The organism is Pseudomonas phytophila (assembly GCF_025643095.1).
Lineage (GTDB): Bacteria > Pseudomonadota > Gammaproteobacteria > Pseudomonadales > Pseudomonadaceae > Aquipseudomonas > Aquipseudomonas quasicaspiana.
In genome coordinates, this window is the sequence record NZ_CP081201.1 from 800,981 (window position 1) to 858,651 (window position 57,671).

Annotated in this window: 43 protein-coding genes and 1 riboswitch (2 of these 44 running past the window's edge); of the genes, 27 read left to right on the forward strand and 16 right to left on the reverse strand. The window is 57.7% G+C overall.

The genetic code is table 11. The features are described from left to right. Positions 1 to 2,180, reverse strand: partial view of a membrane-targeted effector domain-containing toxin gene (locus tag K3169_RS03430; protein WP_263269966.1) — the start only. The gene continues 3,976 nt to the left of window position 1, outside the view; only the first 2,180 of its 6,156 coding nucleotides appear in the window; the start codon lies at positions 2,178 to 2,180; the stop codon falls past the left edge of the window. Positions 2,181 to 2,431: 251 nt separating this feature from the next. On the opposite strand from K3169_RS03430, the gene tssI reads away from it, so the two are divergent. Both tssI and K3169_RS03440 read left to right on the forward strand, forming a co-directional pair. Beyond that, positions 2,432 to 4,447 carry a type VI secretion system tip protein TssI/VgrG gene (gene tssI / locus K3169_RS03435; RefSeq protein WP_263269968.1) on the forward strand — a complete coding sequence of 672 codons (2,016 nt, stop codon included), beginning with the start codon at positions 2,432 to 2,434 and terminating at the stop codon, positions 4,445 to 4,447. Further along, complete coding sequence (locus tag K3169_RS03440; protein WP_263269969.1) at positions 4,444 to 5,328, forward strand: DUF4123 domain-containing protein; 885 nt, start codon at positions 4,444 to 4,446, stop codon at positions 5,326 to 5,328. Before tssI ends, K3169_RS03440 begins: the two co-directional genes overlap by 4 nt. A gap of 75 nt (positions 5,329 to 5,403) precedes the next feature. Here the strand turns inward: K3169_RS03440 and K3169_RS03445 are convergent, their stop codons facing one another. Both K3169_RS03445 and K3169_RS03450 read right to left on the reverse strand, forming a co-directional pair. Beyond that, positions 5,404 to 6,525: a hypothetical protein gene (locus K3169_RS03445; RefSeq protein WP_263269970.1), complete on the reverse strand. Its 1,122-nt coding sequence runs from the start codon at positions 6,523 to 6,525 to the stop codon at positions 5,404 to 5,406. 1 nt (position 6,526) lies between these two features. Then, the gene (locus K3169_RS03450) at positions 6,527 to 10,063 is read right to left on the reverse strand and encodes a toxin VasX (RefSeq protein ID WP_263269971.1); all 3,537 of its coding nucleotides are present in this window, start codon (positions 10,061 to 10,063) and stop codon (positions 6,527 to 6,529) included. Positions 10,064 to 10,401: 338 nt separating this feature from the next. Between K3169_RS03450 and K3169_RS03455 the strand changes: the two genes are divergently transcribed. The 3 genes from K3169_RS03455 to K3169_RS03465 all read left to right on the forward strand — a co-directional run bounded on the left by K3169_RS03455 (position 10,402) and on the right by K3169_RS03465 (position 14,352). Then, positions 10,402 to 12,156, forward strand: coding sequence for a carbamoyltransferase (locus K3169_RS03455; protein ID WP_122808401.1), 1,755 nt, complete (start codon positions 10,402 to 10,404; stop codon positions 12,154 to 12,156). Beyond that, positions 12,149 to 13,054, forward strand: coding sequence for a glycosyltransferase family 2 protein (locus K3169_RS03460; protein ID WP_263269973.1), 906 nt, complete (start codon positions 12,149 to 12,151; stop codon positions 13,052 to 13,054). Before K3169_RS03455 ends, K3169_RS03460 begins: the two co-directional genes overlap by 8 nt. 104 nt (positions 13,055 to 13,158) lie before the next feature. Further along, positions 13,159 to 14,352, forward strand: coding sequence for a capsule biosynthesis protein (locus K3169_RS03465; RefSeq protein ID WP_263269974.1), 1,194 nt, complete (start codon positions 13,159 to 13,161; stop codon positions 14,350 to 14,352). Between the two features lie 31 nt (positions 14,353 to 14,383). On the opposite strand, the gene K3169_RS03470 is transcribed toward K3169_RS03465, so the two are convergent. Further along, positions 14,384 to 15,013 carry a toluene tolerance protein gene (locus K3169_RS03470; RefSeq protein ID WP_263269976.1) on the reverse strand — a complete coding sequence of 210 codons (630 nt, stop codon included), beginning with the start codon at positions 15,011 to 15,013 and terminating at the stop codon, positions 14,384 to 14,386. Positions 15,014 to 15,518: 505 nt separating this feature from the next. Between K3169_RS03470 and K3169_RS03475 the strand changes: the two genes are divergently transcribed. From K3169_RS03475 to hldE, 6 genes are all read left to right on the forward strand, one after another. Continuing rightward, entirely contained in the window at positions 15,519 to 16,412 is an 894-nt protein-coding gene (locus K3169_RS03475; RefSeq protein WP_263269978.1) for a capsular biosynthesis protein, read from the forward strand. 5 nt (positions 16,413 to 16,417) lie between these two features. Beyond that, on the forward strand, positions 16,418 to 17,599 hold the full coding sequence (locus K3169_RS03480) for an O-antigen ligase family protein (RefSeq protein WP_263269979.1): 1,182 nt from the start codon (positions 16,418 to 16,420) through the stop codon (positions 17,597 to 17,599). 58 nt (positions 17,600 to 17,657) lie between these two features. Then, on the forward strand, positions 17,658 to 19,445 hold the full coding sequence (gene msbA, locus K3169_RS03485; RefSeq protein ID WP_263269980.1) for a lipid A export permease/ATP-binding protein MsbA: 1,788 nt from the start codon (positions 17,658 to 17,660) through the stop codon (positions 19,443 to 19,445). Beyond that, entirely contained in the window at positions 19,445 to 20,341 is an 897-nt protein-coding gene (locus tag K3169_RS03490; RefSeq protein WP_263272208.1) for an antimicrobial resistance protein Mig-14, read from the forward strand. The genes msbA and K3169_RS03490 overlap by 1 nt, the downstream gene beginning before the upstream one ends. 188 nt (positions 20,342 to 20,529) lie before the next feature. Continuing rightward, a complete protein-coding gene (locus tag K3169_RS03495; RefSeq protein ID WP_263269981.1) occupies positions 20,530 to 21,957 on the forward strand; it encodes a PIG-L deacetylase family protein in 1,428 nt (475 codons plus the stop codon). 70 nt (positions 21,958 to 22,027) lie between these two features. After that, positions 22,028 to 23,449 carry a bifunctional D-glycero-beta-D-manno-heptose-7-phosphate kinase/D-glycero-beta-D-manno-heptose 1-phosphate adenylyltransferase HldE gene (gene hldE / locus K3169_RS03500; protein WP_231671049.1) on the forward strand — a complete coding sequence of 474 codons (1,422 nt, stop codon included), beginning with the start codon at positions 22,028 to 22,030 and terminating at the stop codon, positions 23,447 to 23,449. Between the two features lie 169 nt (positions 23,450 to 23,618). Here the strand turns inward: hldE and K3169_RS03505 are convergent, their stop codons facing one another. The 4 genes from K3169_RS03505 to K3169_RS03520 are packed head-to-tail and all read right to left on the reverse strand — an operon-like array spanning position 23,619 to position 26,981. Next, positions 23,619 to 24,575, reverse strand: a complete 957-nt coding sequence (locus K3169_RS03505; protein ID WP_263269984.1) for a metal ABC transporter ATPase — start codon at positions 24,573 to 24,575, stop codon at positions 23,619 to 23,621. A gap of 36 nt (positions 24,576 to 24,611) precedes the next feature. After that, positions 24,612 to 25,427, reverse strand: coding sequence for an aldo/keto reductase (locus K3169_RS03510; protein WP_099267742.1), 816 nt, complete (start codon positions 25,425 to 25,427; stop codon positions 24,612 to 24,614). Next, positions 25,424 to 26,599 carry an NAD(P)/FAD-dependent oxidoreductase gene (locus tag K3169_RS03515; RefSeq protein ID WP_263269986.1) on the reverse strand — a complete coding sequence of 392 codons (1,176 nt, stop codon included), beginning with the start codon at positions 26,597 to 26,599 and terminating at the stop codon, positions 25,424 to 25,426. The genes K3169_RS03510 and K3169_RS03515 overlap by 4 nt, the downstream gene beginning before the upstream one ends. A 49-nt stretch (positions 26,600 to 26,648) precedes the next feature. Continuing rightward, a complete protein-coding gene (locus K3169_RS03520) occupies positions 26,649 to 26,981 on the reverse strand; it encodes a DMT family transporter (protein ID WP_027901181.1) in 333 nt (110 codons plus the stop codon). A 95-nt stretch (positions 26,982 to 27,076) separates the two neighbouring features. On the opposite strand from K3169_RS03520, the gene K3169_RS03525 reads away from it, so the two are divergent. Both K3169_RS03525 and waaA read left to right on the forward strand, forming a co-directional pair. Next, positions 27,077 to 27,961, forward strand: a complete 885-nt coding sequence (locus K3169_RS03525; RefSeq protein ID WP_122707355.1) for a LysR family transcriptional regulator — start codon at positions 27,077 to 27,079, stop codon at positions 27,959 to 27,961. Between the two features lie 14 nt (positions 27,962 to 27,975). Beyond that, entirely contained in the window at positions 27,976 to 29,250 is a 1,275-nt protein-coding gene (gene waaA / locus K3169_RS03530; protein WP_263269989.1) for a lipid IV(A) 3-deoxy-D-manno-octulosonic acid transferase, read from the forward strand. 902 nt (positions 29,251 to 30,152) lie between these two features. Here waaA and K3169_RS03535 read toward each other — a convergent pair. Beyond that, positions 30,153 to 31,592 carry a TolC family outer membrane protein gene (locus K3169_RS03535; protein ID WP_263269990.1) on the reverse strand — a complete coding sequence of 480 codons (1,440 nt, stop codon included), beginning with the start codon at positions 31,590 to 31,592 and terminating at the stop codon, positions 30,153 to 30,155. Positions 31,593 to 31,748: 156 nt separating this feature from the next. Further along, positions 31,749 to 31,853: riboswitch (TPP riboswitch) on the forward strand. A gap of 168 nt (positions 31,854 to 32,021) precedes the next feature. Between K3169_RS03535 and thiC the strand changes: the two genes are divergently transcribed. Both thiC and cytX read left to right on the forward strand, forming a co-directional pair. Next, complete coding sequence (gene thiC, locus K3169_RS03540; RefSeq protein WP_122808414.1) at positions 32,022 to 33,911, forward strand: phosphomethylpyrimidine synthase ThiC; 1,890 nt, start codon at positions 32,022 to 32,024, stop codon at positions 33,909 to 33,911. Between the two features lie 163 nt (positions 33,912 to 34,074). Continuing rightward, complete coding sequence (gene cytX / locus K3169_RS03545; protein WP_263269992.1) at positions 34,075 to 35,343, forward strand: putative hydroxymethylpyrimidine transporter CytX; 1,269 nt, start codon at positions 34,075 to 34,077, stop codon at positions 35,341 to 35,343. 5 nt (positions 35,344 to 35,348) lie between these two features. Here cytX and K3169_RS03550 read toward each other — a convergent pair whose 3' ends face one another. Continuing rightward, entirely contained in the window at positions 35,349 to 36,095 is a 747-nt protein-coding gene (locus K3169_RS03550) for an RsiV family protein (RefSeq protein WP_122707345.1), read from the reverse strand. Between the two features lie 210 nt (positions 36,096 to 36,305). Between K3169_RS03550 and K3169_RS03555 the strand changes: the two genes are divergently transcribed. The 9 genes from K3169_RS03555 to K3169_RS03595 all read left to right on the forward strand — a co-directional run bounded on the left by K3169_RS03555 (position 36,306) and on the right by K3169_RS03595 (position 46,260). Next, positions 36,306 to 36,923 carry an NUDIX domain-containing protein gene (locus tag K3169_RS03555; RefSeq protein WP_255885436.1) on the forward strand — a complete coding sequence of 206 codons (618 nt, stop codon included), beginning with the start codon at positions 36,306 to 36,308 and terminating at the stop codon, positions 36,921 to 36,923. Then, positions 36,914 to 37,366, forward strand: coding sequence for a DUF1249 domain-containing protein (locus tag K3169_RS03560; protein WP_099267751.1), 453 nt, complete (start codon positions 36,914 to 36,916; stop codon positions 37,364 to 37,366). The genes K3169_RS03555 and K3169_RS03560 overlap by 10 nt, the downstream gene beginning before the upstream one ends. A 405-nt stretch (positions 37,367 to 37,771) precedes the next feature. Then, entirely contained in the window at positions 37,772 to 38,584 is an 813-nt protein-coding gene (gene cpdA, locus K3169_RS03565; RefSeq protein WP_263269993.1) for a 3',5'-cyclic-AMP phosphodiesterase, read from the forward strand. Positions 38,585 to 38,680: 96 nt separating this feature from the next. After that, positions 38,681 to 39,298 (forward strand): YqiA/YcfP family alpha/beta fold hydrolase, encoded by a 618-nt coding sequence (locus K3169_RS03570; RefSeq protein ID WP_263269994.1) that lies wholly within the window; start codon positions 38,681 to 38,683, stop codon positions 39,296 to 39,298. Positions 39,299 to 39,436: 138 nt separating this feature from the next. After that, a complete protein-coding gene (gene parE / locus K3169_RS03575) occupies positions 39,437 to 41,341 on the forward strand; it encodes a DNA topoisomerase IV subunit B (RefSeq protein ID WP_027902520.1) in 1,905 nt (634 codons plus the stop codon). A 269-nt stretch (positions 41,342 to 41,610) separates the two neighbouring features. Next, entirely contained in the window at positions 41,611 to 42,591 is a 981-nt protein-coding gene (locus K3169_RS03580) for an esterase-like activity of phytase family protein (RefSeq protein ID WP_263272210.1), read from the forward strand. Between the two features lie 38 nt (positions 42,592 to 42,629). Continuing rightward, positions 42,630 to 43,109, forward strand: a complete 480-nt coding sequence (locus tag K3169_RS03585; RefSeq protein ID WP_264760247.1) for a TIGR02281 family clan AA aspartic protease — start codon at positions 42,630 to 42,632, stop codon at positions 43,107 to 43,109. 10 nt (positions 43,110 to 43,119) lie between these two features. Continuing rightward, the gene (parC, locus tag K3169_RS03590; protein ID WP_122707335.1) at positions 43,120 to 45,384 is read left to right on the forward strand and encodes a DNA topoisomerase IV subunit A; all 2,265 of its coding nucleotides are present in this window, start codon (positions 43,120 to 43,122) and stop codon (positions 45,382 to 45,384) included. Between the two features lie 180 nt (positions 45,385 to 45,564). Beyond that, on the forward strand, positions 45,565 to 46,260 hold the full coding sequence (locus tag K3169_RS03595) for a membrane integrity-associated transporter subunit PqiC (RefSeq protein ID WP_027902524.1): 696 nt from the start codon (positions 45,565 to 45,567) through the stop codon (positions 46,258 to 46,260). A 181-nt stretch (positions 46,261 to 46,441) separates the two neighbouring features. Here the strand turns inward: K3169_RS03595 and K3169_RS03600 are convergent, their stop codons facing one another. Then, a complete protein-coding gene (locus K3169_RS03600) occupies positions 46,442 to 47,989 on the reverse strand; it encodes an AhpA/YtjB family protein (protein WP_263270000.1) in 1,548 nt (515 codons plus the stop codon). A gap of 130 nt (positions 47,990 to 48,119) precedes the next feature. On the opposite strand from K3169_RS03600, the gene serB reads away from it, so the two are divergent. Then, positions 48,120 to 49,334, forward strand: a complete 1,215-nt coding sequence (serB, locus tag K3169_RS03605) for a phosphoserine phosphatase SerB (protein ID WP_263270002.1) — start codon at positions 48,120 to 48,122, stop codon at positions 49,332 to 49,334. A 216-nt stretch (positions 49,335 to 49,550) separates the two neighbouring features. Here serB and K3169_RS03610 read toward each other — a convergent pair whose 3' ends face one another. The 4 genes from K3169_RS03610 to K3169_RS03625 form a co-directional block, all read right to left on the reverse strand. Then, a complete protein-coding gene (locus K3169_RS03610; protein ID WP_255885432.1) occupies positions 49,551 to 51,335 on the reverse strand; it encodes a molecular chaperone in 1,785 nt (594 codons plus the stop codon). Between the two features lie 259 nt (positions 51,336 to 51,594). Continuing rightward, complete coding sequence (asd, locus tag K3169_RS03615; protein ID WP_161628563.1) at positions 51,595 to 52,464, reverse strand: archaetidylserine decarboxylase; 870 nt, start codon at positions 52,462 to 52,464, stop codon at positions 51,595 to 51,597. A 33-nt stretch (positions 52,465 to 52,497) separates the two neighbouring features. Then, complete coding sequence (gene rhdA / locus K3169_RS03620) at positions 52,498 to 53,313, reverse strand: thiosulfate sulfurtransferase (protein ID WP_263270004.1); 816 nt, start codon at positions 53,311 to 53,313, stop codon at positions 52,498 to 52,500. A gap of 45 nt (positions 53,314 to 53,358) precedes the next feature. Continuing rightward, positions 53,359 to 54,894 (reverse strand): HDOD domain-containing protein, encoded by a 1,536-nt coding sequence (locus K3169_RS03625; protein ID WP_122395213.1) that lies wholly within the window; start codon positions 54,892 to 54,894, stop codon positions 53,359 to 53,361. 209 nt (positions 54,895 to 55,103) lie between these two features. Between K3169_RS03625 and motA the strand changes: the two genes are divergently transcribed. Both motA and motB read left to right on the forward strand, forming a co-directional pair. Then, positions 55,104 to 55,955, forward strand: a complete 852-nt coding sequence (gene motA / locus K3169_RS03630) for a flagellar motor stator protein MotA (RefSeq protein ID WP_027898819.1) — start codon at positions 55,104 to 55,106, stop codon at positions 55,953 to 55,955. Positions 55,956 to 55,958: 3 nt separating this feature from the next. Further along, positions 55,959 to 56,981 (forward strand): flagellar motor protein MotB, encoded by a 1,023-nt coding sequence (gene motB, locus K3169_RS03635; protein WP_099267763.1) that lies wholly within the window; start codon positions 55,959 to 55,961, stop codon positions 56,979 to 56,981. A 168-nt stretch (positions 56,982 to 57,149) separates the two neighbouring features. Here motB and rsgA read toward each other — a convergent pair whose 3' ends face one another. Next, positions 57,150 to 57,671 carry the 3' portion of a small ribosomal subunit biogenesis GTPase RsgA gene (gene rsgA / locus K3169_RS03640; protein WP_263270008.1) on the reverse strand. 510 nt of this gene lie beyond the right edge of the window, so only the last 522 of its 1,032 coding nucleotides appear in the window; its start codon lies beyond the right edge, outside the window — the gene reads right to left on this strand; it ends in the stop codon at positions 57,150 to 57,152.

Consider the following 57,671-nt stretch of genomic DNA (forward strand, 5'->3'; position numbering starts at 1 on the left):
CCAAGGGTATCGTCATAGCCGTTGCGCAACATCTGCGTGTAGCTCAGTACTTCGCGCTGGGAGGTGATGATGATCTGGTCCGGATCGACGCTGCCTTCAGCCACACCCAGTAACTCGCTGATTTTTTTGCTGGCGCGCTGATGAACATAATCCTCGAAATCCTGCGACTGGGTCGGCGGTTTTGCGTGGAAGTTTTCGGTAGCGCCGGCTATCGCATCTTCCAGGGCTAGCAGTTCCTGTCGCTCGGCGAGGCTGGCGCGCATGAACCAGTCCGGCGTTCGTTGCGCCTGATCGGCGGCGGCCACTCGCACATGCTGGCGCACGAACTGCCCAAGGGCCTGATTGTAGTGGCTGCGGGTGATTAGCTGAACGTAGTTGGCGGGTGGGTAAGGCTTGAGGCGCAGGGCGGCGAAGCGCTTCTCGAGATTTTCACGGCTGGACGCTGGCACCTGTTTAAGCAAATAACGGCTCATTTCAGGCGATGTGGTCCAGCTGACCAGTTCGTGGGTGAGTTGAGTCTGGTTGTCGAAGGCTTGAAAACGTTGTGCCCTCGGCGCATCGGCAGCGAACATGATCAGCCGCTCAAGGCGTCCCTGGGCATCGTTTTTACGAAAAATCAGCATGCCGCCCAGAATGTCGCCGTCATCAAGCTTGATCTGCTGGACTTGCAGATTTGGCGTGGTCTGCCCCGTTGCATCCGTCTCGATCTGCTCAATGATCGCGAAATCGTCCGCCAGGATATGCGCCTGCATCTTTGCCGCGTAGGCCAGAGCGGTTACCTGCTTGCGTGTGAGGTCGCGCATCAGTTGCTGATTGTGCTCAGTTGCGTAGACCGTTTGTTGGTACTCGCGAAATACAGTGCCCAGATTCAGATCGTCGACCAGCTTCGCCACGTAAGCGTGGGTTAGCAGTGGATGGCTCGTTTGCATCAGCGTGCCGTTCAGGCGGAAGGTGCTCAGCATCTGGAATGCCGAGCTGGCGTCCGTGTCTCCGGGATGCAGCCCGTACAGTGCCATTTCCAGCAGCGAGCGCCGGGTCGTATAAAGTTCGCCGGTGATTGCCAGTCGGCGTTGTGTCGTGATCATGATCTGCTCGGGTTCCAGATCGTAGCCAAGGTCGGAAGCGATGCGAGCGCGCAGCCGTATTCTGGCGAAGGACTCATGGGAAGTTGCGCCACCCAGGGCGCTGAGCAATGCCGTGCGGCTCTGTTCGTAATGGGTCAGGCGTTGCTGATATTGATTGAGGTCGTCCTGGCTGGCGACCTTGATCCAGTGGGGCAGATTCCTGCGCTGCTGGCGTTCCCAGTAAGCCATTTCGCGCTGTGCAAGCATGGCCCCGGGGCCAAACAGCCCCTGCATGTCCATGGCCGCCGCGATTCGTGCAGAGATCGTTTTACTGTCGGTTGCCTTGGCATTGAGGCAGGCATGGCGCACATCGCTGCGTTGCTTGTGGAGTTGGCGCTCGAAAGCATGGGCAAAGGGACTGCCGGTGACCGGTTGCAGTTGCAGGTCGGCAGCGCTAAACGGCTCCAGATAGAGGCTCGGATCCTGTGTGATCGTCTCCAGTAATTGCTGGTCGCGCTGCTGGGCATTGTTGAACAGCGCATGACGCAACACATCGTTGTTGAGCCACTGAACAAGCGTTGTGCCAAAGGCGGTGCGGCTTGCGAAACCCTCCGTACCCAGGCCGGGCAAGACCAGCAAGGTCAGGCCTGTGATTGAAATGAACACCAGCGCGCCAGCGATCTCAATGGTTGTCTTGTCATTGAGTTGCACATGCAGCGTGAACATCTCCAGAGAACGGCCGATCTGTTTACTGACTGTTGGCAGGGGTAAGCAAGCAGCATATTGCGGGTCCAGATGGCGTTCGTGGTTTTTGACGATCACCTCGTTGCGCAGTGCCTGCTCCATGCCCTGAATGAACAGTGCTTTACGAACTGGACCTTTGGCGCTGGGGGCTTGCCAGAAATCGTCGAGCTGTTGGAGCAGCGCAGCCACGCTGGTTTCTTTGGCCGAGTCGTCCTGCCCGCCAAGCGTTTCAATGATTGCGGCGCTGGCTTTTGGCAAAGACTTGAGCTCCTCGGCGAACGTGATGTCCAGGGCACTGAGTCGATGCAAGGCGCCAGATGCCAATGGCAGGGTCTCTGCCGGTGTTGGGGGGAGCGGAGTGAGTTGTGACATAAGGATCAATAATCCTGAATGATTGATAGGTGTAAAAGTGCGGCCCGGAGGAGGTACCGCTTTGAGTTCAATCAATCAGGAGTGGGGTGGGTGGGGGTGTTAGATAGTTAGTGGCCTGCCCGGTCTTCGAAGCAGAAGCGTTGGGATTACATTTGCAGAAACGTCCCACAGATCAAACGACTTAAGCCTGACTGACACTTTTATCGCTTAGGAGCAAAGTCCCGCCTTTTATTCAGGCCAAGGACTTGCTCATGTTCAACCCCGCCAACCGCGCTTCGTTCACGCTGGAAATAGCCGGGCTTGAGCATGACTTTCGAGTGCTGGCCTTTACCGCGAAGGAATCCATCAGCCGTCCGTTCAGTGTGCGCATCGAGTTGGTCAGCGAACGGGCCAATCTCAAGCTGGAAGACGTGCTGCACCGACTGGCGTTTCTGAGGTTCGACGCTGACGGTAATGGTCTCCACGGACAGATCGGCGAAATCGCTCAGGGTGATTCCGGCAAGCGCTTTACCCACTACTTCATCCAGTTGGTACCCAGCCTCAAGCGTCTGGAATACCGCAGCAATCATCGGATCTTTCAGGGCAAGACCGTCCCTGAAATCATCGCGGTGGTCCTCAAGGATCACGCGATCTTCAGCAATGGGTTTGCTTTCCGGTTGCGCGAGCCCTGCAAACCCCGCGATTACTGCACCCAGTATCAGGAAACCGACCTGCATTTTGTGCGCAGGCTGTGCGAAGAAGAGGGCATCCACTTTCACTTTCAGCACAGCCCTGACGAACATTTACTGGTGTTTGCAGACGACCCTATTCAGTTGCCGGTACTCAAGCCTGCGGTTGCGTATGTGCAGAGCAGCGGACAGGTTGCAGACGCGTCGGTTATCAACAGATTCAACGTGCGACTCGCCACGCGCTCGGCCAAGGCCAGCCATCAGACCTATCACTTTCAATTGCCTCAGGTGGACCTGCTCAGCAGTGCGGGCGGCGATGGTCGTAAGGAGCTGGAGGATTACCAGTATCCCGCGCCGTTTACCGACCTGAGTGTTGGCGCTCGGCAAGCGCAAAAGGCGCTTGAGCGAAACCGCAGTGATGTCCAGTTGGCCAGTGGTTCGAGTGATCAAAGTGCGCTGGTCAGTGGCCACTTGTTTGAACTGACGCATCCTAATCCGGAGTGGAGCCAGCAATGGCTGCTGACGTCGGTGTTCCATGAGGGTAAACAGCCGCAGGTGCTGGAGGAGTCCACGTCTCGGGCATCGGGAGCGTTTACCCAAGGTTATCGCAATCGTTTTGAAGCCATCCCCGGGAAGGTGCCGTTTCGTCCACCGCTCAAGCACCGCAAACCAAGGGTTTTAGGCAGCCAGCATGCGGTAGTTACAGGTCCGCCCGGCGAAGAGATCTACTGCGACGACTATGGGCGGATCAAGGTCAAGTTCTTCTGGGATCGTGAAGGCTCGCGTAACGAGCATTCCAGCTGCTGGCTGCGGGTCGCCACTGGTTGGGCCCATGAGCAATACGGCACGACGATGATTCCCCGCGTCGGCATGGAAGTGATCGTGGGTTACTTCGATGCTGATCCGGATCAGCCTTACGTACAGGCCTGTTTGCCCAATGCCGTTACCCGAGCGCCGCTGAACCTGCCTATGCAGAACACCCAGACCGTGCTCAAGACCCAAAGCAGCCCAGGCGGCGCAGGTTTCAACGAACTGCGCATCGAAGACCGCAAAGGTGCCGAGTCAATTTCCATCCGCGCTCAACGCAACTGGTCTGAGCATGTGCTGAACGATCAGTCGATCCAGGTGGATAACCAGCGCAAGGTGAACGTAACCGGGCTGTCCAGCCACGAGCTGCATGGCGAAGAACACCACCTTACCCATGGGGCACGCAAAACCCAGGTGCTGGCCGATGACTCGTTGACGGTGGTCGGTAATCAGCACATCAGCGCCGCGAATCATCTGGTCAGTGCGGCCACACAAGTGCATCTGCACTCAAAAGTGGACGTAGTGATCAATGCGGGGCTAAACGCAACGATCAAGGCAGGTGGGCAGTGGATAAGTATCAGTCCGGCTGGGATTTTCAGCAGTGTGCCTATTCAAGTTGGCGGTGTTCCAGTGTCGGGAATGCCTGCGGTTCCTGGTTTGCCTGCGGCGTTGATACCCCAAGTGGCGTTGCCCGCGAATCCATCCTTGATTCCAGATGTACAACTCAAGGCTATCGAACATGGCGCCCCGTTTTGCCAAGCCTGTGCTGACGCCAGGAAGGAATTGTCATGAACGGCGAGCGCTCTGTGCAATCTCCACTGCCTGACGATTTCCCTTGGGATAAGACGGTCGGGCTTTTACTCGATGCCATTCAGGTCAAAAACCTGCTTCAACGCCTGTACCAGTGGAATCCGGAACCGAGAGTGAGCGTGCTTTATCACGAGACCCGCTGGGCTGAAATCAGTCGGCTTTCACCGTGTCTGGTGCGCTTGCATGATGCTGATGATCCGGTTCTTTTGCAGTTTCTGGCTCACACTCAGGAGTTGTGGGGGTATCTGCTGGTCAGTGATGGTTCGTGGGATGACCTGTTAGCTCATGTGCGCTGGCTGACCTGTTTCAAGCCGCCCCAAGGCGAAGACATGTATTTGCGCATCTCTGACCCCGCAGTGGCGCATGCGTTATTTGCAGCAGAGCGTGATCCGGGACCGGACCTTTTTGGCCCCTGCCAGGAGGTTATCGTCAGCGCCGCAACCCGTGATGGATGGATACAACTCAAACGCCCCGGCGACAAGTACATTCCGCAGTACGACAAATCATTTATGGCAAGCGACGCGCAATGGGCTGCTCTGAAAGGCGTGGCTTTTAACAAATCCATGGGTGAGCTTTACCAGCACATGCAGCGTTTTTTCCCCGATTACCGTACAGAACTGACCTCTGAACAGCGCCTGAAACACATCCATCAACTTGCTCACTCTGCCATCAAAAGAGGTTTTGAGACCGAGCAGGAGATCTGGTTGTACGCCAACGTTTTCGGTTTTCTGGGGGATGACGTGCTGGAGCAGCACCCGGACATCGCTGAGTTGCTGACCGTCCGTTCGGAGCTGAGCACGCTGGAGCGTGTTGATCGCGCTGCGACGATGGCGGCAGAGATCGCTGGAGCGGGAAACTTGTAGGGGGCACCGAGTTTATGAGGTCAGCGATGGGGGGCAGACAGGCCGCCATCGCTGCCTCGCGTTGCTCGTGAGCTCCTACAGGGGGGCTGTCTGCTGTACCTCGGTAAACCGTGCTGCAATGTTTTGACTGGGCTTTTGCGTGTGCAGGGTTCTGACCGCTTGGGTCATGCGCTTTAACTTTTCACTGGGCCTGGCCCATTGCTCGGCGGGTAACGGCTCTGACCAGTTTTGCATCGCTTCAGGTATGGCAGCGCGGCCGATGCTTTTGATGTGGCGGATTTCCCATTCGGTGAGGTAGTTGGGCAACGTCCACAAGGTCAGCACGTGGTACGTGTACCACCAGAACGGATAGAAGAAACCAACCTCGCGATTTTTGCGCCGACGTCGCATCCGCTCCCGTGCGTTGTAAAACGTATGCAGTCCTTCATGCGGCGGGTCGCCGGGGTTTTGCAGGTCCAGCGGATCCTGAATTTCCTTCAGGGTGTGAACTTCATATTCCATGTACGCCCGAATCGCCTCCCAGTTGCACACCGCCAGATCAAACCCGGCGCAGAAAAGCTCCAGGCTGTAATGCTCATCGTGAGGCGGATGATAGAACCCCACGCCCATGGCGTAGCGGATGTCCATGCCGTACTGCGTCACGCTCCGTGCCTGTACGACCCAGGCGGATAGCGATTCCCATGGCACGAAGATAGGCTCGGTATGGCCACGGGGGACGAAGCAGACTTCACGGCGCTGGCGATTGAAGCGGGTGGGGACGACTTCGTGGTATTTGTTGAGGTGGTTGAAGGTGATGATGAGGTAGAGGGTGAGGGTGGCAGCAGCGGCCCAGCCTCCCATCTCTAGGCCTAACGGTATCAACACCATCATTATTTTGGTTGCACTTTCGACTCCTCTACCCTCTGCAATAGAAAGCAGCCAGTCCAGTGAGGGTGTAAGCAAGCCAAAAAACCAGATGGCCCAAAACGGTGCTCCTAAACCCATCTGCCAAGCGAACACTGCAGGTAGCCCAACACCGAAGTCCAGATGCGCATCATTCATTTCAGCGACTGCATGCCCGTAATCCTGAGCGGGCAGGTCAGTTGGCAATGGCAATGGGGCGAGGTACACAATCTGGCCTGTCAGGAAGGTTTCTCGCATACCGGCATGAGGGGCGTGATGAATCTCCGGCGGTGCTTCAGGGGCTATTTTCGCCATCTCAGTTTTTTCCCGACGGCATGGTCGCGGGGTAGATACCGAAGTGAGGGCACTGATCTCCCTGATGCTCAACATCAACTGCAGAAAAGTCGCCGCTCTCACCGGTAAGTTTAAAACGCACGTCATACGAGAGGCCTTCGTACAGGCCTTCCTGTGTCCGATAGCCCAGTAGTATTGACAGCATGAAGTCGCAACGTCCTGGAGTGGGGGAGGTGAGCAGTCCACTAATATCTGTCAGCCGCAGAATCAACGGTGTTTCTTGATAAAGCTGAAAGCTTTCTTGCAGTCTCTCCTTTAAAGGTGTCCATCGTTCGGGGCTGTAGTCGCGTCCGTGTTGGGCCCGAACAATCTGATAGCCGCCAATTTTGAGCAAGGCTCCGCTGGCGTAGCTGCCGATAGGTAGGGCTAAATCATCGGCAGACAGCTTTGGAAAGTGCAGTAGAAAGAGCCTGGGTTTAGGGTTGCTCGGGTCGTCATTCGACGGAACAATCTCCATGCGCGGGGCCTGAATATGGCCATGAAGTTCTTTTAGGTACTCGCCTAGAGGAAGTGAGCGACGTCGTTCAGCATCCTGACTCCAGGGTGTACTGAGCAACCAGCGATCATGGCGGCTGAGGTTATTGCGGTTGTAGAACCAACTTCCGGAAAGTTCCAGCGCAGTAAATAAAACCCCGGCCACGTTGAAGCGGAAAAATACGGTGGAGAGGCGTGTGCCTGCCAGGGCCCATGCCGCGGTCCGTGCAGTGGAACTCGCTTCAGTAGAGAGGACATGTCTAAAAGCTTGAACTGTTTCACGCAAGCCATAGGCATTGCTGGCAACAAAACCACTGTTGCCAAGTATGCTGAGCGTTGCCCCAGTTTGCGCGTCGCCGTTGCCATTTCGTACGGCATCCGACCAGTTTTTGTGGGAGCTATTCAAACTCATTACAGCCGCAATCGTTCCGGAAATGTACCCGACCATGCCTAACCCAATGTGCAGTTTGCCCATCTGCACATGTACGCCCATCAGTTCCGCTTTCTTGAAGTTTTTCGCTAATTCCGCTGCGTGGGCACTCAGAGCTGTGTCTGCAATACCTTGCGCTGCGCCAAAGCCAGCAGAAACGGTGGCCGCCAGTGAGCTTCGGTAAGAGCTGTAGTTCATGGCGCTTTCGGGCTGAGCAAGCGTCTCTTGCCTCACCTGCACAAAATTCACCACCTGCGCCACAAACACCAACAACCCGGCCCCATCCCCCAGCAACCCGGCCTTCGGCGCAACCGTCACTCCGCGCCGATAGTTATCCAGCACGGTTTTAATCTCTTGATGCTGCTGCGCCGGAAACACCAGCGCCAACCCAGGCTTGCCCGATGAGGCCGGTTGAAGATGTGTCGCGTCCGAAGGCAGGTCGGCCAGCGGACTCATGGCCTTTGCCAGTTGTTCTTCCAGTCCGCTTAACCTTTGCTGTGTGGCTTGTCGGGAGAGCTTGAGGTTCTCGGCAGCGGTGCTGGTGTGCCAGAGAGGATGTCTGGCTCGGGATTCTTGTGCTTCGTTGTTCAGATAGCGCAGGTATTTGCGCTCTTTTTGTACCGCTTTAACGGTCTCGCCCAATGCCTTCAGATCTTCGGCACTGGCGATCTGGAAGGCGACGTTTTCTCGTCGTGCTGCGTCGAGGATGGTGACGCCCGTAGCCTTGGGCAGGCTGCGAAACAGGGCGTCCATACCGGGCAACTGGCCTTTGTCCATCTGCTGCAAAAACGCCTGCAAGGCCTGCTGGATGCCCATGTGCAAAGCTGGAGCAAGGGTGCCCCAGGCGGCTGCGATGTTGACTTGTGTGCTCGACGATAGCCGTTTGGTGTTGAGTAAAACCCCGGCCCCCCATTGCTGGAGACGCTCCAGCGAATCGGGGGCCTCTTTTATCAGCAACCAGCCCGCATTGATGAAGTAGGAAAACTGCACGCCCAGCTCTGTTTGCGCGCTCAGGGGCGCGGCATAGAACAGTGGGCGGGACATGGCCGGGTTGAGGTTGAGCCAGACGAGTACCTTGTCGAGAGCGTAGTCGCTGCGGCAGATGTCTTTCAGGCAGGCGTATTCGGTGATTGCGGCGTGGTCGACCTGCTCATTGTCCTCAACGTCGTAGTACCAGATGGCCCGATGCAGGCGGTTTTTGATCAGCAGTTCGACGCGGTCGTGGGTGATCTTTTCCAGCAGTTCATTGAGTGGCTGCAGGACTTCGCGTTGCTTCTTGAGGAAGGCATCCATGCGCGGGCGATCGATAAGGTCGTTGATGCCGCGTTGACCGAATTTTGCGCCATGGAGCAGTTCCTTCGTACGCTTGTCCATCTGGCGATAGAGTCGCCAGAGAGGCTGGCGATGTCGGGCAATAAATGCGGAACTGGTGTCAGTGAAGCGTTGCTCAAGGTAATACTGCTGAAGGGCTTGCAGCCGGGTTCCATGCCCGGCATACATGTTCGCCGGATCAGTGCTGGGCGGTATCAGTTCGAGTCTGGCTTTCAGGTCTGCGGGTAACCCCGGGTCTTCCACGCGTGGCGCGGGATGCTTGCTGTTGTCCTCAGTCATCACTTCCAGCAGGGTTTTACGCGTATCACTGCGCTCGGGTTCTGCCAGTAATTCGAGATCATCCAAAAGCGCCTGGAGCGCCGGATCCGCCTCTGCCCGCTCGCTGAGACCGGCGGCGCTGATCTGAGTGAGCGATTCGATGTAGCAGCCCAGCAGGTAGTCACGCTCGACCTGACCTTCCTCGGTTCCGCTTTTCGCCCAGGCATCTATCTGGCCGACCACCTGATCCTGATACTGCGCCAGATCACGCATCACCCCGACGTCATCACGAACGGCCAGAAACAGGAAGTCACGCTTATGAGCGGTGGTGATCTGGCTGGTGAATTCTTCAAGAATGGTCTGGCGATACAGCGGTGTGTGTTCCCAGGCGTAGGGAATCTTCGTCGACGTGTTGTCCGGTCTGTCCGCCCAACTGCCGCTGCTTTCGGCCAGCCACACGGCCATCTTTCTGTCGTCGATCAGGTCCCGGGCATCGCCGCGCTGAATATTTTCAAAGCTGACGCGCTGCATGAAGTACTCGCGCTCGGTGGCAACCTTGAGCACCTGTGCGCATTTGAAGGCCGTCCACTGGACCTCGGAAAAAGAGACGTGCAGAACGCTGCTGCGAGAGAACGCCAGCGCTGGATCAGCTTCGATCACGTCAGCGCGAAGATCCTTGATGACGTGATCGCCCTTGAACAACAGCGCAGTCACGGAGCCATTCGCTATCTGATACTCATGTAACAGGCCAGTGGCGCTGTCGATGATGTACAGATAGCCGTCCCGCAACAGACGAAATCCCAAAGGCAAGGCCTGCAGTTTGTAAGGCATGGCGATTTCGATGGACGGATCTAGGTCTTCCACCAGGCCATAACGCACCGGCAGCAGTTGTAAGGTCTGACTCATCAGCGGACAAAATCCGCCAGCATCGGGCGCCTCGGCGGGTTTGGCCCTGGCGACCATATTGGCCATGTGGCCACGCGGCGTTATGTGAGGATTTGTCATGCAGGCTCCTGCCATGGGCTGGCGAGTAGAGGCCAGGATCCAGATGGCGGAGCGTGTAATCTCAAGCCCGACCCTGAGCGAGGGGCGGGAGAGTGGCTGATGAGCGGCGAGCGCTCAATGCACGCAAAGCGCTTTAGGAAAGGCCCTACGCAAAGTGTCGTAGATTCATACTTCTGCTAACCAGGCCATGGCTTGCCCCGGTTTTACTCGGGGCAAGCAAATCCCTTTGTCATTACGCTATAATCCCGCCCTTTAGCTGTTCCTCGCCCCGCTGCGAGGGCACATACTTTTTCTCAGGCGCATGCCGCCTGCATGCAGACTAAAGAGGCTAGACCCCAGTGGCATTGACGATTCTTGGCCTGTCCGGCGCCCTTAGCCATGATCCTTCCGCGGCGCTGTACATCGACGGCAAGCTGGTGGCAGCGGCTGAAGAAGAGCGCTTCGTTCGCGACAAACATGCAAAGAACCGCATGCCCTACGAGTCGGCGAAGTTCTGCCTTGAGCAGGCGGGCATCAAGCCATCGGATGTCGATGTGGTGGCGATTCCGTTCGCGCCGATCAGCTTGTTCGGCAAAGCTCGCTGGCATTACGCCAAGCGTTACTGGTATGCCCCGGACCGTGCGCTTGACGCGCTGCTGATGGGCAACCGTCGCTACAAGCGCTATCGCAACAAGATCGTCTGGTGTCTTGAGCAACTGGGCTTCGATCCGAAGAAGATCAAGATCGAGCCGGTTGAGCACCACCTGGCTCACGCCTCCAGCGCCTACCATTGCTCCGGTTTCAAAGAGAAAACCGCGATCCTCGGTATTGATGGCAAAGGTGAGTACGCCACCACGTTCTTTGGCTATGGCGAGAACGGCAAGATTCACAAGATCAAGGAGTTCTTCGACCCGGACTCCCTGGGCGGCCTGTATGGCGCGATCACTGAATTCCTCGGCTTCGAGATGCTCGACGGCGAATTCAAGGTGATGGGCATGGCGCCGTATGGCGATGCCAGCAAATATGATTTCTCGCGTCTGGCGACTTTCGAAAATGGCGAACTGGTGATCAACACCGAGCTGGCCAACGTTATTGGCCTGCGCCGCTATAAAGAGAAGGGCAAGGGTTTCTACTTCTCGCCTAAGCTGATCGAGTGGCTGGGGCCGAAGCGCGAAGGCGACATTGCTGACGAGCCTTACATCCACTACGCCGCGAGCATGCAAGCGCTGTTCGAGAAGCTGGCGTTGCAGATGATGGATCACTATCTGGGTGACATCCTCAAGGAAACCGGCAAGATCGCGTTTGCAGGCGGCTGTGCGCTGAACGTCAAGCTGAACCAGAAAATCATCGCCCGCCCGGAAGTCAAAGAGCTGTTCGTGCAGCCGGCTTCGGGTGACGCGGGCACTGCTGTCGGCGCTGCGGCTTATGTTTCCCACGCCCGTGGTGTGCCGGTCGAGAAGATGGAACACGTCTACCTCGGTCCGTCTTACACCAACGAAGATGTGATCGCGGCCTGCGCTCGCCACCCGAGCAAGCCGGTCTGGCGTCAGATCGAAAACACTCCAGAGCGCATCGCGCAGATCATGGTCGCGGGCAACCCAGTGGCCTGGTTCCAGGGGCGTATGGAGTTTGGCCCGCGCGCATTGGGTGGGCGTTCGATCATCGGCTGCCCGAGCGTTGCTGGCGTTGCCGATCGCATCAACCATCAGATCAAGTTCCGTGAGCGCTGGAGGCCTTTCTGCCCGTCGATGCTCGACACCGTTGCGCCACAGATGATCAAGATCGATCACCCGGCGCCGTTCATGACCTTCACTTTTGAAGTAGCTGAAGAGTGGAAGACCCGCGTGCCGGAAGTCGTTCACGAAGACGGTACTTCACGTGCCCAGGTCCTGAAGCGCGAATACAACCCGCGTTACTACGACATGATGAAGGCGCTGGAAAACCTTACCGGTAATGGCGTGTCGCTTAACACCTCGCTTAACCGTCGCGGTGAACCGATGATCTGCTCGCCTACCGATGCTTTGAATATGTTCTTCGGCTCGGACCTTGAATACCTGATCATGGAAGACATTCTGGTCGTCAAAGAGGGCGTGGAGACATACGAAAATGCCTGAGCCGTTGGTCAGCGTCGTTATCCCGGCCTATAACTACGCCAAGACGCTGCCGCGTGCAGTCAATTCAGTGCTGGCTCAGCTCGATGAAAATACCGCCGAGTTGTTGGTGATTGACGATGGTTCGACCGATACCACGCCTCAGGTGCTTGAGCAGTTACTCGCCGAAAACCCCGGGCGCTTCAGGATGTTGCGCAAGCCCAACGGCGGGCTGTCGTCCGTTCGCAATCGAGGTATTGAGGAGGCGCGGGGTCAATTCCTTATCTTCCTTGATGCCGATGATGAGATGGCTCCAGATGCCCTGAATACAGTGGTTGAGCACATCGCAGAGCATCCTGAAAGCCGTTTGATTATTGGTGGCCACTGGTCGGCGTTCGATGATGGCCGTCGTTCTGTGCATGTGCCCAAGCCGCTGCCCGCTACTGCTGAGCAGCGCGTGCGCGGTTATTTGCTGGACAAGACGATATCGCTCTCCAACGGTGCCTGCGTAATGCATCGTGATGTGTTTGCGCCTGGACTGTACCCTGAGAACCTGCGCAATGCCGAAGACATCCCGGTGTTCACTCAGGTGCTCGCACGGTTTACTTGCAGCGTCATAGATAAGCCCTTGGCGATCATTCACAAGCATGCCGACAGCATGCGGCATGATCTGAAGCAAAGCCTTGCCTCAGGCTTGAAAGTAGTCGACGAGGCATTTTCTCCGCAGCGCATGCCTGCGCCGTTGCAGAGCTTGCGCCAGGCTTTTCTTGCACAGCGTTGCTTGTCACTGTTTCGTGATTGCTACAGCGCAGGAGACTACGAAAACGCCAGGGTTTTCTATGCCAAAGCCATACGTGCTGACTGGCGTTCACTGACACGTTGGTCCTATACCCGCAAAGCCATTCGATTGTTGCTCAAGTGAGCGGGGGGCCGTTTACTCCATCGCCGTCTGCCATGGATGTGGTCCAGGCAGAGGGCAGTTGGGCACTGAGAGCCCGGGAGCTCGATCGGTATCGCTGGAAATTGATGCGCGAGCGCCATGGGCGTTTCGGAAGCTTTTTGCGTATAGCCCGTGATGTGCTCGTGGACGTGGTGCAGGGAATCCGTGCCAGTGCATGTCTGAGTGCCTCGGTGGATGCCGAGCCGTGCGAACTGCTATTGCTGCATTCCGCGCCAAAGTCCATGGCATTGCAACGCAAGAATATTCTGATCGGCGCTGTAAGGTCGCGTGGTTTGAATTTGAACGAAGCCGCCTTGCTATCCCCTCCTCAGGCCTGCACGCGACGGCAGTTGTTGCGCCCGCCTCAGCCTGTTCCGCTACGCTATCTGGCTTATGCGGCTCACGCCCAGTGGCTGGTTGCGAAATACACACCGCAGTTGTTGATCAACGAGAGAAACGGAAGTTTCCATGCGCCTTTCCTGCGCCTCGCGCTAGCAGCACGCGGGGCTCGCCTGTTGCATTTGGCCCATGCTGCGACGCTTGAGTCCTCACGTCGACTGGGGATGAATGACTACGATTATTACGGCGTATTTGGTCATAGTTCTCTGGTCGCGTTACAGCAGCGCGGTTTGCGATTCGGTGATTCAACAGTGGTGCTGCTTGGCTCCTACCTGGCGGACCCTACTTATGAATTGCCGGAGGCGGACCCGGCTGTCAAAACCCTGCTGGTCTTGGGGGTTGGTCCGGATCGGGAGAAAGAAGCTGGCTATGTGCGTACTTACGAGCTGCTTCGCGACTGGGCTGAGCTTCATCCGGAGTACCGCCTGTTGTTCAAACGTCATCCTCGAAGTCGCGCGCAATTCTGGAATGACGCTGCTGCGCGTCTGTCCAGCGTTGAACTGCTTGATTCGCAGTGCTCTCTGGCTGATGCACTCGCCCGTGCAAGTGTAGTTGTCAACATCATGTCGAATGCCGGCATAGAGGCCGGACTGGCGGGGCGCCCTGTGATCCATGTCAACGCCGGGAACGATGTGGATATCTTTTCACACTCGTTGTTTTTCGGTGCTCAGGTCCGGGACGGTGACACTTTTTCACGTCAGTTGCAGGCTGTCGAAGATGACTACCAGGCGCATGTACTTCATGCCCGTAAATTTGCCGATTACCACTTGGTTCACGGTTCTCAGGGGTTGGCAAAAACCGTTCAGTTGATTGCTGACCTGCTAAATGGCAGGGATCCCGCTCTCGATTTTGAAACGGTTTCACTCCCTGCCACTGGCTGACGGTAGACCTGGCTCCTAGGATGACGTGATATCAGCGTTGAAGTATCAAGGCCAGGTCTTTTTCGCTACACACTTGCTGGTGGCATCGATAGTGATCAATAAACTCCTCGTTTTGGAGTAGCCACTCGCGGTCACTCTTATAACGCAGCATATGCTTGAAGTTTCGCAAGCGCAGGCCTTTGCTTAAAGGCTCGCGCTGGGCGCGCATGTCGGCGATATCAATGAGCCCCAACGTGTTTTCCGGCGTCAGTACGATGTTGCCCATGTGGGCTGAACGGAAATAGATACCCTGGTTGTGCAGGTGCGCGACGAATTCGCCCAGCTTTGCGCGGAGCCCTTCGGGATTCTCATTGATCAGTTGGCGCACCGTCCGGCCAGGCAAAGGATCGTAATGGACACCGTCACGCTCTATATCCGGGATGCGATAAACGCTGCGGACAGTCGGGCACTGGATTTCCCGTGCTTGTAGTGCGTCGCAATTGTCTGCAAAGCGCTGAGCGTAGGGGGACCATAATGCGGAGGTCAGCAGACGTTTTCGGCGGAACAGTTTCAGCATTGTCCCATCCGCCAGGCAAAGGACCTTGTCACCTTCACGGTCGGCTTCAAGAACAACGGCGCCTTCGCGCATTTTGAGATAAACGATGTGTTCAAGCTTTTGCATCAAGGCTCCAGGGCTGGCCTGATGGGAGGTGCGGTGGGGCATGTTACCGTACTGAGAGCGCAGCAAAAAATCGCTGTGCTACAATCGCGCCACTTTTTCAGTTGCATTTAGTCGTGTTACGACGGGCTTTCCCTGTCGCCCGATCCGCGAAAACACAACTTATCTTGTCCCTTATTACATGCGTATGGCCTTTGTTGCTTTACGCGTGATTCAACTGCAAGGCTGACGCTATGACTGCAGTTGAATTTAGGCAGCACGGCAGACAGGCACCTCTTTTCGGACTTTTCAGATGGCAACGCTGTTCATTTCTATGGCCAGACATCAAGGCCTTTACTTCAACCGATTGCTTGATGAAACCGAATTACAAGGCAAAGTTGTCACTGCCGAGCAAATGCCCTGGCCGCGCACCTTGCGCTTCTCCCGAGTGTTTTCACGAATTGACTGGCAAGGCCTGATTGAGGAGAAGTGTGAGGAGCGGCGGATCAAGAACAAGAACGATGGCGCTTTGTACCGTCTGTTGTTGAGGCTTGAGTTGGGCTGGATGGCGCTTCGGGCCCAGGCGCTGCTTGATCGAGAGCGTCCTGATGCGCTTGTGGTCTGGAATGGTTCTCATCGGTACTGCAAATTGCTGATGGCGCTGGTGCCCGCACGATGCAAGACGTTTTTTCTCGAAAATGGTTTGTTGCCCGACACTACGACGGTAGATGCCAAAGGGGTGAACTACCTCAACTCTGTTCCCCGCAACGCCGACTTCTACCTCGATTATCCCCATGCTGTGGCTGATTTTCAGCCTGCCTCGGTGTTGATTCCGCGAAAGCCGCGCACCGATGGCGTTCCTCCGATCGAGCTGCCTGAACAATTTATATTTATTCCTTTTCAGGATGATCGAGACTCTCAGGTTCGATTGTTTTCCCCCTGGATCAGCAACATGTCGGAGATGTTCGCTTTGGGGGAGCGTCTGGCGGAGGAAACCGGGATGACGGTGGTGTTTAAAGAGCATCCGTCCAGCCGCGAAACTTACCCGCACTTGCATGAGCGGACTTCTGATCGCCTTGTGTTTGCCAATGGAAACCCCACACAACAGTTAATTGAATCCAGTCAGTTCGTGATAACGGTGAATTCAACTGTCGGCCTGGAAAGCTTGCTTCTGGGCAAGCCGGTGATGACGCTCGGTCAGGCATTCTTCAATATCGATGGGCTGGTGGTGCATGCTGATAATGCCAGCCAGGCCGTTGCGTGGGTTCGAGCATTTCCGGACTGGCCATTGAGTGAGCGCCTGCGACACAACTTCCTTCACTACCTTTCCGAGCACTATTGCATCAAAGGTAACTGGAAGAACGCTGATAAAGCTCACTTGCTTCAGGTTGCCCGTCGCATAACGGGTGAGTCCGGATGCTAGGAGGGATGACGAAACTGGTTGAAAAAGCACCTCTTGCAGGCTGGGCATCGATTGGTTTTTTCATCTTGCTATGCGGCCCTTGGGTCTTGCCCGACAACAAGCTTTATCACCAGCTGATTATCTTTTCACTATGGCTTCCGGCTTTGCTGGGCGTGTTCCGGCAATCTATTCGACGACTGATCAAACTGCCCGAAGTCTTTTTTTTCGTGGTTTTTTCGATCTGGACACTTTGCGTGTTAGGCGTCCAAGGCGCTGACGAGCCCGGTAAAGGCAAGATTGTGCTTTACGTGACCCTGACGCTTCTTGGGGTTTTATTGGCGGCACAGCACGCTAAATGGCGACTCGAATCACTGTTGTTCTGCTCATCTGTCGTCGGGGGGATTTTTGCTGCAGTCTCCGTGATCTGTTTTTACAGCGGGCCCCAGGCTTCGGGGGGGCGGATGATCGCTTTGGGTCTTTGGGACACGGTCATCATGGCTGCGCACGCTGTCGGGGCTTTGGCCATTATCGGCGTCTTCATGTCGCAAACCAGACGTTTTAGCTGGCCAGCGCTTTCGTTGCTGATGATTCCAGCAGCAGGTTATTTGATGTTTCTGGGCCTCAGTCAGACCCGGGGTGTATGGATCGCTTTGGTGGCAATGATGATCGTGATGGTCATCGCCCGGCCTTCAAGGCTCGGCGTTGGCCTGATCGTATTTATGGCGATAAGTGTTGCAGGGGTTGCTTTGTCAGACCCAGGGCTCTTGCTACAACGAGGCGTTTCTTATCGTCCGTATCTGTGGTCTGGAGGGATCCAGCTCATTGAGCAGCATTGGGCTACGGGTCTGGGGTTTCACGAGTATTTGATCACTGTTCCTGTCGCCGGCAGCTTCAAGCACCCGCACAATCTTTTTCTGGATACCGGTGTACGCCTTGGTCTACCCGGTCTGCTGATATTTTGCTGTCTCTGGCTGACAGTGGGTTGGCGCGGCTGGGTTTCGCGAGCGGAGCCACTTGGGCAAGCGTTGTTGGCACTTTGGGTTTTTTCCAGCGTGTCGCTGATGACAGATGGTATCGGTCTTTGGCTCAAGCCTAATGCGGACTGGTTGATCACCTGGCTGCCAGTGTGTCTGAGCATCGTGCTGGCATACCGTTCGACCTCAGTTGAGGCCCTTGAGCCTGCAAAGCCAGCTCGACCCATCTTGTAATGGGTTCACTGATACAATCACGTCCCTGTATTTTTTTCATAAGCACGAGGCGCGCCGAATGGCTAATCCCGACCAGCAATCGAGCATGAAGATATACCTTCGATTGCTGAAATATGTGCTCCCGTATTGGGGTGCTTTCGCTATCAGTATCGTTGGATTTGTGCTTTTTGCCTCCAGCCAGCCGATGCTTGCAGATATGCTCAAGCATTTTCTCGACGCACTGCAAAAGCCTGACGACACTAAGTTTCTTGGCGTTTCGTTGGTGCTTGGTGTGCCCCTTTTGATCGTGCTTATCGCAGTCTATCAAGGCATTGGTTCGTTTCTGGGCAACTACTATCTGGCCAAGGTTGCTCGTGGCGTCGTCCACGACTTGCGGTGTGCATTGTTCGACAACCTGCTGACGCTGCCTAATCGGTATTTCGACAACAATAATTCTGGCCATCTGATCTCGCGCATTACCTACAACGTGACAATGGTCACCGGTGCTGCAACGGATGCAATCAAGGTGGTCATCCGTGAAGGTCTTACGGTTGTTTTTCTGTTCGGCTATCTGCTTTACAGCAACTGGAAGATGACGCTGGTATTGCTTGCGATATTGCCCTTCATCGCCATCCTGGTGAGCAGCGCAAGCAAGAAGTTTCGTAAGCAGAGCAAGAAGATTCAGGTGGCAATGGGGGACGTCACTCACGTGGCGTCGGAGACCATTCAAGGCTATCGCGTGGTTCGCAGTTTCGGTGGTGAGACGTATGAAACCGAAAGGTTTCACAAAGCCAGTGAAGACAACATGAACCGAAGCATGGGCATGACACGCACTCAGTCCATCTATACGCCGGTCTTGCAATTGGTGATCTACATCGGCATGGCGGTGCTGATGTATCTGGTTCTTTATATGCGTGGCGATGCCTCTGCTGGCGAGTTGATTGCTTACATCACTGCGGCGGGCCTTCTTCCCAAGCCTATTCGGCAGCTGTCTGAAGTCAGCGCAACCATTCAAAAGGGCCTGGCGGGTGCTGAAAGCATTTTTGAGCAGCTCGATGAGTTGCCGGAAGTTGATACGGGTACTCAGGCGGTGGAGCGTGTAAGTGGCCGCCTGGAAGTTCGCAACCTGAGCTTCCAATACCCCGACACCGACCGGTTGGTGCTCGACGATGTTTCGTTCACCGCAGAAGAGGGGCAGATGGTCGCTCTGGTCGGACGTTCGGGAAGTGGCAAGTCGACGCTGGCTAATCTGATACCGCGTTTCTACCACCACGGCAGCGGGCAGATTCTGCTCGATGGCCTTGATGTCGAAGAATACAAACTGACCAACCTGCGTCGACACATTGCGCTGGTCAATCAGCAGGTGACCCTGTTTAACGATACGGTCACTAACAACATTGCCTATGGTGACCTTGCCGGTGCGCCGCATGAAGATGTGAAGCGTGCTGCGCAGGCCGCTTATGCCGATGAATTCATCGTGCAGATGCCCCAGGGCTACGACACCATGATCGGCGAAAATGGTGTGTTGCTTTCCGGTGGACAACGTCAGCGACTGGCGATTGCCCGGGCGCTGCTCAAGGATGCACCGTTGTTAGTACTCGATGAGGCAACTTCTGCACTGGATACTGAGTCCGAGCGCCATATTCAAGCTGCTCTGGATGAAGTCGTCAAAGGTCGCACGACGTTGGTGATTGCTCACCGTTTGTCGACCATCGAGAAGGCTGACCTCATTCTGGTCATGGACAAGGGGCGGATTGTCGAGCGCGGTAACCATCAGCAACTGTTGGCACTCAATGGCTACTACGCCCGGCTACACGAAAAAGATTTCAAGGAAGAAAACGTTGGCGTCACAGGAGGCGCCGTTTGATTCTCAGTTATCTTCGCAACTGGCGTGAGCGTGGCTGGACTCCCATAGATGCTGATGAGTACGCCGTTGTCTGGGCACGTTATGGCGGAAGCGTTGCGACGCATCCGCAGGTGGTAGAGCGGCTGTCGAGGCTGGTAGGCATCCCTGTGCGCTATCTTGGCGTGCGGCGCAATGGCGAGCTGATTGCAGGTCTTCCCACCTGGGGGCGGCACATTGCATTGTCGCGGGACGTCACCAAGCGCCAAGGCCTGCGGGGCATGTTTGATCTTGGCAACTCCGAGATCATCCTTCCCGTGGCCGATGATTGCAATGTGCAAGTTCGACACCGCATGCGTTATGTATCGCAGCTTAACGTCGATAGGGTCGCGAACCTTCGCGTCCAGTCCGAAGGCTTGGCGTTGGCTCGTCGACCCGAGGAATACAGCAAGAAATTTCGCTATAACCAGCGCCGTGAGCAGCGTTTGCTGGAGGAAGCCGGTGGGCAGATCCGGGCCATCAGCGAATTGAGCGCCGAGGAGCAGGCCGCTATTTATGCTGACCTGTTTCACAAGCGCTGGAGTTTCGATGTGCCGGGCAAAGAGCATCTTGTCGAGGTGTTTACTCTGCTGCGAGAGTTCATGACCGGTTCTGTTGTGTACCTGGCGGATCGTCCGATCGCTATCCAGATTCTGTATCGTGTCGAAGCACCTGAATGGATCAGTCTGGAGTACGTGAACGGTGGGGTTGATCCACAAGCCAATGAGCTCAGCCCTGGCAGCGTATTGAGTTATGTGAACACGCAGTCTGAGTGGGAATATGCCGAATCATTAGGTAAGCCATTGCGTTACTCGTTTGGTCGAGCTGACCGCGAATACAAAAGCCGCTGGTGTAACACTCACCCGGTTTATCAGATTTAACAGGTAGGAGTCGCCCCGGTGTGCATGGCATTCGCTTAGCCAAGATTCGAATGCAGGAGCGCACGAGCACCGCGAGGCCGCGATAGCGGTGTATCGGACAGGACGCCATCGCTGCCTCGCGGTGCTCGTGAGCTCCTGCCGAAATACGTTTAAATTCAATGAGTTGTATTTTTTTGATGAGGGCGGGCATGGTCGGTCGTAAGGACGAGTTGCTGAAGCGCCATAGGCGGCGCAAGCGTTATTTAACGCTTGTAGCGGTCGCAGTGCTGGTACTGCTGGCTATTTTCGTCGCATGGTGGTTGCTGCCGTTACTTGTGCTGGCCGGCTGGCTGGTGCATGAAGCCTGGTTTTCGGATCATTTGTTTTATGATCCTGCCAGCGACTATCTTTACGAGTTTCCCTCCGACGTGCGCAGGCTTGATGTTGAGATCCAGCAGGGGAGACTGCAGCTGGCGACGGCAGGTCCGCTGGGATCAACCGACACTGTATTGCTGGAGCTTCACCTTAAATCCACTTGGTTGGGGCGCTGGCTCGATCCTTATGTAAAGGTCGGCAATGATCGTCAGGACTTCGAGCGCGGTACAGCGGGAAAGCGCTATCTGAATCTTTCCGGCCAGGCTGGAGTTCTGGCTAACGAAGGGCTTTACATGGCGCTGCGACGCTGCCGAGCCGTTGGCTCGTTAACCCTTTATGTCATGAGTAACCCGGACTACAGCGCGCAGTCCCTGTTGGTACTGGCACCGCATGCCGACGATGCAGAGCTGGCAGCATTCGGGCTGTATAGCCGAACTCCTGAGGCAGCAATCCTCACTCTGACCCAAGGTGAAATCGAGGCGGATAGCTATCGTCGCTTCGGCCTTGATGCCTCCCAGGCCGCGGTATTGAAAGGGCGCCTGCGTACCTGGGATAGTCTCGCGGTTCCCTTGTGGGGTGGCGTCGCGCAAAGTCGGTGCGTCCAGTTAGGCTACTACTGCCTGAGGCTGGCCGATATGCAAGAGCAACCATCGGTGCCGTTTGGGTCTCGCGAGTCTGGTGAAAGCGACATTCGTGCATGGCGACAGGCGAGCACATTCTCACTGCCGTCTGAAGCTGACGGGCTCCCGACCTGGAACAATCTGGTGGCGGATATCGTGCGTGTGCTCGAGTACTTCAAACCCAGTGTCGTTGTCACGCCGCACCTTCAGCTAGATCCTCATCGTGACCATATCGCCGCGACACAGGCGCTGCTGCAAGCTATTGAGGTAAGTGCATGGCGCCCCAGTACCTTGCTCCTTTACGCTAATCACCTGCACGACAATGATCGCTGGCCCATGGGCCCTGCCGGTTATGGCGTCGCTTTACCACCGGCCATCGCGCGGATGAAACCGTTGCGAGCGTGCAGCATTCTTCTGGATGACAGTCAGCGCCTCGACAAAGCGATGGCCTTGGCTATGCAGCATGATCTTCAGGATCCGCTGCCGCCCAAGAAGCGTGTGCGTCGATGGATCCAGCAGCTACTTGCAGGTCGGCGTTGGCCGAACACCGGGGAAAATGAGTTTTTCCGCAAGGCAGTGCGGCGCCATGAATTGTTCTGGGTCCTGGACGTGGAGCCTCGCTCGTCTGCAAACAAGGTATAACCGGCGCGCTGGCGTCGCGCCAAATCGGCTATGTTATGATCCGCATCGTTTTTTTGTCTTCGGAGTCTCCATGAAGTTATCCATGCCAAGGTTTGATCAGGCACCAGTCCTTGTAGTGGGCGATGTCATGCTCGACCGCTATTGGCATGGCGGTACCTCAAGGATTTCGCCAGAGGCGCCCGTGCCTGTGGTCAAGGTTGAGCAAATCGAGGACCGTCCAGGCGGAGCCGCGAACGTCGCGTTGAACATTGCCGCGCTGGGAGCTCCAGCTTCGCTGGTCGGTGTGACCGGTGAAGACGAAGCTGCTGAAAGCCTTTCCAACAGCTTGAAGGCTGCGGGTGTTCTCGCACGCTTCCAGCGCATTTCCCATCAGCCGACCATCGTCAAACTGCGGGTCATGAGTCGCCATCAGCAGCTGCTGCGGATCGATTTCGAAGAGCCGTTTGCCACCGATGCCGAAGCGTTGAGTGCTGAAGTAGAAGGCTTGCTCGACGGCATCAAAGTGCTGGTCCTGTCCGATTACGGTAAAGGCGCGCTCAAGAACCATCAGGCGCTGATCAAGGTGGCCCGTGACCGTAATATTCCGGTGCTGGCTGATCCCAAGGGCAAGGACTTCGCGATTTATCGTGGCGCGAGTCTGATTACGCCGAACCTCAGCGAATTTGAAGCTATTGTCGGCCATTGTCTGGATGAGGCCGAACTGGTCGCAAAGGGCGCGCAGTTGATGAGCGAGCTGGACTTGGGCGCGCTGCTGGTTACCCGTGGCGAACACGGCATGACCTTGTTGCGGCCCGATCATCCTGCTCTGCATTTACCGGCTCGCGCCCGTGAAGTATTTGATGTGACCGGTGCTGGCGATACCGTTATTTCAACGCTGGCGGCCGCGATTGCTGCGGGCGAAGACCTGCCCCACGCCGTGGCGCTGGCGAATCTGGCTGCTGGCATTGTGGTTGGCAAGCTGGGGACCGCGGCCATCAGCGCGCCTGAGCTGCGCCGTGCGATTCAGCGCGAGGAAGGCTCCGAGCGCGGTGTACTGGGCCTTGAGCAACTGCTGTTGGCCATCGACGACGCCCGGGCACACAACGAGAAGATCGTTTTCACCAATGGTTGCTTTGATATCCTGCATGCCGGTCATGTGACGTATCTGGAACAAGCGCGCGCTCAAGGTGATCGCCTGATTGTCGCGGTCAACGATGACGCGTCGGTGAGTCGTCTGAAGGGGCCGGGTCGTCCGATCAACAGTGTCGACCGGCGTATGGCAGTGCTTGCCGGACTTGGCGCAGTGGATTGGGTGATTAGCTTCCCTGAGGGTACTCCGGAAAACCTGCTCGCCCACGTCAAGCCTGATGTGCTGGTCAAAGGCGGCGATTACGGCATCGATCAGGTCGTCGGCGCTGATATCGTCCAGGCTTATGGCGGTGAAGTTCGGGTCCTGGGGCTGGTTGAGAACAGCTCGACCACTGCGATTGTCGAGAAAATCCGCGGGCAGTGAAGTGATCCGCTCTTGAGTTGTGAACGCTTACTGTGGGAGCCGGGCTTGCCCGCGATACATGAGACGCAGCCAGAAGACATAACGCGTTATCGTTTATCGTCGGAATGCCGCCCAGATCAGGCCCGGCTCCCACATTCAGACCGTATTCCAATGCCACATAGGTTGCGCTTCAGCTTTTAAACGTCACCAGCTTCAACAACTGCCGTGCCTTGCCCGTCAGGCGTTTGAGTCCGGTCTTCTTCGGAGGCGGCGTCATCCCTTGCTGGCGTAGCCAGTCCTTCCAGCGAATCCGCTCGTCACGTACTACCCAGCCTTCCTGCGCAGCAAAACTTTCAGCTAGATAAAGACCGCGGGTTCCGGCCGGTGTCAGCTTGTCGCGCTTCAACGTGTAAAGCTCTGGCAGCGGCACGCCATTTTCCAGTGGCATCAGGTACAGATCAGGCTTGCTGCGATTGAGGCGAGCGACCAGTTGGTCTTTTTCCAGGCACTCGTCCACATGGAAAAGGCTCAGGGGCCGCGCTTCCTTGGGGACTTCCAGACGCATGTCATAAATGAGCTGCAGCGATGCGGTGGGCAAGTGTACGTAAGCTCTAGGCCGCTCGATCAGCGTCATGCTCCCGCAACGTACAGGCCGTGCGGCACCGGATAGCGGGCTGAGACGAAACGGCATGGCTTCGCGGTAATGCAGCGCCGCGGCGTAGGGTGCGGGTAGCCAGATATCGTTGAAGCGCCCGCTCAGCCAGCCTTGGGGCGTTTCAATCAGGCACTCTTCGGCCACTTCCTGAATGGCGGTGTGCAGCGGCAGATTCAGCTCATGAGCCGGGACGTAACCCGAGATCAGCTTCAACACCACATCGCCACGATCCTGGCGGCGCTGGCGAACCAGCACCCAGTAATCGCGGTTTTGCCAGCTCAATGTCAGGCGCACCGAAACTCCGAGATTGGCCAGCTCCGTGGAGAACCGCTCAGTGTCGACGACTTCTATTTTGCGGCGTCGCTGCAAGGTCTGGGTGAAATTGAGCGGCATCCCGATACTTTGGTAACTCAGGCCTTCGGGGGTGGCTTCGACAAATAACGGCAGGGTTTTGAAGTTGCTTGGATTCTTCCGAATCAAAGTTCGCGGCATATCGGCTCCTTCTTGCGTTGGGGTCGGCCGCCTACATCAGGCTGGACGGCGAATCACGGCAGCGGCTGTCGCTACGTTATGGACCAGATGCATCGGGTTTATTGTCCCGACAATAGCACTGGCAACACCCGGATGGGCAAACAGCAATTCGAAACTGGCTTGCACCGCATCAACGCCAGGTCTCAGGCAGACATGACCACTCGCGAGCGCTTTTTTGACCAGAATGGCCTTGCCGTGGGCAGCAGCGTAGTCGAGCACTGGCTTTTCGCCCTGCTCGGAGAGGTTGTAAGTGACCATCGCGCAGTCGCCGTCGCGCAATGCCAGCAGGCCCCCTTCGACGGTTTTGCCGGAAAAGCCGAAGCCGCGAATCTTGCCTTCGCGCTTGAGGTCAGCCAGGGTTTGGTAGACCTCCGTGTCGTTAAGAATCGCCAGGTCGTTGCCGTCGGAATGCACGAGTACCAGATCGATAAAATCGGTTTCCAGACGTTTCAGGCTGCGCTCTATTGAGGTCCGAGTGTGCCCGGCGCTGAAGTCGTGGCTCGATTCACCGCTTTCGAACTCCTCACCGACCTTGCTGACAATTACCCAGTCCTGCCGCTGACCACGCAACAACGGGCCAAGGCGTTCTTCGCTGGTGCCGTAGGCGGGGGCGGTGTCGATCAGGTTGATGCCCATGTCCCGGGCCATCTTGAGCAGCATTTGCGCTTGTTGATCGTCAGGGATGGTGAAACCATTGGGGTATTTGACGCCTTGATCACGGCCCAGTTTGACCGTGCCAAGACCCAGCGGCGATACGCTGATGCCGGTACTGCCCAGCGGGCGATGCAGTTCGTGAAGGGTCTTTACGCTCATGGCAGCAGTTGATCCCAGACAGGTATGGCCAACGGTGGTTTGGGCAGATCGCTTAGCGATGGCTGCGGCGTCGGGTGGATTTCGTCGAGGGACAGTGCTGCCATCACTCGGTCAGAAAAGTCCGGGGCCAGGGCTAGCTTTGTCGGCCAGCCCACCATCAGGCGATTCTGCACACTGAGGAATGCGTTATCAGGACGGACCAGTCCGGATTGCGCCGGTTCTGCTCGATCAACCCGCAACGTCGCCCACTCGACTTCACTGAGATCAATCCAGGGCAGCAAAGTGCCCAGTTCTTTTTTCACCGCAGCGATTTGCTGTGCAGGATCACGGGCCACGCCATCGGCCTCGGCCACATCACCCCCCACGTACCATACCCATTGACCGTTGGCGGCTGGATGAGTCGTCACAGTCAACCGCGGCTTTGGTCCGCCGCCCAGACAGTGAGCGTAAAGGGGCTTCAGGCTCGCGCCCTTGGCGAACACCATGTGCAAGGGGCGACGTTGCATGGCGGGTTGCGCCACGCCAAGCTTTTTCAGCAGATCAGCGTTGCCTGCACCGGCGCATAGCACTACGCGCTGAGCGAAAATATCCCGCCCGTCGACGCGCATGCCCACCAACTCCTGACCTTCAAGCAACGGTTCCAGCTCCTGACCGGCCAGCAGGCTGCCGTCGGCCAGTTCAGCCAGTCGCTCGATCAGGCTTGGCACATCAATGACCAGTTCAGCCAGGCGATAAACCTTGCCCTTGAATTTCGGGTTTTGCAGGGCGGGCGGAAGATCCGTGCCTTTGACTTGATCGACACGGCCGCGCACGGCCTTGCTGGCAAAGAAGCTGGTGAGGTTGCCCGCCAGGGTGCCGGGCGACCAGAGGTAATGGGCCTGGGAGAGTACGCGCACGTCGCTCAGATCAAGCTCGCCGGTACCGGCCAGCGCTTCACGCCAGCGGCGCGGCATGTCGGCGATTGCTTCCGATGCACCTGACAGCGCGCCATGGAGGGCGTATTTGGCACCGCCGTGGATAATCCCCTGGGATTTCAGGCTTTGCCCACCGCCGAGGCTGGCGTTTTCGATCAGGACAGTCGAGTACCCTTGGCCGCGCAGTCGGGCATTGAGCCAGAGGCCAGCAACGCCGGCACCGACGATCAGGACGTCAGTGGAAATTACGGAAGGCATGAACACCTCTGTGGCCGAAAGAATGCGGCCATTATAGAGGAACGCGTTTTCAATGCCCGGCGGTTTTCGAAAACAACTGAATCACGACGACGCCCAAAACGATCATGCCCATGCCGAGCATGGCGGGAATGTCGAGTTTCTGCCCGTAGATGAAGTACGCGGCGACACTCACCATGACTATCCCCATGCCTGCCCAGACGGCATAGGCGACTCCCACCGGAATCGTGCGCACCACCAGAATCAGCATCCAGAAGGCGATGGCATAGCCGCAGATCACCAGCAGTAACGGGATTGGCGTGCTCAAGCCTTTGACGGCTTTCATGGAAATGGTGCCGATGACTTCAGCGCATATGGCAATGGCTAGCAGGTAGTAGGCAGGCATAACGATAACTCCTCTTCATATGTCGGACATTCTTCGCCACCGGTGAGATGGGGTAAAGTCATTACCTATCGGTATTAGAGATAGGTCGTCAGGCTATGCAGTGGAATCTTGAGCAAATGCGCTTGTTCGTCAGCGTGGCTGAGCAGCGTTCGTTTTCTGCGGTAGCGCGAGATATGCGCAGGGCCCAGTCGGCCGTCAGCAGTGCGATCGCCATGCTGGAGTCTGACTTGGGTGTGAGTCTGTTCGAGCGCAGCAGTGGTCGTCAGCCGCGTTTGACCGAGGCGGGTGCCGCATTACTTGAGGAGGCGCGGGAGCTGTTGCGCCAATGCGAGCGTATCGACGGACGCGCGCTGGCGCTGATGCGCGGGCAGGAGGCGCAATTACGTGTAGCTCATGACGAAGCCATGCCCTATCAGCCCGTGCTCGACAGCCTGGAGGCGCTGTCTGAGCGCTTTCCGGCCCTTGAAGTCCAGTTGGCCAGCGGCGCGCAGGGCGACGTCGCACGCAAATTGCTGGAGCGGCGGGCTGATCTGGGGTTGCTGTTTCATCACGAGCTGATGCCTGCGGAGCTGGAGCGCAGAGGGCTGGGTGGGGTGGAAATGGTTACCGTGTGTGCGGTGGATCATCCACTGGCTCGGGAGGGGCGCGTCACCCGGCAACAACTGGCGCGGCATCGGCAATTATTGATTGCTCCGCAACAAAGCGGTTATCCCGGTGGTGAGCAGTTGAGCCCGCAGGTCTGGCGGGCCGACAGCTTTTATGTGATGGCCGAGCTGTTGATGCGCGGCCTGGGTTGGGCCTGGCTGCCCCGACATGTGGTGCAGTATCCGACCTATCAGCATCAGATGATCGAACTCCTCAGCGAGTGGACGCCGCCACCCTTGGTGGTGGAAATGGTCTGGCGGCGTGACGAGCCCCTGGGCCCGGCTGCGCAGTGGCTGTCAGAAAGTTTTGCCCGGCATTTGCGGGCCATTGGCTGATAAACTCCGCGCCCATGAATAGAACCTTATATACCTTGCTGTTTTATCTCGGCCTGCCGCTGGTGGCCGTTCGACTGTGGCTGCGAGCGCGCAAGGCACCGGCCTATCGTCAGCGAATCGGTGAACGTTTCGCTCTGGGCTTGCCGGCCATGCAGCCGGGCGGCATCTGGGTGCATGCGGTGTCGGTGGGCGAAAGCATTGCTGCTGCGCCGATGATTCGTGCGCTGCTCGCCGCTTATCCACAGCTGCCGATCACGATCACCTGCATGACGCCCACCGGTTCGGAGCGGATCAAGGCCATGTTTGCCAACGAGCCGCGCATTCAGCATTGCTACCTGCCTTATGACTTGCCATGGGCAGCGGGGCGCTTTCTTGATCATGTGCGACCAGTGCTTGGCGTGATCATGGAGACCGAGCTATGGCCTAACCATATTCATCAGTGTGCCAAGCGCGGCATCCCGGTTGCTTTGGCCAATGCGCGGCTGTCCGAGCGCTCGGCGCGGGGTTATGCACGGTTTGCCAAATTGACCCGGCCGATGCTGGAAGAGATGAGCTGGTTCGCGGTGCAGACCGAGACTGAAGCGCAGCGTTTTCGGGATTTGGGTGCACGTCCTGAATGCGTGGCCGTCACCGGTTCGATCAAGTTTGACCTGACGATTGATCCGCAATTGCTGACCCAAGCCGCACAGTTACGCGAACAATGGCAGGCGACTGAGCGCCCTCTCTGGATCGCGGCCAGCACCCATGCGGGTGAGGATGAAATTGTTCTGGCGGCTCATCGGCAATTGCTGAGCAGCCATCCCGATGCACTGCTGGTTTTGGTGCCACGCCATCCGGAGCGTTTTAACAGCGTGCATGATCTTGTCGTGCAGCAAGGTTTTGCGACGGTGCGTCGCTCATCCGGTCAGCCAGTGACAGCGCAGACTTCGGTGCTGGTGGGCGACACCATGGGCGAACTTCTGTTTCTCTATGCCTTGGCCGACATTGCTTTTGTTGGTGGCAGTCTGGTGCCTAACGGCGGCCACAACCTGCTGGAACCTGCCGCGTTGGCCAAGCCTGTTTTGAGCGGCCCGCACCTGTTCAATTTCCTCAAGATCGCTGCGATGCTGCGCAATGCCGAGGCGTTGATCGAATGCCGCGATGCGGCGAGTCTTTCGGCCGCTGTGCAGCAACTGTTCGACCAGCCGCAAAAGGCGCGCGATATGGCACAAGCAGGGTTGGCGGTGATGAAGGCCAATCAAGGCGCATTACAGCGATTGCTGGATGGGCTTGGCCGCCTTCCAGGGTAGGAGGCAACTTGTTGGCGAGAGGGGCTGACGCGGTGATTCAGGCGCACCGTCTCGCGAACAAGTTCGCTCCTACCGCAGTTGCGTGGCGAGGCAGGCTTGGCGAAATGCCGACTCGGTGATTCAGGCACGCCGCGTTCAAAGGTAGGAGGCAACTTGTTGGCGATTAGGGGGTGACGCGGTGATTCAGGCGCACCGTCTCGCGAACAAGTTCGCTCCTACCGCAGTTGTGTGGCGAGGCAGGCTTGGCGAAATGCCGACTCGGTGATTCAGGCACGCCGCGTTCAAAGGTAGGAGGCAACTTGTTGGCGATGAGGGGGGGACGCGGTGATTCAGGTGCACCGTCTCGCGAACAAGTTCGCTCCTACCGCAGTTGCGTGGCGAGGCAGGCTTGGCGAAATGCCGACTCGGTGATTCAGGCACGCCGCGTTCAAAGGTAGGAGGCAACTTGTTGGCGATGAGGGGGTGACGCGGTGATTCAGGCGCACCGTCTCGCGAACAAGTTCGCTCCTACCGCAGTTGTGTGGCGAGGCAGGCTTGGCGAAATGCCGACTCGGTGATTCAGGCACGCCGCGTTCAAAGGTAGGAGGCAACTTGTTGGCGAGAGGGGGTGACGCGGTGATTCAGGTGCACCGTCTCGCGAACAAGTTCGCTCCTACCGCAGTTGCGTGGCGAGGCAGGCTTGGCGAAATGCCGACTCGGTGATTCAGGCACGCCGCGTTCAAAGGTAGGAGGCAACTTGTTGGCGACTAGGGGGTGACGCGGTGATTCAGGTGCACCGTCTCGCGAACAAGTTCGCTCCTACCGCAGCGGTGCGGTGGGGCTGGCTTAAGGTATTGCCTCGTGCTTTTCTGTAGGTGCTCGTGCGCTCCTACAGATTTCCGTTTGCTGCTCGACAGTGATATCTACCGCTGCGGCGGTCTTTCGAAGTTCTTCTTCGCGGCCGCGGCAAGATCCGGCGGCAGGAAGTCTTTGTCCGGGTTGTAGTCGGCTTTCAGGTAGCGTGACAAATCCTGCAAGTCGCCAGGATTCAACGTTCCCGCCGCCTGCTTCAAGCGCAGGTTGTCGAGGATGTAGTCATAGCGGGTATTGTTGTAATCGCGCACCGAGGCGTACAACTGGCGCTGGGCATCCAACACGTCGACGATATTGCGAGTGCCCACCTGATAACCGATTTCCGTGGCTTCCAGCGCACTCTGGTTAGAGATGATTGACTGCTTGCGAGCCTGAACCTGCTCCACATCGGTATTCACGGCGCGGTGTAGGTTGCGGGTGTTCTCCACCACTTGGCGACGCAAGCCTTCGCGACGTTGCTCACTCTGGCTCAGTCTTGAATACGCTTCTCGCACTTGCGAGCTGGTCAGGCCACCGCTGTAGATCGGGATATTCAGCTGCACACCAATGCTGCGCTGCTCCACGTCGCCACGGTAATTCTGCCCCGTGTAGTTCGGATTGCTGAAGCCCAGCGCATCGTTGTCGCCGCGCTTGTATTGAGCCACCGCATCAAGGGTCGGGGCGTGCCCGGCCTTACGTTGGCGCAAGGTCTCTTCTGCGGCGTTCACTGCGTAATTGCTGGCCAGCAGGTTGAGGTTCTGCTGCGCGGCCGTATCAACCCAGGCTTTCGCGTCGTTGGGCATTGGCGCCAGAATCGGCAATGTGTGGACGATCCCTTCAATGGAGTTGTACTCACGATTGGTCAACGTCACCAAGGCCTGAAAAGCATCATCCACCTGACGTTTGGCAACGATCCGGCTGGCCCGGGCAGTGTCGTAACTGGCCTGAGCCTGCAACACGTCGGTCTTGTCGGAAAGCCCAACGTCGAAGCGCTCATTGGCTTGATCCAGCTGACGTTTGAAGGCTGCTTCTTCTGCTTTGGTCGAGGCCAGGTTGTCCTGGGCGCGCAGCACAGTGAAGTAACTTTGCGCGCTCTGCAGAATCAGGTTCTGCTCTGTGGCCGAGAGTTCGAGCGCTGCCTGTTCATTGACCGCTTCGGCAGCCTGCAACTGGAACCAGCGGTCTGCACGGAAAATCGGTTGGCTCAGCGTCGCCTGATACACCGTGCCGCTGCGGGTGGCAATAGCGTTGGGTTGGTCGATGCTGGTACGGGTATTGTTGACGTCGGCACCGGCAGACAGGTTCGGCAGCAAGCCAGCGCGCGCCTGCGGTACAACTTCCTTGCGAGCGGCATAATCGGCGCGTGCTGCTGCAAGATCGGCGTTGTTGTCGACAGCTTCCTGATAAACACTGACCAGCCCTGTCTTGGTTGGCAGCGGCAAGTCGGCTGCCCAGGCAATCGAACTGCAGGCACATGACACGGCAATGGCCAATGAAAGTTTGTGCAGCATGGGGCGTTCCCTGTTCATGATTATGGTGCCAGTCCGATTCGAAGAAGCTGGCTTGCGAGTGTAGAGGCTGGGGGCCGTGGCAACAATCCGGCAGGCCATTTATCCAGCGTTTGAAAACGCGCTTGGCGTTCCGGGCTTGTCGCGACTAGACTGGCGACGTTCTTGTCGGGGTGCCTTGCTTTGAGGCTGAGATCGGTTAAACCGGATCCCGTTGAACCTGATCAGGTTAGCGCCTGCGTAGGGAACAAGATTTCTCGTCTCCCGGCGAGTCCTCTTGAGTGTCGTCCGGGGTCGATGGTTCATTTCTGAAAGCTGGAAATGAATCAACACTCTCCGCTCGATACTCAGCACCAGCCTTGGTGCGTCTTTCCGTCTTCAGGTTCGCTCCGACAATTAATCCGCCGCTGGATGATGTCTGGAGAGCCCGTGATGAGTACAAATCCAAAAAATGCCGCCAACCTGAGTGAGTCCGCACAAGTCGACTCTGGATCGGTGCAGCCGTTTACCCGCTCGCAAAAAATCTATGTTCAGGGCTCTCGCCCGGACATCCGCGTGCCCATGCGCGAAATCCATCTTGATGTCACACCGACCGATTTTGGCGGCGAGATCAATGCGCCGGTCACCGTCTACGACACGTCGGGTCCTTACACCGACCCGAACGTCGTCATTGATGTGCGCAAAGGCCTAGCCGACGTGCGTTCGCCGTGGATCGACTCGCGCAACGACACCGAGCGTCTCGACGGCCTGACGTCGAACTTCGGCCAGCAGCGACTGGCCGATGCCGAGCTGACCCGTCTGCGTTTCGCCCACGTACGCAACCCTCGTCGAGCCAAGGCCGGGGCCAACGTGAGCCAGATGCATTACGCGCGTCAGGGCATCATCACGGCGGAGATGGAATACGTCGCCATCCGCGAAAATATGAAGCTGCAAGAAGCCCGTGCTGCCGGTCTGCTCACTCAGCAACACGCCGGGCATAGCTTCGGCGCGAACATCCCCAAAGAAATCACCGCTGAGTTCGTGCGCGAAGAAATCGCTCGCGGTCGCGCAATCATCCCGGCCAACATCAACCACACCGAGCTGGAGCCGATGATCATTGGCCGCAACTTCCTGGTGAAGATCAACGGCAACATCGGCAACAGCGCGCTGGGTTCTTCCATCGAAGAGGAAGTCGCAAAACTGACCTGGGGTATTCGCTGGGGCTCGGACACGGTCATGGACTTGTCCACGGGCAAACACATTCACGAAACCCGTGAGTGGATCATCCGTAACTCGCCAGTGCCGATCGGTACGGTGCCGATCTATCAGGCGCTGGAAAAAGTTGGCGGCGCCGCCGAAGACCTGACGTGGGAGCTGTTCCGTGACACGCTGATCGAGCAGGCGGAGCAGGGCGTCGATTACTTCACGATTCACGCCGGTGTATTGCTGCGCTACGTGCCACTGACGGCCAAACGCGTCACCGGCATCGTCAGCCGTGGCGGTTCGATCATGGCCAAGTGGTGCCTGGCGCATCACAAGGAAAACTTCCTCTACACGCACTTTGAAGACATCTGCGAAATCATGAAGGCCTACGACGTCAGCTTCTCGCTGGGCGATGGCCTGCGTCCGGGATCAATTGCCGATGCCAACGACGCCGCGCAATTCGGTGAGCTGGAAACTCTGGGTGAACTGACCAAAATCGCCTGGAAGCACGACGTGCAGACCATGATCGAAGGCCCGGGCCATGTGCCGATGCAGTTGATCAAAGAGAACATGGACAAGCAGCTTGAGTGCTGTGACGAAGCGCCGTTCTACACCCTCGGCCCGCTGACCACGGATATTGCGCCGGGTTACGACCACATCACCTCGGGTATTGGTGCGGCGATGATCGGCTGGTTCGGTTGCGCGATGCTTTGTTACGTCACACCCAAAGAGCACTTGGGCCTGCCGAACAAGGATGACGTGAAGACAGGGATCATCACCTACAAGATCGCGGCACATGCGGCGGACCTTGCCAAGGGCCATCCGGGCGCGCAGATCCGTGATAACGCACTGAGCAAGGCGCGTTTTGAATTCCGCTGGGAAGACCAGTTCAACCTTGGTCTGGACCCGGACACCGCACGTTCGTATCACGACGAAACCCTGCCAAAAGACTCCGCCAAGGTCGCGCATTTCTGCTCCATGTGCGGGCCGAAATTCTGCTCGATGAAAATCACTCAGGAAGTGCGTGAGTACGCGGCCAACCAGAAGATTGAAGCCATTGACCTGGACGTCGCCCAAGGGCTGGCGGAACAGGCCGAGCGCTTCAAGCAGGAAGGCAGCCAGCTTTACAAGAAGGTCTGATTTATTTCATTAGATAAACCTGCTGGAGCCAATCTCCTGTGGGAGCGAGGCTTGCCCGCGATAAGGTCCTACGCGATCTAAAGTAAACCGCGTCCAGCCTTATCGCGGGCAAGCCTCGCTCCCACAGGTCCGCGTTCCAGCTGATCATTTGCGAGCCCCCCCCATGACCACCCCCAGCACCTACTCACCCGATTCCCCTGTTCCCGCAGAAAAGCGCGTCTTCGGCGGGCGTGATCTGTTTTCTCTGTGGTTTTCCCTCGGCATTGGTCTGATGGTCCTGCAAACCGGCGCGTTGTTGGCGCCAGGGCTGGGCCTGTCGGGTTCGTTGATGGCGATCTTCCTGGGCACGCTGGTGGGCGTATTGCTGCTGGCCGCGGTCGGCGTGATCGGCAGCGACACCGGTTTGTCGTCCATGGCCGCGCTGAAAGTCAGCCTGGGTAGCAAAGGCGCCTCACTGCCCGCGCTGCTCAACCTGTTGCAGTTGATCGGTTGGGGTTCGTTCGAAATCATCGTCATGCGCGATGCCGCCAGTCTGCTGGGCACCCGCGCTTTTGGCGAAGGCAGCCCGTGGACCAGTCCGCTGCTCTGGACCTTGTTCTTCGGTGGGCTGGCGACATTGCTGGCGGTCAGTGGCCCGTTGACATTTGTCCGGCAGATCCTGCGTAAGTGGGGCATCTGGCTGTTGCTGGCGGCTTGCCTGTGGCTGACCTGGAATCTGTTCGCCAAGGCTGATCTGGCCGCCCTTTGGGCTCAGGCTGGTGACGGATCTTTGCCCTTTGCCGTTGGCTTTGACATTGCTATCGCCATGCCGCTGTCATGGCTGCCACTGATTGCTGATTACTCACGCTTCGGCAAGCGCGCAAAAAATGTCTTCGGCGGCACCGCGCTGGGGTTCTTCATCGGTAATTTCTGGCTGATGAGCCTGGGCGTTGCTTATACCCTGGCGTTCGCGCCGAGTGGGGAAGTCAATGCTCTGTTGTTGGCGCTGGCAGGGGCGGGGTTGGGGATTCCATTGCTGCTGATCCTGCTCGACGAGTCGGAAAACGCTTTTGCCGATATTCACTCGGCGGCAGTATCCAGCGGGATGCTTTCAGGGCTGAAAGTCGAGCATCTGGCGTTAGCGATTGGCGTCATCTGCACACTTATCGCCTGTTTTGCACCGTTAGCGCAGTATCAGAACTTCCTGCTGCTCATCGGCTCGGTGTTCGCGCCGTTGTTTGGCGTGGTGCTGGTGGATCACTTTGTGCTGCGAGGACGCAAAAGCGGGGCGGCTAATGTCGGATTTCAATGGATGACGTTGCTGGCCTGGCTGGGCGGGGTCAGCACCTACCACTTGCTGGCCAATCTTTATCCGGATATCGGCGCAACACTGCCAGCGCTCATCGTCGCTGGCGTGCTGCAGTTGTTGCTGGGTAAAAAAGTTGCCGGGTAAAAATCTCAACCGCGACCGGGGAACAGCTCCGGTTTGAGAATGCCATTGAGCTGTGGATAAGGAATCTTCAGCTCGATGTGGCCCATGGAGTAAGGCGCGATGGTGTCCACCTGATACTTGAGGATGAACGCGCCGTACGTCAGGGCGATGTGCGGGGTGCGTTTGAACGGCCAAGTTTTCATGAACTCAGGGTCTTCGTTCATTTTGGTCGACAACAACCAGCCCTGATGCGCCAGTTCGGCCTTCTGCCAGAACTCGCCTTCCTTGCCCGGCACAATCATATCGGCCAGGGTCAGCACTTTCTCTTGCGGGCGTGAGTAGTTGATGAACGCGCGACCTGGAACGCCGTGTGCACCGCCGGTCTCCAGATAGCTGGACAGTTCGACGACTACGATACCGTCATGTTGCTCGCGTACCTTGGCTTGCAAATAGCTGGCGTTGCGGCCTTGGGAATCACGCAGGTATTGCTCTTGATACGCTTTGAGCGAGACCGGCAGCGGTCCGCTGGAATCCGTACGAGTCAGTTGCAGCAGGGTCTTCTGCACGATGGCGTCCAGCTTGGGCTCATCGGGGAAGTGCACAGTGTCGATATTCACCAGCGGGCAATCGGCGGCCGTACAGCCCGGCTTGATCAGCTCGGACGCATCGCGCTGCACTTGCAGGGGCGCACGGTAATTGGGTTGGAACAGGCTCTGACACGCGCCCAGCATAAGTGCCAGGCAAGCCAGTGAAGCGATCCTCAATAACGACATGTTGATCCTTTGCGGTGGCAATGAAGACGGTTACGTTGTTCGAGTTCAGGCTGCTTGGACTGCAAACGGTGGCATCGGTTCGCCGCTGGGCGGATTAGAGTTCGTTTCGCCATCACCCGTCTACCCTGCATGTTCAAGAGGGGGCTGCATCTGGTTGGCGATGCGCGTTAGGATGGCGTCACGTCACGATTTACCCGAAGCGAGAAGCCCATGACCGACCCGACCCGATCGACCCCGACAGCGTTTGAAATCACCAAACGGGAAAACTGCTTTCAGGGCTTTTATAGACTGGACAAAGTGATCCTGCGTCACGAGCTGTTTGCCGGTGGTCTGAGCAAGGAAATCAGTCGCGAGCTGTTTGTACGCCACGACGCGGTGTGTGTCCTGCCGTATGACGCCAAACGTGACGAAGTGGTCTTGATCGAGCAGTTTCGCGTTGGTGCGCTGAACAAGACTGCCAACCCTTGGCTGATTGAGCTGGTCGCCGGTTTGATCGACAAAGATGAGCAGCCTGAAGAGGTTGCCCACCGTGAGGCCGAAGAGGAAGCTGATATCGTCTTCAGCGCTTTGTGGCCTATCACTAAATACTTTCCGTCGCCGGGTGGCAGCGATGAGTTCGTTCATCTGTACTTAGGGCGTTGTGAAAGCGAGGGTGCAGGGGGATTGCACGGACTGGAGTCTGAGGGTGAAGATATCCGCGTCACCGTCTGGTCGTTCGATGACGCACTGCAAGCCGTACGTGACGGGCGAATTATCAATGCTTCGACGATTATTGCGCTGCAATGGCTGGCGTTGAATCGTGCTGAAGTCAGGGGGTTATGGTCGTGAATCCATTGCGCGAGCGCTATCGTGTTGACCTCGCCGGGCTGCAAGCCGCCTGCGAGGCCAACTATGCGCGCTTGATGCGATTGTTGCCGGACATGCGCAACGAACAACGCTCACGCCGGGTGGCAGTAACCCAGGGCGATCAAATGCTCGGCGTGCTGGCGGTTGAAGTACTTCTCGATTGTCCTTACACCACGACCCTGCAAGTCCGCCAGGAACACAGCCTGCCGTGGCTGCCGGTGCCCAGCCTGGAAGTCCAGGTCTACCACGACGCGCGCATGGCCGAAGTCATCGGCGCTGAACATGCGCGGCGCTTTCGGGGGATCTATCCGTATCCCAATGCGGAGATGCATCAGCCGGATGAAAAAGCCCAGTTGAATCTGTTTTTGGGAGAGTGGCTGAGCCATTGCCTGGCGTGCGGGCATGAGTTTGAAGCGGTGCGGTGATATTAATTTAACAGGTGCGCAACGGTCCTGTAGGAGCTCACGAGCACCGCGAGGCAGCGATGGCGCCCTGTCTGACATACCCGATCGCCGCCTCGCAGCGCTAGTGCGCTCTCATGAAACATCACTTCAATAATGGATTTAAACGCAGATCTGGTAGGAGCTAACTTGTTGGCGAAGCGGAATTTTTCACGATGCAGGTCTGACGTCTCGCCAACAAGTTGGCTCCTACCAGGCTCATCCGTTTGCTTCACGACAGCGCCATGTCAGAACCCAGGCGTCGATTCACGGAGATCCCCAATAGAGAGAATCTTCGCTGCAACCGATCGTAACTGAGACCTGCCACTCATTCCCGTATTTGCCGACCTGATCGCTTCCCACCATAATCGCCAGACTCTGCCCAAGGAGATGGCTTTGCCAAACGCCCCCGTTAACGATTCAGTCCTGCTGGTCCAGCTGTCCGACAGCCATTTGTTCGCCAATGCGGACGGTACGTTGCTGGGGATGTGTACCCGCGACAGTCTGCAGAAAGTCATCGAATTGGTGCTGGCCGAACAGCCGCAGGTCGATCTGGTGGTTGCCAGTGGCGATGTTTCCCAAGACGGCAGCGTTGAGTCTTATGAAGCGTTCCGTCGGCTGAGTGGGGAGATCGATGCGCCGAAACGCTGGTTCCCCGGCAATCATGATGAATCCCGGGAAATGCTCCAGGCCGCGCAGCAAAGCGACTTGCTCGACCCGGTCATCGATATTGGCAGTTGGCGAGTGACGTTGCTGGACTCCTCGGTGCCGGGTTCCGTACCCGGTTATTTGAGCGATCAACAGCTGCAGCTGCTGGTCCAGTCATTGAGTGAAGCGCCCGAGCGACATCATCTGGTGTGTCTGCATCACAATCCGGTGCCAATTGGCTGCGAGTGGATGAACCCTATCGGCCTGCGCAATCCCGATGCGCTGTTTGCGGTCCTGGAGCGTTTTCCACAGGTGCGAGCAGTGCTCTGGGGGCATGTTCATCAGGAATACGACCAGATGCGCGATACCGTCCGGCTGCTGGCTTCGCCTTCAACCTGCATTCAGTTCGCGCCCGGTAGCGTTGATTTCAAAGTTGATACCACCGCTCCAGGCTACCGCTGGCTGCGTCTTTACAACGATGGGACGCTGGAAACCGGCGTATCCCGGGTGGTTGGCCTGGATTTCGAAGTGGATTACGGCGGCAAGGGCTACTGATCTTTTTGGCGTGATACACACCTGTGCGAGTCTTTCAGCGTTAGTCCCTGTAAACTGCGCGGCTTTGCACCACTCAGTGATTCAGGAGCGGACGGCGTGACCAGCGAAAACCCCACACTGCTTTATATCCACGGCCTGAACAGTTCGGCGCTGTCGAAAAAAGCTACTCAATTGATCGCGCTGATGCGCTCGCTGGGGTTGAGTGAGCAGGTGCGTGTCCCTGAGTTGCATCACCATCCGCGTCACGCCATGGTTCAGCTCGAATCCGCTATCGAAGAACTGGGGCGGCCATTGCTGGTCGGCAGCTCGCTCGGCGGCTACTATGCGACGCACCTGGCGCAGCGTCACGGCCTCAAAGCCGTGCTGATCAACCCGGCAGTCAACCCGCACCAGCTGTTCGACGGATTTGTCGGTACGCAGCAAAACCTTTATACCGGCGAAACCTGGGAGCTGACCCACGACCACGTCAAGGCTCTGGCCGAACTGGAAGTACCAGCACCTCAGGACCCCACGCGTATTCAGGTCTGGCTGCAAACCGGGGATGAGACCCTTGATTATCGCCGCGCCGAATCGTTTTATCGTGCATGCGCCTTGCGTATTCAGGCCGGCGGCGACCACAGTTACCAAGGCTTTGCCGGGCAATTGCCCGCATTGTTGAGCTTTGCCGGATTCGCCCCTGAGTTGTTACAGGCGGTGGATGTTTCGACGCTTTGAATGTATAGCCGGATTAAATGTAGGAGCTGCCGAAGGCTGCGATTGGTTCGAAAGCCTGGCTTAGGCGGATCGCAGCCTTCGGCAGCTCCTACAGGTTTTCAACTCTGTAACCCCACGAACAACTGATGACGAGACCCCATGGCCAATCCCAGCGCTAGCTCTTATAACGCAGACGCCATCGAAGTCCTCTCGGGCCTCGACCCGGTTCGAAAGCGTCCGGGCATGTACACCGACACTTCGCGACCGAACCACCTTGCCCAGGAAGTCATCGACAACAGCGTCGACGAAGCGCTGGCCGGGCATGCCAAATCGGTGCAGGTCATCCTGCATGCCGATAACTCGCTGGAAGTGTCCGACGATGGTCGCGGCATGCCGGTGGATATTCACCCGGAGGAAGGCGTTTCGGGTGTCGAGCTGATCCTCACCAAGCTTCACGCGGGCGGCAAGTTCTCCAACAAGAACTACCAGTTCTCCGGCGGTCTTCACGGTGTGGGTATTTCCGTGGTCAACGCGTTGTCGACCCTGGTCAAGGTTCGGGTCAAGCGCGATGGCAACGAATACGAAATGTCCTTCACCGACGGCTACAAGGCGTCGGAGCTGGAAGTTGTCGGGACGGTCGGTAAACGCAACACCGGGACGAGCGTTTATTTCTCGCCGGACCCCAAGTATTTCGATACCCCGAAGTTTTCGGTCAGCCGTCTCAAGCATGTGCTCAAGGCCAAGGCCGTACTGTGTCCGGGGCTGCTGGTCAGCTTTGAGGACAAAGCCACAGGCGAGAAAGTCGAATGGCATTACGAAGACGGCCTGCGTTCCTACTTGCAGGACTCGGTCAGCGACTTCCTGCGCCTGCCGGACGAACCGTTCTGCGGTAGTTTTGCTGGTAATAAAGAAGCGGTCGACTGGGCGCTGCTCTGGTTGCCTGAAGGCGGCGACAGCGTTCAGGAAAGCTACGTCAACCTGATCCCGACGGCGCAAGGCGGCACTCACGTCAACGGCCTGCGTCAGGGCTTGCTCGATGCGATGCGCGAGTTCTGCGAATACCGCAATCTGCTGCCGCGTGGCGTGAAGCTCGCGCCGGAAGACGTCTGGGAACGCATCGCATTCGTGCTCTCGATGAAAATGCAGGAGCCGCAGTTTTCCGGCCAGACCAAAGAGCGCTTGTCTTCTCGTGAAGCGGCGGCGTTTGTGTCAGGTGTCGTCAAAGACGCTTTCAGCCTGTGGCTCAACGCCAACTCCGATCTGGGCATGCAACTGGCCGAATTGGCGATAAACAACGCCGGTCGCCGTCTCAAAGCCAGCAAGAAGGTCGAGCGCAAGCGCATTACTCAAGGTCCGGCGTTGCCTGGCAAGTTGGCTGATTGCGCCGGGCAAGACCCGATGCGCTCCGAGCTGTTCCTCGTGGAAGGTGATTCCGCTGGCGGTTCGGCCAAGCAAGCACGGGACAAGGAGTTTCAGGCGATCCTGCCGTTGCGCGGCAAGATCCTCAACACGTGGGAAGTCGATGGCGGCGAAGTGCTTGCCAGCCAGGAAGTCCACAACATTGCCGTCGCCATAGGTGTCGATCCTGGTGCCGCGGACATGAGCCAGCTGCGCTACGGCAAGATCTGCATCCTTGCCGACGCCGACTCCGATGGTTTGCACATTGCGACCTTGTTGTGCGCGTTGTTCGTCCAGCATTTCCGCCCGCTTGTGGATGCAGGGCACGTGTATGTCGCCATGCCGCCGCTGTACCGCATCGACTTGGGTAAAGAGATTTACTACGCACTGGACGAAGCCGAGCGCGACGGGATTCTGGACCGTCTGGTGGCCGAGAAGAAACGCGGCAAGCCGCAGGTCACTCGATTCAAAGGTCTGGGTGAAATGAACCCGCCACAGCTGCGTGAAACCACCATGGACCCGAACACTCGCCGTCTGGTGCAACTGACGCTGGATGATTTCGAGGTGGCTTCGGAAATGATGGACATGTTGCTGGCCAAAAAGCGCGCCGGCGATCGCAAAAACTGGCTGGAGTCCAAAGGCAACCTTGCCGAGGTTCTGACCTGATGCAAATCGCCCCGGTGTCCCTGACACCGCGCGATAGCGCCAAACCTGCAGAAGTGCGCTTGCCCGCGATGGGGGTGTGCCAGTCGACGCATGTTGTGACTGATCGACCGAATCGCGAGCAAGCGCGCTCCTACAGAATTGCGCGTTTGATACAAGACTGCGTAGGACGCACGACCGCTGTAGGAGCACGCTTGCCCGCGATCGCGGCGGATCAGTCGACGCATGTTGCGCCTGCTCGACCCATTCGCGGGCAAGCGCGCTCCTACAGCATGGCGTTGTGGGCCGGGCTGCTTGCAACTCTGCTGGCCGCTCCGGTATTCGCAGCCCCTTTGCCAGAGCTGACGCTCGTATCCGAGCATCCGGTAGACAGCATGGTCGGGGGTAACCTGTCAGGGCTGGCGATGTGCAACGGCCAGTTATTGGCGATTTCGGACCGCGATGACGACTTGCTCTACCGCATGGATATGACGAAAACCGTCTGGCAGGCCCAGTCGGAAAAGATTGATGTACCGCCTGCGCCGGAGAGCGATTTACCCGCCAACCTGCGTTCGCTGGCCAAATTGTCGTCCTTCGTCCGCGGCGGCAGTCTGGATTTCGAAGGCATCAGTTGCGACGCGGCGGGCAATAAATATGTTGTCAGCGAAGCGCATGCCGAGGTCCTCAAGGTACCTGTGGAAGGACAGCCGGCCTGGCTGAAATTGCCGAGTGAGCTGGTCGCACAGGCGCGTGCCAAGGGCATGTTGCAACACTTCAACGCCATTTTCGAAGGCTTGGCTGTCAGCCCCCAGGGTGATCGCTTGTGGCTGGCTGCCGAACGCGAGCAGCGCGGTTTACTGGTAGTCAGCCGCGAGTCGGATGCCTGGCGCTGCAAAGGCAGTTGCGTCTTGCGGACTGAACCCGGCAAAGAAGTGTTGCCGCCTCAAGTGGGTGGCAAATCGGTATCCCGTGATTTCGCGGATCTGTCACTGTTCAACGGCAAGCTGTTTACCTTGGAGCGTTCGGCTTATCGCATCTGTCGGCGCGATCTGGAAACCGGAAAGACCGAGCAGTGCTGGTCGTTCGCCAAAGAAGCCCTGATGCCGAATCGGCTTTATGATCAGGCGTTTGGCCTGACTGAAGCCCTGGCCGTCGACGAGACGGGTGTCTGGATTGGTGTCGATAACAATTTTGGCAAGCGCGCTGATGGCGAGGAACGCCCGATTGTGTGGCGTTTCGCGGCTCCGGCGGGTGGCTGGAGTGCTAAACCGTGAGTCAGCAGCCTCCCGGCAAGCGGGCGGGAAAGGTCCTGATGATCGTTGCCTGGGCGGCGGGGCTGTTTCTCGCGACACGCTTTTTTGGTGAGTGGGAAGACAAACAGGAAAATCCCAACGCCGTGGTCACCTCCCAGCACGGTGATGGTTACGTCGAAGTGCAATTGGTGGGCAATCGCCAGGGGCACTTTGTCAGCACCGGGAAGATCAACGATCATCTCGTGCAGTTTTTGCTGGATACCGGCGCCACTGATGTGGCGGTTCCGGGCGAGGTGGCCGACACCTTGCGGTTGCAGCGCGGTGCGCCGGTCTGGGTCAACACGGCCAATGGCCGCAGCGAAGGCTTTCGGACTTCCATCGAGCGCCTGCAGCTGGGCGACATTGTCCTGCACAACGTGCGCGCCCTGGTGGTGCCCGGTCTGGACGGAGAACAAGTGCTGCTGGGTATGAGCGCAATGAAACAACTCGAATTCACTCAGCGCGGCGGCACCATGCTGCTGCGTCAGACCACGAAATAATGAGGCCCGCATGAGCGACTCCCTTGACCTCAGCCTGGATGGTGTAGAACGCCGGTCACTGGCTGACTTCACCGAACAGGCCTACCTCAACTACTCCATGTACGTGATCATGGACCGTGCCTTGCCGCATATCGGCGACGGCCTCAAGCCCGTGCAGCGGCGCATCATCTACGCCATGAGCGAGCTGGGCCTGGACGCTGATTCCAAGCACAAGAAGTCGGCGCGTACAGTCGGCGACGTGCTCGGCAAGTTTCACCCCCACGGCGACTCGGCCTGTTATGAAGCCATGGTGCTCATGGCCCAGCCGTTCAGCTACCGCTACACGCTGGTAGACGGCCAGGGCAACTGGGGTGCGCCGGATGATCCGAAATCCTTCGCGGCCATGCGTTACACCGAAGCGCGCTTGTCGCGTTACTCCGAAGTACTGCTCAGCGAACTGGGTCAGGGCACTGCGGACTGGGTGCCGAACTTCGACGGTACTCTCGACGAGCCGGCGGTTTTGCCGGCACGTTTGCCGAACATTCTCCTTAACGGCACCACCGGTATTGCCGTTGGCATGGCCACTGACGTGCCGCCGCATAACCTGCGTGAGGTCGCTACGGCCTGTGTTCGTCTGCTTGATGAGCCGAAAGCCACCGTTGAACAGCTGGTTGAACACATTCAGGGCCCGGATTACCCGACTGAAGCAGAGATCATCACGCCGCGTGCCGACCTGCTGAAAATGTACGAAACCGGCAAGGGCTCGGTGCGCATGCGCGCCGTGTACCACGTGGAAGATGGCGACATCATCGTTACGGCGCTGCCGCATCAGGTTTCCGGCGCCAAGGTGCTGGAGCAGATTGCCGGGCTGATGCAGGCCAAACCTTCCAAAGCACCGCAGGTCGCGGACCTGCGTGACGAGTCGGACCACGAAAACCCTTGCCGCATCGTGATCATTCCGGTGAACAGCCGGGTCGATCACGAAGCGCTGATGCAGCACCTGTTTGCCAGCACCGATCTGGAGTCCAGCTACAGGGTCAACATCAACATCATTGGTCTGGATGGCAAACCGCAACTTAAAAACCTGCGTGCATTGCTGGTGGAGTGGCTGGAGTTCCGTGTCCGCACGGTGCGTCGCCGCCTGCAATTCCGCCTGGACAAGGTGGAGCGTCGCCTGCACCTGTTGGACGGTTTGTTGATCGCTTACCTCAATCTGGATGAAGTGATCCATATCATCCGTACTGAGGAGCATCCGAAGGCGAAGCTGATCGAACGCTTCGAGCTGAGCGAAATCCAGGCAGACTACATTCTGGACACCCGCCTGCGACAGCTGGCGCGTCTCGAAGAAATGAAGCTACGCAATGAACAGGATGAGCTGAACAAAGAGCGAACCAAATTATTGGCGCTGCTGGGCAGCGAAGCCAAGCTGAAGAAGCTGGTCCGCACCGAGCTGCTTAAAGATGCCGAAACTTATGGCGACGACCGCCGCTCGCCTATAGTGGAGCGTGCCGAAGCCAAGGCCATGACCGAGCATGACCTGCTGCCGAATGAGAAAGTGACCGTCGTACTGTCGGAAAAAGGCTGGGTACGCTCTGCCAAAGGCCACGATATCGACGCGACCGGGCTTTCCTACAAGGCGGGTGACGGGTTCCAGACCGCTGCAATGGGCCGCTCCAACCAATACGCGGTATTTATCGACTCTACCGGGCGCAGCTATTCGCTGGCGGCGCACACCTTGCCATCGGCGCGGGGACAGGGCGAGCCGTTGACCGGCAAGCTTCAGCCACCGCCGGGCGCGACATTTGAATGTGTGTTGCTGCCTGAAGATGACGCGCTTTATGTCATCGCATCGGACGCTGGCTACGGCTTTGTGGTCAAAGGCGAGGATCTGCAGGCCAAAAACAAGGCAGGCAAGGCGCTGTTGAGCCTGCCGAAAGGGGCCAAGGTGATGCAGCCGCGTCCAGTGGCTGATCGCGAGCAAAACTGGCTCGCCGCTGTGACCACTGAAGGACGTCTGCTGATCTTCAAGATCAGTGACCTTCCGCAATTGAGCAAAGGCAAGGGCAACAAGATCATCGGGATTCCGGGTGATCGAGTGGCCAGTCGTGAAGAATATGTGACTGATGTCGCCGTCATACCGCAAGGTTCGACACTGGTCTTGCAGGCAGGCAAACGTAACCTGTCACTCAAGCCTGATGATCTGGAGCATTACAAGGGGGAGCGTGGACGTCGGGGTAATAAACTGCCGCGAGGCTTCCAGAGGGTCGATGCGCTTTTGGTGGAAAACGCCTCTTAATCCTCGTTTAGAGCTATCGGTCTTCGTTTTGCCATGAAGATCGACGCATAATCGCTGGAGTCATGACGCATATTCACGGATGATATGACGTCTCGAGGCGCAAGCGTGGCTGAGTGCCTGCACGACTTTTGTTGAGTTATACACTGTGGCTTGCTTGACGGCGGCCACCTGGATGGGACGATGAATCTTCTACGCCTTCCCTTTGTTTTGTTGATGACCGGTGTTTTGGGTCTGGCTGGTTGCAGTGTTAACCAACCGACCTCGCTTTATCAGCTCGACAGCGGCACACCGGGGCAACCTACGCACAATAAGGGCCTGGCAGTTTTACTGGGGCCAGTCTCAGTGGCGGATTACCTGCAGCGCGAAACGCTGTTGCAGCGTCAGCCTGACGGTAGCCTGACCGCTTCGACCGACGGTCGTTGGGCAGGTAGCCTGTCTTCGGATATCGACCAACTGCTGCTGCGCCAACTGGCGTGGAAGCTGGACAGCCAGCGCGTGGTGCTGGCTCCCGCTGCGGCAAACTTCACGCCTGATGTGCAAGTGGTATTGTCCATCAGCCGTCTGGACTCGGGCGCGAAGCAGCCTGCGATTCTCGATGCCCAATGGCGTCTGGTGGACCGCAAGGGCAATGTTCGTGACAGCCGGATTGTGCACCTTGAAGAGCTGCATGCCGGGACATCTGCCGATCAGGTGCGTGCCCAAGGCCTGCTGCTTCAGCGTCTGGCGGATCAGGTGAGTTCTGCGGTCAAGCCGATTTCCTGGCAGCCTCTGGAAGAACCGAAGAAAGCCCCGGTAGCTCGCGCCAAAGAGCCTGATAAACCAAAGATTCCAATGGCTTCACCGATACGTACTGATCTTGAAGTGTTCCGCTTCTAGGATTGGCGCAAACAAAAAGCCCGCAGCGATGCGGGCTTTTTTGTGGGTGGTGATCAGGGTTGTGCTCCTGTAGGAGCCAACTTGTTGGCGAGGCGGAGGGTCATCCAATGATGCTTTTCCTGAATGGCCCCTCGCGAACAAGTTCGCTCCTACCGTTATGGCAGAGCTAGCAAGGTTCAGATCACACCTTGCGTGCCGTCTCATGCATACGCGCCAACTGGCGCTCTAGCATCGATGGGTAAGGCTCCATCAGACGCTCTACGCAGCAAGCGCCTTCAGGACTCGCAATCGGGCGGATACGGGCGCGCTGACGGATCAGTGCGTCGTCATTGATCTTGCGCTCTACCAGCAACAGGTTGCGACTGTGCTGCGACAGGGCCAAGGCATCCTGTGCGGTTTCAGTCAGCAGCAAGTCTATCTGGCTCAGACCTGCCAGACCTTCGCCCAGCGTCAGACCCAGCTGCAATTGCAGGGTGATGCCGCTGTCTGCGACCTCGATCTGCAATGCATGGCTCAGCGCACGCAACAGCTCGCCGCAGCAAATAGCGTTGGTGAGGTAGTCGTCACCGCTTTCCTGGCTGTGGAACAGCATCAGTGTGCTGCCATCGTTCAGGGTATGCAGCTCGCCTTCGTAAAGCGACGAAGCCTGATCCAGACAATCGCGATAGCGTTGCAGCAGCTCCGTCAGGCGAGCCCGGGGCAAACGACGTAGTTGATCCTGCGAACCGAGCTGTACGGCCAGCACGGCGCTAGGTTGCGGCGTACTCGGAGCCACAGCTCTACTGACCTGAGGCGCGGCATCGGAACTGTCGCGCAGGTCGGCAAACGGGTCGTCCTCGTCTTCTTCATCTTCTTCGGCAACCAGACGGCGCTGTACGGGCGGCGCGGGCAGGCGTGGCTTGGGCGCCTCGTCAAAACCTGGCTCGCGGGCAGAGCGGCTTTTGGCTGCGGGCTCTACGGCTTCATCTTCAGCATAGTGGTCATCCGACTCGTCCTCGGCGTATTCCTGCTCTGGTTCGGGCTCCGGTTCCGGCATCGGCGGTGCAAAGGACGTGCGCAACTGGCGGGCCAGATCACCGATTTCGTCCTGACGCTCGATGGCCGGGGTGTACGGATCGATATCACGCAGCCAGATTCGCAATTGCAGCAGCGGAGTAGAAATGTGCCGGCCCAGACGCAGGCTCAGCGCCAGGGCGAGCGCCAGCAGGATACCTGCCAGGATGCCCATGCTTTGCAGGCTGATGGTCATCGGCTGCTGGAATTGGGACATGTCCAGGCTGATGCGCAGATGCCCGGCCATTGTGTCCTGGAAGGTAATCTTGATTTCGTAAAGCCCTTCGGCCTCACCCAGCAGACCGTTTTTCGGACGCTGACCGGCTTCCGCAAGAATACGATTATCGACGCTGTAGATCGCGGCATGCGCCACGAGCGGGTTCTTCACCAGATTACCCAACAGCACGTTAAGGCTGAGGATGTCGTTGGACACCAGCAGCTCCGTGGCGGAGGTCGCAGTTTGCGTGGTGAGTGCCTGCCCCAGCGCATCGGCCTGCTCATGCATGGCCTGCTTGAACTGCAAGCCCATCACACCGGCGTAGATCATCAGCGCCAGGGAGACGAGAATCACGTTATGGCTAGCGATGCGCAATGCAATCGGTACACGGCGATGACGCAGTGCACGGAAGATCAGCAGGAAGAAATTATCGGTTTTAACAGGCTTAGGCCGGTTCACAGAGCACGGCTCTTTCGAAGAAGTTGCCGCGCAGTATAACGACCGACCCAGTGGCGGCAAAGCGCTGCCTTCGCCCGATGGTCACTGAAAGTGGTTAGAATGCGGTTTTTTTCCACTGCTGGGGTGTCCCTTGCGCGAAATCGTCCTGATTAACATCACCGGTGAAGACCGTCCCGGTCTCACTGCGACCATCACCGGCGTGCTTGCCAACGGTGGCGTGAGCATCCTTGATATTGGCCAGGCGGTGATTCACGACGTCATGTCGTTCGGCATTCTTGTCGAAATCCCTGGTACTGAGCAGGGGGCTTCGGTCCTCGCGGACATTCAGGCTGCGGCGCATAAGCTGGATCAACAGGTGCGCATTACACCTGTGTCCGAGGCGGACTATCAGAAGTGGGTAGATGACCAAGGCAGCCCGCGACACATCGTGACGCTGCTGACCCGTAAGATCACTGCCGGGCAATTGCAACGTGTCAGCGCCATCACCGCGCAACACGGCCTGAACATTGACAAGATTGATCGTTTGTCCAAACGCATGCCGCTGGACGCTTCTACTGATCAAGGCAAAGGTTGCGTCGAATTTTCCGTGCGTGGCGAGCCCGCTGACACCAAGGCCTTGCAGGCTGAATTCCTGCAAGCTGCTCAAGAGTTGAACGTGGACATTGCTTTCCAGCAGGACTCGCTGTACCGCCGCAATCGTCGTCTGGCGGTATTCGACATGGACTCGACCCTGATCGAAGCCGAAGTGATCGATGAGTTGGCCAAAGCTCACGGGGTGGGCGACCGGGTTTCGGAAATCACCGAGCGCGCCATGCGTGGCGAACTGGATTTCAGTGCCAGCTTCAAAGAGCGTCTGGCTTTGCTTAAAGGTCTGGACGTCAGCGTGCTGGATGAGATTGGTGCTTCGCTGCGCTTGACGGAAGGGACCGAGGTTCTTTTTGCCGAGCTCAAGCGTCTGGGCTACAAAACGGCGATTCTGTCCGGCGGCTTCACTTACTTTGCCAAGCAATTGCAGGCCAGACTTGGTATCGACTATGTCTTCGCCAACGAGCTGGAAGTCGTGGATGGCAAGTGCACAGGCGTGGCCATCGAGCCTATCGTCAATGCACAGCGCAAGGCTGATTTGTTGCGGGAGCTGGCGGCGAAGGAAGGTTTGAGTCTTGAACAGACCATCGCGGTGGGCGACGGCGCCAACGACTTGCCAATGCTCGCCATCGCAGGTCTGGGCGTCGCGTTTCGCGCCAAACCGCTGGTCAAGCAGTCAGCCAAGCAGGCGATTTCGACCCTGGGTCTGGATGGCGTGCTTTATCTGTTGGGGGTAAGGGAGCGAGAAGGGCGCGGCTAAAAGGCGGTAACAGCCTCGGTGCAGGCTGTGTGAAAACCCTCCACCAAAAATGAAATCGCCGAATCGCACCGGAACCTGTGGGAGCGAGGCTTGCCCGCGATAAGGGCGCCGCGGTTTATCAGATAGACCGCGGTGCTTGTATCGCGGGCAAGCCTCACTCCCACAGAACCGACGTAGTCCCATAGGGCCGGCTTTCGCCGGGAGGACGTCGGAGTTCTACAGTGACGACCACAACGAATCGAATTCCTGCTCCGCTTTTGGCGTGTCGCCGCCCGTTTGGCCGGGCAGTTCGAAGGTCTCGTACTCGAACTGGTTGTAGCTGCCGCTGCTGGTGCGTTGGTGTCCCAACAGGCCGCTGTGTTCTTCTCCGGCAATATTGATCATCACGTTATTGCCTTCTTTAAAGGGCAAGCGCGGTGCCAGTATCGTCGCCGGCTGTTCAATCGCGCGAATTTCCGGCAGCAGCAAAGAGCGCATGTAAGGGCTGTTCAGTTCAGGCCGGACGACCTGCAAGCCGCAAGGCTGGGCAAATGGCGCGATCAACTCGATACCCATTTGTGTGCCGCCGCTGCGCACCTGGCGCACCCAACGCACGACAGCAACACTCCAGCCCTGACCGGCATCATCCTGAATCCCGACCAACTCTCCGGCCTGCAACTGCTGAGGCACCTCTTTTGGCCACGCAAGGCAGTAGCCGCCAGGGCTGTGGTTAACGATGTTCAGGTCAAAGGTCGGGAACGTCTGCTGGGCGTTGGACGCCGCGTCTACTCCGTCGGCGTCAGGCTGTTCATACTGGATTTCTTCGTAAGGCAGCATCAGCGCCGAGGTGTTACCGCGCTGGGTGTCAAAAGCGCTGGCCCAAGGGTCGTCAGCTTTGTCGTCCACGACCTGCAGGCTGAACTCGGCGGCTTTGGTAGCCGGGACTTGCAGCATGTCACTGAAAGAGCGTTTGCCGCCCAGATAGAAATGCAGTGCGCTCATGCCTATGCACAGGCTCAGAGTGCCCTGGCCGGGCGTGCGTTGAAAGGTCCGTTCTGCGACATCGCCCCATGCAGTAGCCAGATGTTCCAGCAGGTCAGGGGGAAAGCCTTGAGGAACCAACAGCGGTGACTGTGCCCGCTGATCTACAGGGGTTTCCAGATAGCGGGTGATCATCGCCGCTAAAGTCTGAGTGTTAAGACCCAGCAGGGTAGGGTGCTGGTCTTCGGGAAACAGTGATTTGTAGAGCGGCGGTTTGTCCTGTCTGGCTGAAAGCGCATACAGGCTGGTTTCGTCTGTGGGTGACTGCAGCCGCACAAACGGGCTCCAGGCATCCAGCACATCAGCAAGCCGACCGATGTTGAGCTGACGCATCTGGTTGCAGCGCGAGCAGCCCATCAGCAGCGCAATGGTGTAAGTCTGTTCCACCGTCAGCGAGCGGGAGTGGATCGCCTGTTCATCGGCCACCGGTAGATTCTGCAATTGATGTTCGCAGGCAATCTGATAGATCTTGTGCAGCTCGAGCCACAGGCCTTCCTGCACAGGACAGTACAGTTGATTGGCACGAATCAGCGGTCCGTTCAGACACTGAATCGCACGTTGCAGTGCAGTGGTCAGTAGCGGGATGCGGTCTCTGCTGAGTCTTGAGCTGACTCGCTCGATAATCAGTTTGTAGCCGACCGCCAGATGGTTTTGAAGCGCCTGGCAAAGATTGGCGACTTTGCGCGGACGTTCGTCAAGCACCACAGCCTGATTGAGAAAGTGGCGTTCCAGATGTTTGCAGACGAAATGCACTTCGGGACGCAGCAGTTCAAGCAGTTGCAGGCGATTTTCACTGGGCGTCAGCAGTTGATTGAGTTCAGTCAGGCCTTGGTAGAGCTGACGAGCCGTTTCACCCAGGTTTGCTTTAGGCAGCGTTGAGATCCAACGCTTGAGATCTTTGGGCGTCGCTTCACAGAATGTCAGGCTCGACTGCGTTGGCGCGGGAACACGCAACAACACAGGAAGGCTCAAATTACTCATGTGAAAGGCTAACTCCAACTGCCCGCTCGGGACCAAGCGGCTGCTTTGAATCGATGCAGCGATAACAGTTCCCGACGGGTGCCGAAATCTACATCAATAAAATGCAGGTTTCCGACAGGGCCGGTGTTGGGACTCTAGCAGCATCGGCCAATAGTCGCAGCAACCGCAGACGAATCTATCAGCTCAAGCTCAAGCGAAAACAGCCATGGTACAACCACCTGATGATAAATAGTGGCACATAGTGCCACTATTTACTGTTTCAAACCTGTGCGGGCAATGCCAGGGCCTGACCCATGCGCACGGGTGAAGTCGCAGTCAATTGCTCGGCCCATTTCACTTGCTCAGGGCCGAACAGGACGATGGCGGTGGAGCCCAGCTTGAAGCGGCCCATTTCTGCGCCTTTCTCCAGGTGGATCGGCGCACGTGCTGCTTCGTCGTAGCGGAAAGTCCTCAGTTCGCGTTTTGGCGGTGTCACCAAGCCGGCCCAGACCGTCTCGACGGAAGCAACGATCATCGCGCCAACCAGCACCAAGGCCATCGGTCCGCGCTCGGTGTCGAAGATGCAGACGACGCGCTCGTTACGGGCGAACAGCTCAGGCACGTTTTCGGCTGTGGTCTGGTTAACCGAGAAGATTCGGCCAGGCACATACACCATTTCACGCAAGGTACCGGCCAATGGCATGTGCACGCGATGGTAGTCCTTGGGCGACAGGTAAACAGTTGCGAATTCGCCACCCATGAATGGCGCCGACAACGCCGGGTCACCGCCCAGCAATTCCAGCACGCTGAAGCTGTGGCCCTTGGCCTGGAAGATACGGCCCTGTTCGATGCGGCCCAGTTGGCTGATCGCGCCATCTGCCGGGCTGAGGATTGCACCGGGCGTTTCATCGAGCGGACGTGCGCCGGGTTTCAGAGCACGGGTGAAGAAGGCGTTGAAGTGCTCATAGGCGCTCAAGTCCTCGACTTGCGCTTCGGACATGTTGACCTGATAGCGGCGGGCGAACCATGCGGTGAAGGCATTCTTGAACCAGCGCACGCGGCACTCGGCAACACAGCCAGCCAGGCGTGACAGCAGGTGATGCGGCAGCAGGTACTGGCTGAGGATAAACAGACGCTCTTTCATCAAAATTCCTGAATGTAATGCTTGAAAATGGACAGGGTTTCAGCGTTCGACTGGCGTATCGGGGTGGTTGCCCCATTCGCCCCAAGAGCCGGCATAGCCTTTGACCCGAGGGTAACCCAGCGCCTTGGCCACCAGGTACGTGAAACCCGACCGGTGGTGTGTCTGGCAGTGGGTAATGATTTCTTTGTCCGCAGTGATGCCCAGGCTGTCGAGGATCTCGGCGATGTCTTCACGGATGCGCAGGTCACGCGCCTTATCCATGCCCGCGGTCCACTCGAAGTTGATCGCGCCGGGAATGTGTCCACCTTTGGCCGCGACGACTTTTTCGCCGGAGTATTCAAGCGGGCCACGTGCGTCCCAGATTGCCAGATCGGCAGCGCCCAGGCGACTTTGCAAATATTCGCGTGTGGCGGTGGGCTCGTCATGCAACTGCAAATCAACCGGCCCGCCTGCCGAAGGTGGAACCGCTGTGGATAAGGGCAAGCCATCGGCCTGCCAGGCCAGCAGGCCGCCGTCGACATAGTGATATTGGCTGTGGCCGATTACATCCAGTAACCAAATAAAGCGTCCGGCCCAGCCGCCGCCTTCGTCGTCGTAGACCACGTACACCGCATCGGCGTTGTGACCGAGTTCGCCGAACAGCGCTTGCAGGTCTGAGTAGGCAGGTAACAAACCCGGCGCTGGAGGCTGACCGAGTTGGGTGCGTTTCGGGTCAACGAAGCGCGCGCCGGGTATGTGTCCGGCGTCGTACCGGGCGCTGCTGGTCAGATCCACCAGGATCAGTTCCGGAGCATCCAGGCGATCCTTCAGGTCGCTTGGCTCGATAACCAGTGGCAAGCCAGAGAAGACGGACATGTGCAGCCTCCAATTCAAAAAAAGAGGCGAATTGTAGCCCAGCTGTCAGGCTTTGCGACTACTAAAGCTCGTCAGCGCCCGCTCGATGCATTGGCAGGTTTTACCGAATGCCTGCACCGAGGTTTCCGAGAACTGCCCGCCGCCCTGATCTGCCACCACCAGCATCAACACCTTGTTGTTGCTGCTCAGAGACCGGATCAGCCAGTGTTTGCCCGGGAATAAAGCCCTTAGGTTGCCCGGTAGCAGCGCCGAGAATTGATCGATGTTGGCGGGTGTCATGCGCAGTTGGGTGGGCTGTGCCAGCAAACGCTGCAGAACGGTGCTTTCCTTTATAGAGAGCGCCAGCGACGTTGCTTCAGGCCTCAACCCGGCGATCTGATGGACGCGCAGCTGGGTGCCGGTCTTGTCTGCCATCAGCAACATCACGCGCTCCATGCCGCAGGACACCAGAGCGTCCCGCGCCGTGGTAGTCAGGTGCATGGCGTTACTGAAGGGGCTCGGGTTGGCCAGCAATTCTGCGCACAGCTTGCGCCAGCTCTGCAAGGCGTCGGGCGACGGCGGCGGCGCTGCTTGCAGCTTGCTATGAATCCGGCGGGTTGCCCACGGCCAGATCAGCGCTTCGGCAGGGTGCCAAAGAATTGGGTCATTGTGGTTGCGAGCACTGCTGACTGCGTTCTGGTGGGCCTGCTGCTGCACGCTGTCCATGGATTGCTGCAAGTACAGGCTGCTCAGTAATTCCCAGCGCAGGCAGTGCGGGCTGTCCCATGCCTGTTGAGCGGCCAGCGCCAGGCCGTTGCCCAGCAATACGGTATTGGCGGGTTGATTGAACCAGCGACGCAGGTTTGGATCGGCGTCCATCAACTGTTGCTGTTGCAATGGATCGTCATTAGCCCGAGCCACATGCAGCGCCTTGACCAATTGGCGTCGCTCGCTGATCAGTAGCTTGTAGCCTTGAGTCACCCATAAAGGCAGGCGCCACAAGGTCGCCAGTTCCATACAGAGCTCTAACAGACTGACGCCAAACAGCGCTTTCTCCACTGAGCGGGAAGATTCACCTTTGTGGATAACCCGCAGTTCCCATTCTTCCAGCAATTTCGGGTGCGCCAGCGCCATTGGCCACAGTGGTGCCAGAAACAACAGGCTGCCCAGATGGATATCCTGCCATAGCCGCGCAAGGCGAGCCGCGAACAGTCCGTTGGCCTGCTGCGTAGCGTGCTGGCTGATCAGTAGCAACTGGCGGAACGTGGCCGGAATCTTCTCGTTTTCCAGCGCGGGCAGGCGATTGAGCAGCACTTCGGTGCGCCCCAGGCCTAGACGAGTGATCGCCACTTCGAGGCTTTCGGCAGGTTCGGTCAGACCGGTGCTTTGATGGTTGGCTTCGCGCATCACGCTCAGGACCAGTGCCGGGCTGTCCTGCATCATGTCGGCGATGTCGCGCAGGGAGCGGCGGCTATCATTCAGTGCGCTACGGACCTTATTGTGGCTGGGCAGAGGGACCGGCAATGCAATGCTGTCCAATTGCTTGAGCCACGCATCGAGCGTGTTCGGGACGGGAAGCTGTGGCGACGTTTCTGGAGGCATGCATCATGGCCCGTGCGACTGAAAATGTAGGCAGTGGACACTGCGAAATCAATGGGTAAGACCCTAATTTACGGGCCCCCGTTCACCGGTCAACTGGCTTTTCGATTTTTCTGGCTACAGTCTGGCCCACATATGCCGATAAGTAGAACAAGAGTTTCATGAACTTCCGCGCATGTCCCTGAACCCGACTCAGTAAGTACTTTCTACCTATGGCTAAAATTATCGGCATCATCGTCGTCTTCGCGAGTGTTCTCGCAGGCTACGTACTTTCTCACGGTAAGATTGGCGCGCTGATCCAGCCTTTCGAGGTGTTGATCATCGGTGGTGCCTGTCTGGGCGCATTTCTGCAAGCCAACCCAGGCTACATGACCATGCACGTCATGAAGAAGTCACTGAAGATGTTCGGTACGCGTTTCACGCACGCCTTCTATCTTGAAGTGCTGGGTCTGGTGTACGAGATCCTCAACAAGAGCCGTCGTGAAGGCATGATGGCGATTGAAGGGGACATCGAAGACGCGTCGGCGAGCCCGATTTTCGCCAAGTATCCCGGCGTGCTGAAAGATGAGCGCATGACCGCTTACATCTGTGATTACCTGCGCATCATGTCATCCGGCAACATGGCTCCTCACGAGCTGGAAGGCCTGTTTGACATGGAGTTGCAGAGCATCAAGGAAGAGCTGGGTCATCCATCCCACGCCGTGACCGGTATCGCCGACGGCCTGCCCGGTTTCGGTATTGTGGCGGCAGTACTCGGCATCGTGATCACCATGGCTTCCCTGGGTGACGGCGACAAGGCTGCCATTGGTAACCACGTGGGCGCTGCGCTGGTGGGTACCTTCCTGGGTATCATTGCCGCCTACGGTTTCTTCGGTCCTCTGGCGAGCTGCCTTGCCCACGATGCCAAAGAAGAGCTCAACGTCTATGAGGCGATCAAGGCGTCGCTGGTGGCATCGGCCTCCGGCATGCCTCCTTCGCTGGCTGTCGAGTTTGGCCGCAAGGTTCTCTATCCGGCGCACCGGCCCAGCTTCAGTGAGCTGGAACAAGCGGTTCGCGGTCGCTGAGTCATGGAAAATAATCAGCCGATAATCATCAAGCGCGTCAAGCGCTATGAAGCCGGTCACCACGGTGGTGCATGGAAAATCGCCTTCGCGGACTTTGCAACCGCCATGATGGCGTTCTTTCTGGTGCTGTGGCTGCTGTCTGCGGCAACCCCGGAGCAGTTAGTCGCTATCGCCGGTTATTTTAAAGATCCGGTCGGGTTCTCGGACAGTGGTTCGCCCTATGTGATTGACCTGGGCGGCTCGCCGGAAATGTCTCCTGATCAGACCTTGAACCCGGAAATCAAGAACACGCCGACACCGGACACTGTGCCCATCGAAGCCGAGACCGCGGAGGCCAAGGCGGAAGAGGTCGAGCAAGAGCGTCTGGAACTGCTGCTCCAGGAGCTGCAGAACAAGATCGAAGAGAATCCTGAACTGCAGAAATTCAAGGACCAGATCCATTTCGAGATTACTCAGGATGGTCTGCGGATCCAGATTACAGACGCTGATAACCGGCCGATGTTCGACCTGGGCAGTGCGCGCCTCAAGCCCTATTTCGAAGACATTCTGCTGGCCATGGCCGATACCATCAAAGCGGTGCCCAACAAAATCAGCATCAGCGGGCACACAGATGGCAAGCCTTATGTGGGTAACGGCGAGTTCGGTAACTGGGAGCTGTCGGCTAATCGGGCCAACTCGGCACGTCGCGCTCTGGTTGCCGGCACCTACCCGGAAAACCAGGTGGCGCGGGTAGTCGGCTATGCATCGTCGATGCTGTATGACGGCGAGCATCCGCAAAGCCCGGTCAACCGGCGTATCGATATCATGGTCCTCACCAAGAAAGCCATGCAGCGTATTGAAGGCAGTCAGGTTTACAGGGGCGGCCAGGGCAAAGCCACGGGCACTGAGCCTGCACCGGCTGCGCCTGTCAATCCTAGAATCCAGCCGCCGGATGATCCACAGGCCTACGCCCAGCCGCACGAGATTCGGCAAAAGCTGAACTTGTTTGAAGACGGCACGTTGAAGCTGGATGAGACGAAGAACTAGCGTTCTAGCCGCAAGCTACAAGCCTAAAGCTGCAAGTAAAAAGCCCGGACTCGTGAGAGTCCGGGCTTTTTTGTCGGCCGCAAATCTGTAGGAGCTGCCGAAGGCTGCGAAGGCATTCTTCCAGACAGTACGCGTTTCGCAGCCTGCGGCAGCTCCTACAAGGCGCAGCTAGTAGCTGCTTTCCGGCAAGCTGGCGATGATCGAGCGATAGCTGTTCATGCGCTGTTGTTGCACGCGGCCTACTTCCAGAGCAATCAACAATGCACAGCCCGGTTCACGGTCGTGTTTGCAATCGCGGAATCGGCAGGTGCCGATCAGGTCGTTGAACTCGATGAAGCCCGCTTCGACATCCGCACGGCTTACATGACCCAGACCGAATTCACGAATACCCGGGGAGTCGATCAAGTCACCGCCACGGGGGAAGTGGAACAGGCGGGCGGTGGTCGTGGTGTGCGTGCCTTGCCCGGACAGTTCGGACAGCGGCCCGACGCGGGTTTCGACTTCAGGCAGCAGACTGTTGACCAGGGATGACTTGCCGACGCCAGACTGACCGACGAACACGCTGATATGCCCGTCAAGCTGAGCTTGCAGTTGTTGCATGCCGTCGCCGTGGTGCGCAGAGACTTCCAGTACCGGATAACCCAGCGTCCGGTAAACCTCCAGCAATGCGTTGAGCGCCGGGGCGTTCTG

What these genes read in the sequence shown, in the direction of transcription:
- thiC (WP_122808414.1), top strand. Translation starts at nt 32,022, where the DNA reads ATGAGTACAAATCCAAAAAATGCCGCCAACCTGAGTGAGTCCGCACAA.
- waaA (WP_263269989.1), top strand. Translation starts at nt 27,976, where the DNA reads ATGAATAGAACCTTATATACCTTGCTGTTTTATCTCGGCCTGCCGCTG.
- K3169_RS03520 (WP_027901181.1), bottom strand. Translation starts at nt 26,981, where the DNA reads ATGCCTGCCTACTACCTGCTAGCCATTGCCATATGCGCTGAAGTCATC.
- cytX (WP_263269992.1), top strand. Translation starts at nt 34,075, where the DNA reads ATGACCACCCCCAGCACCTACTCACCCGATTCCCCTGTTCCCGCAGAA.
- K3169_RS03550 (WP_122707345.1), bottom strand. Translation starts at nt 36,095, where the DNA reads ATGTCGTTATTGAGGATCGCTTCACTGGCTTGCCTGGCACTTATGCTG.
- K3169_RS03515 (WP_263269986.1), bottom strand. Translation starts at nt 26,599, where the DNA reads ATGCCTTCCGTAATTTCCACTGACGTCCTGATCGTCGGTGCCGGCGTT.
- K3169_RS03555 (WP_255885436.1), top strand. Translation starts at nt 36,306, where the DNA reads ATGACCGACCCGACCCGATCGACCCCGACAGCGTTTGAAATCACCAAA.
- K3169_RS03460 (WP_263269973.1), top strand. Translation starts at nt 12,149, where the DNA reads ATGCCTGAGCCGTTGGTCAGCGTCGTTATCCCGGCCTATAACTACGCC.
- K3169_RS03595 (WP_027902524.1), top strand. Translation starts at nt 45,565, where the DNA reads ATGAATCTTCTACGCCTTCCCTTTGTTTTGTTGATGACCGGTGTTTTG.
- K3169_RS03560 (WP_099267751.1), top strand. Translation starts at nt 36,914, where the DNA reads ATGGTCGTGAATCCATTGCGCGAGCGCTATCGTGTTGACCTCGCCGGG.
- K3169_RS03450 (WP_263269971.1), bottom strand. Translation starts at nt 10,063, where the DNA reads ATGACAAATCCTCACATAACGCCGCGTGGCCACATGGCCAATATGGTC.
- rhdA (WP_263270004.1), bottom strand. Translation starts at nt 53,313, where the DNA reads ATGTCCGTCTTCTCTGGCTTGCCACTGGTTATCGAGCCAAGCGACCTG.
- K3169_RS03585 (WP_264760247.1), top strand. Translation starts at nt 42,630, where the DNA reads ATGATCGTTGCCTGGGCGGCGGGGCTGTTTCTCGCGACACGCTTTTTT.
- msbA (WP_263269980.1), top strand. Translation starts at nt 17,658, where the DNA reads ATGGCTAATCCCGACCAGCAATCGAGCATGAAGATATACCTTCGATTG.
- motA (WP_027898819.1), top strand. Translation starts at nt 55,104, where the DNA reads ATGGCTAAAATTATCGGCATCATCGTCGTCTTCGCGAGTGTTCTCGCA.
- parC (WP_122707335.1), top strand. Translation starts at nt 43,120, where the DNA reads ATGAGCGACTCCCTTGACCTCAGCCTGGATGGTGTAGAACGCCGGTCA.
- K3169_RS03480 (WP_263269979.1), top strand. Translation starts at nt 16,418, where the DNA reads ATGACGAAACTGGTTGAAAAAGCACCTCTTGCAGGCTGGGCATCGATT.
- hldE (WP_231671049.1), top strand. Translation starts at nt 22,028, where the DNA reads ATGAAGTTATCCATGCCAAGGTTTGATCAGGCACCAGTCCTTGTAGTG.
- K3169_RS03470 (WP_263269976.1), bottom strand. Translation starts at nt 15,013, where the DNA reads ATGCAAAAGCTTGAACACATCGTTTATCTCAAAATGCGCGAAGGCGCC.
- K3169_RS03495 (WP_263269981.1), top strand. Translation starts at nt 20,530, where the DNA reads ATGGTCGGTCGTAAGGACGAGTTGCTGAAGCGCCATAGGCGGCGCAAG.
- tssI (WP_263269968.1), top strand. Translation starts at nt 2,432, where the DNA reads ATGTTCAACCCCGCCAACCGCGCTTCGTTCACGCTGGAAATAGCCGGG.
- K3169_RS03580 (WP_263272210.1), top strand. Translation starts at nt 41,611, where the DNA reads ATGGCGTTGTGGGCCGGGCTGCTTGCAACTCTGCTGGCCGCTCCGGTA.
- motB (WP_099267763.1), top strand. Translation starts at nt 55,959, where the DNA reads ATGGAAAATAATCAGCCGATAATCATCAAGCGCGTCAAGCGCTATGAA.
- K3169_RS03465 (WP_263269974.1), top strand. Translation starts at nt 13,159, where the DNA reads ATGCGCGAGCGCCATGGGCGTTTCGGAAGCTTTTTGCGTATAGCCCGT.
- K3169_RS03625 (WP_122395213.1), bottom strand. Translation starts at nt 54,894, where the DNA reads ATGCCTCCAGAAACGTCGCCACAGCTTCCCGTCCCGAACACGCTCGAT.
- K3169_RS03440 (WP_263269969.1), top strand. Translation starts at nt 4,444, where the DNA reads ATGAACGGCGAGCGCTCTGTGCAATCTCCACTGCCTGACGATTTCCCT.
- K3169_RS03535 (WP_263269990.1), bottom strand. Translation starts at nt 31,592, where the DNA reads ATGCTGCACAAACTTTCATTGGCCATTGCCGTGTCATGTGCCTGCAGT.
- K3169_RS03525 (WP_122707355.1), top strand. Translation starts at nt 27,077, where the DNA reads ATGCAGTGGAATCTTGAGCAAATGCGCTTGTTCGTCAGCGTGGCTGAG.
- K3169_RS03505 (WP_263269984.1), bottom strand. Translation starts at nt 24,575, where the DNA reads ATGCCGCGAACTTTGATTCGGAAGAATCCAAGCAACTTCAAAACCCTG.
- parE (WP_027902520.1), top strand. Translation starts at nt 39,437, where the DNA reads ATGGCCAATCCCAGCGCTAGCTCTTATAACGCAGACGCCATCGAAGTC.
- K3169_RS03510 (WP_099267742.1), bottom strand. Translation starts at nt 25,427, where the DNA reads ATGAGCGTAAAGACCCTTCACGAACTGCATCGCCCGCTGGGCAGTACC.
- K3169_RS03610 (WP_255885432.1), bottom strand. Translation starts at nt 51,335, where the DNA reads ATGAGTAATTTGAGCCTTCCTGTGTTGTTGCGTGTTCCCGCGCCAACG.
- K3169_RS03445 (WP_263269970.1), bottom strand. Translation starts at nt 6,525, where the DNA reads ATGGCGAAAATAGCCCCTGAAGCACCGCCGGAGATTCATCACGCCCCT.
- cpdA (WP_263269993.1), top strand. Translation starts at nt 37,772, where the DNA reads ATGGCTTTGCCAAACGCCCCCGTTAACGATTCAGTCCTGCTGGTCCAG.